Annotated in this window: 38 protein-coding genes and 1 other RNA gene; 9 read left to right on the forward strand and 30 right to left on the reverse strand. The window is 53.2% G+C overall.

Going from position 1 to position 46,656, the window contains the following annotated elements; translation table 11 throughout:
* Positions 1 to 96: 96 nt before the first annotated feature.
* Together J1785_RS24180 and J1785_RS24185 are read left to right on the forward strand one after the other, a co-directional pair.
* A complete protein-coding gene (locus J1785_RS24180) occupies positions 97 to 876 on the forward strand; it encodes a type IV toxin-antitoxin system AbiEi family antitoxin domain-containing protein (protein WP_129991423.1) in 780 nt (259 codons plus the stop codon).
* Positions 863 to 1,786 (forward strand): nucleotidyl transferase AbiEii/AbiGii toxin family protein, encoded by a 924-nt coding sequence (locus J1785_RS24185; protein ID WP_217139402.1) that lies wholly within the window; start codon positions 863 to 865, stop codon positions 1,784 to 1,786. The genes J1785_RS24180 and J1785_RS24185 overlap by 14 nt, the downstream gene beginning before the upstream one ends.
* A 76-nt stretch (positions 1,787 to 1,862) precedes the next feature.
* Here the strand turns inward: J1785_RS24185 and J1785_RS24190 are convergent, their stop codons facing one another.
* The 17 genes from J1785_RS24190 to J1785_RS24270 form a co-directional block, all read right to left on the reverse strand.
* A complete protein-coding gene (locus J1785_RS24190; protein WP_217220939.1) occupies positions 1,863 to 2,183 on the reverse strand; it encodes a hypothetical protein in 321 nt (106 codons plus the stop codon).
* Between the two features lie 399 nt (positions 2,184 to 2,582).
* Positions 2,583 to 3,515 carry a ribokinase gene (gene rbsK / locus J1785_RS24195; protein ID WP_129952996.1) on the reverse strand — a complete coding sequence of 311 codons (933 nt, stop codon included), beginning with the start codon at positions 3,513 to 3,515 and terminating at the stop codon, positions 2,583 to 2,585.
* Positions 3,512 to 4,456, reverse strand: coding sequence for an allose kinase (alsK, locus tag J1785_RS24200; RefSeq protein WP_129952997.1), 945 nt, complete (start codon positions 4,454 to 4,456; stop codon positions 3,512 to 3,514). The genes rbsK and alsK overlap by 4 nt, the downstream gene beginning before the upstream one ends.
* 15 nt (positions 4,457 to 4,471) lie before the next feature.
* Positions 4,472 to 5,152: a D-allulose 6-phosphate 3-epimerase gene (gene alsE / locus J1785_RS24205; RefSeq protein WP_129991419.1), complete on the reverse strand. Its 681-nt coding sequence runs from the start codon at positions 5,150 to 5,152 to the stop codon at positions 4,472 to 4,474.
* Between the two features lie 38 nt (positions 5,153 to 5,190).
* The gene (locus J1785_RS24210) at positions 5,191 to 6,276 is read right to left on the reverse strand and encodes an ABC transporter permease (RefSeq protein ID WP_129952999.1); all 1,086 of its coding nucleotides are present in this window, start codon (positions 6,274 to 6,276) and stop codon (positions 5,191 to 5,193) included.
* A gap of 11 nt (positions 6,277 to 6,287) precedes the next feature.
* Positions 6,288 to 7,277: an ABC transporter permease gene (locus J1785_RS24215; RefSeq protein WP_217139405.1), complete on the reverse strand. Its 990-nt coding sequence runs from the start codon at positions 7,275 to 7,277 to the stop codon at positions 6,288 to 6,290.
* Positions 7,270 to 8,802, reverse strand: coding sequence for a sugar ABC transporter ATP-binding protein (locus J1785_RS24220; RefSeq protein WP_129953001.1), 1,533 nt, complete (start codon positions 8,800 to 8,802; stop codon positions 7,270 to 7,272). The genes J1785_RS24215 and J1785_RS24220 overlap by 8 nt, the downstream gene beginning before the upstream one ends.
* Positions 8,803 to 8,804: 2 nt before the next feature.
* The gene (locus J1785_RS24225; RefSeq protein ID WP_238483365.1) at positions 8,805 to 9,791 is read right to left on the reverse strand and encodes a substrate-binding domain-containing protein; all 987 of its coding nucleotides are present in this window, start codon (positions 9,789 to 9,791) and stop codon (positions 8,805 to 8,807) included.
* 18 nt (positions 9,792 to 9,809) lie between these two features.
* Positions 9,810 to 10,667 carry a DeoR/GlpR family DNA-binding transcription regulator gene (locus J1785_RS24230; RefSeq protein WP_129953002.1) on the reverse strand — a complete coding sequence of 286 codons (858 nt, stop codon included), beginning with the start codon at positions 10,665 to 10,667 and terminating at the stop codon, positions 9,810 to 9,812.
* Positions 10,668 to 10,999: 332 nt separating this feature from the next.
* Positions 11,000 to 11,743: an SDR family oxidoreductase gene (locus tag J1785_RS24235; RefSeq protein WP_129953003.1), complete on the reverse strand. Its 744-nt coding sequence runs from the start codon at positions 11,741 to 11,743 to the stop codon at positions 11,000 to 11,002.
* Between the two features lie 142 nt (positions 11,744 to 11,885).
* Positions 11,886 to 14,759 (reverse strand): aminomethyl-transferring glycine dehydrogenase, encoded by a 2,874-nt coding sequence (gcvP, locus tag J1785_RS24240; protein ID WP_217157679.1) that lies wholly within the window; start codon positions 14,757 to 14,759, stop codon positions 11,886 to 11,888.
* Between the two features lie 109 nt (positions 14,760 to 14,868).
* Positions 14,869 to 15,255 (reverse strand): glycine cleavage system protein GcvH, encoded by a 387-nt coding sequence (gene gcvH, locus J1785_RS24245; RefSeq protein WP_129953005.1) that lies wholly within the window; start codon positions 15,253 to 15,255, stop codon positions 14,869 to 14,871.
* Positions 15,256 to 15,315: 60 nt separating this feature from the next.
* A complete protein-coding gene (gene gcvT / locus J1785_RS24250) occupies positions 15,316 to 16,413 on the reverse strand; it encodes a glycine cleavage system aminomethyltransferase GcvT (RefSeq protein ID WP_129953006.1) in 1,098 nt (365 codons plus the stop codon).
* A 310-nt stretch (positions 16,414 to 16,723) separates the two neighbouring features.
* Positions 16,724 to 17,950: an FAD-dependent 2-octaprenylphenol hydroxylase gene (ubiI, locus tag J1785_RS24255; protein WP_217220940.1), complete on the reverse strand. Its 1,227-nt coding sequence runs from the start codon at positions 17,948 to 17,950 to the stop codon at positions 16,724 to 16,726.
* A gap of 17 nt (positions 17,951 to 17,967) precedes the next feature.
* Positions 17,968 to 19,146, reverse strand: a complete 1,179-nt coding sequence (gene ubiH, locus J1785_RS24260) for a 2-octaprenyl-6-methoxyphenyl hydroxylase (protein WP_129953008.1) — start codon at positions 19,144 to 19,146, stop codon at positions 17,968 to 17,970.
* Position 19,147: 1 nt separating this feature from the next.
* Complete coding sequence (pepP, locus tag J1785_RS24265) at positions 19,148 to 20,464, reverse strand: Xaa-Pro aminopeptidase (RefSeq protein ID WP_129991417.1); 1,317 nt, start codon at positions 20,462 to 20,464, stop codon at positions 19,148 to 19,150.
* Positions 20,465 to 20,524: 60 nt separating this feature from the next.
* Positions 20,525 to 21,097, reverse strand: coding sequence for a YecA/YgfB family protein (locus J1785_RS24270; RefSeq protein WP_129953010.1), 573 nt, complete (start codon positions 21,095 to 21,097; stop codon positions 20,525 to 20,527).
* 253 nt (positions 21,098 to 21,350) lie between these two features.
* Between J1785_RS24270 and zapA the strand changes: the two genes are divergently transcribed.
* The 4 genes from zapA to asr all read left to right on the forward strand — a co-directional run bounded on the left by zapA (position 21,351) and on the right by asr (position 23,292).
* The gene (zapA, locus tag J1785_RS24275; protein WP_013576788.1) at positions 21,351 to 21,680 is read left to right on the forward strand and encodes a cell division protein ZapA; all 330 of its coding nucleotides are present in this window, start codon (positions 21,351 to 21,353) and stop codon (positions 21,678 to 21,680) included.
* A gap of 47 nt (positions 21,681 to 21,727) precedes the next feature.
* Positions 21,728 to 21,911: non-coding RNA, 6S RNA (gene ssrS / locus J1785_RS24280), on the forward strand.
* A 39-nt stretch (positions 21,912 to 21,950) separates the two neighbouring features.
* Positions 21,951 to 22,547, forward strand: a complete 597-nt coding sequence (locus J1785_RS24285) for a 5-formyltetrahydrofolate cyclo-ligase (protein ID WP_129953011.1) — start codon at positions 21,951 to 21,953, stop codon at positions 22,545 to 22,547.
* A gap of 271 nt (positions 22,548 to 22,818) precedes the next feature.
* Positions 22,819 to 23,292: an acid resistance repetitive basic protein Asr gene (gene asr / locus J1785_RS24290; protein WP_113878248.1), complete on the forward strand. Its 474-nt coding sequence runs from the start codon at positions 22,819 to 22,821 to the stop codon at positions 23,290 to 23,292.
* A gap of 300 nt (positions 23,293 to 23,592) precedes the next feature.
* On the opposite strand, the gene serA is transcribed toward asr, so the two are convergent.
* Complete coding sequence (gene serA / locus J1785_RS24295) at positions 23,593 to 24,831, reverse strand: phosphoglycerate dehydrogenase (RefSeq protein WP_217139410.1); 1,239 nt, start codon at positions 24,829 to 24,831, stop codon at positions 23,593 to 23,595.
* 350 nt (positions 24,832 to 25,181) lie between these two features.
* Positions 25,182 to 25,844: a ribose-5-phosphate isomerase RpiA gene (gene rpiA, locus J1785_RS24300; RefSeq protein ID WP_129953013.1), complete on the reverse strand. Its 663-nt coding sequence runs from the start codon at positions 25,842 to 25,844 to the stop codon at positions 25,182 to 25,184.
* A 227-nt stretch (positions 25,845 to 26,071) separates the two neighbouring features.
* Between rpiA and J1785_RS24305 the strand changes: the two genes are divergently transcribed.
* Positions 26,072 to 26,974 (forward strand): LysR family transcriptional regulator ArgP, encoded by a 903-nt coding sequence (locus J1785_RS24305; protein WP_129953014.1) that lies wholly within the window; start codon positions 26,072 to 26,074, stop codon positions 26,972 to 26,974.
* A gap of 53 nt (positions 26,975 to 27,027) precedes the next feature.
* Here the strand turns inward: J1785_RS24305 and J1785_RS24310 are convergent, their stop codons facing one another.
* The 10 genes from J1785_RS24310 to tkt all read right to left on the reverse strand — a co-directional run bounded on the left by J1785_RS24310 (position 27,028) and on the right by tkt (position 41,421).
* The gene (locus J1785_RS24310; RefSeq protein ID WP_129953015.1) at positions 27,028 to 27,762 is read right to left on the reverse strand and encodes an oxidative stress defense protein; all 735 of its coding nucleotides are present in this window, start codon (positions 27,760 to 27,762) and stop codon (positions 27,028 to 27,030) included.
* A gap of 103 nt (positions 27,763 to 27,865) precedes the next feature.
* A complete protein-coding gene (argO, locus tag J1785_RS24315) occupies positions 27,866 to 28,483 on the reverse strand; it encodes an arginine exporter ArgO (RefSeq protein WP_129953016.1) in 618 nt (205 codons plus the stop codon).
* Between the two features lie 181 nt (positions 28,484 to 28,664).
* Positions 28,665 to 29,552, reverse strand: a complete 888-nt coding sequence (gene mscS / locus J1785_RS24320; protein ID WP_217220941.1) for a small-conductance mechanosensitive channel MscS — start codon at positions 29,550 to 29,552, stop codon at positions 28,665 to 28,667.
* A 135-nt stretch (positions 29,553 to 29,687) separates the two neighbouring features.
* Positions 29,688 to 30,956 (reverse strand): MFS transporter, encoded by a 1,269-nt coding sequence (locus tag J1785_RS24325; protein WP_129953018.1) that lies wholly within the window; start codon positions 30,954 to 30,956, stop codon positions 29,688 to 29,690.
* A 60-nt stretch (positions 30,957 to 31,016) separates the two neighbouring features.
* Complete coding sequence (locus J1785_RS24330; protein ID WP_217220942.1) at positions 31,017 to 34,115, reverse strand: beta-galactosidase; 3,099 nt, start codon at positions 34,113 to 34,115, stop codon at positions 31,017 to 31,019.
* A gap of 134 nt (positions 34,116 to 34,249) precedes the next feature.
* Positions 34,250 to 35,332, reverse strand: coding sequence for a LacI family DNA-binding transcriptional regulator (locus tag J1785_RS24335; protein WP_129991413.1), 1,083 nt, complete (start codon positions 35,330 to 35,332; stop codon positions 34,250 to 34,252).
* 134 nt (positions 35,333 to 35,466) lie between these two features.
* On the reverse strand, positions 35,467 to 36,546 hold the full coding sequence (fbaA, locus tag J1785_RS24340) for a class II fructose-bisphosphate aldolase (protein WP_013576802.1): 1,080 nt from the start codon (positions 36,544 to 36,546) through the stop codon (positions 35,467 to 35,469).
* A 125-nt stretch (positions 36,547 to 36,671) separates the two neighbouring features.
* On the reverse strand, positions 36,672 to 37,838 hold the full coding sequence (gene pgk, locus J1785_RS24345; protein WP_129953021.1) for a phosphoglycerate kinase: 1,167 nt from the start codon (positions 37,836 to 37,838) through the stop codon (positions 36,672 to 36,674).
* A gap of 72 nt (positions 37,839 to 37,910) precedes the next feature.
* Positions 37,911 to 38,927 carry an erythrose-4-phosphate dehydrogenase gene (gene epd / locus J1785_RS24350; protein ID WP_129953022.1) on the reverse strand — a complete coding sequence of 339 codons (1,017 nt, stop codon included), beginning with the start codon at positions 38,925 to 38,927 and terminating at the stop codon, positions 37,911 to 37,913.
* A gap of 499 nt (positions 38,928 to 39,426) precedes the next feature.
* On the reverse strand, positions 39,427 to 41,421 hold the full coding sequence (tkt, locus tag J1785_RS24355) for a transketolase (protein ID WP_217157689.1): 1,995 nt from the start codon (positions 41,419 to 41,421) through the stop codon (positions 39,427 to 39,429).
* A 248-nt stretch (positions 41,422 to 41,669) separates the two neighbouring features.
* Between tkt and loiP the strand changes: the two genes are divergently transcribed.
* Positions 41,670 to 42,422 (forward strand): metalloprotease LoiP, encoded by a 753-nt coding sequence (loiP, locus tag J1785_RS24360; protein WP_129953024.1) that lies wholly within the window; start codon positions 41,670 to 41,672, stop codon positions 42,420 to 42,422.
* Between the two features lie 192 nt (positions 42,423 to 42,614).
* Here loiP and speA read toward each other — a convergent pair whose 3' ends face one another.
* Complete coding sequence (speA, locus tag J1785_RS24365) at positions 42,615 to 44,594, reverse strand: biosynthetic arginine decarboxylase (protein WP_129953025.1); 1,980 nt, start codon at positions 44,592 to 44,594, stop codon at positions 42,615 to 42,617.
* Positions 44,595 to 45,472: 878 nt separating this feature from the next.
* Between speA and metK the strand changes: the two genes are divergently transcribed.
* Positions 45,473 to 46,624 (forward strand): methionine adenosyltransferase, encoded by a 1,152-nt coding sequence (metK, locus tag J1785_RS24370; protein WP_129953026.1) that lies wholly within the window; start codon positions 45,473 to 45,475, stop codon positions 46,622 to 46,624.
* Positions 46,625 to 46,656: the final 32 nt, after the last annotated feature.

Below are 46,656 nucleotides of genomic sequence, written 5' to 3' on the forward strand. Positions count from 1 at the left end.
TACCGATATTTTTAAACGACTACTCTCTACCCTTTTTTCACTTATGCCGCTATGCTGCTTTAAATTATTCTTAATCTGTCATCCTTAAGGCGACATATGAGAAAAAATATAAACTGGCTGTTTCTGAATACTTATCCCGGCCAGATCATGCTCCAGACATGGCTGACGTCTCAGGGCATTGAACGAAGCAGTTCGTCGAAATACGTAAAAGAAGGCTTACTCAAACGGCTGGATACAGGCGTCTATTGCCGCGCCGGCAAAGAACCTGGCTGGGTTGATGCCGTACATTGCCTGCAGACACAATGGAATAAACCGGTTCACGTTGCAGGATTAACCAGTCTGAACCTGCAGGGCAGCTCTCATTATCTTGAACTGAGCACAGCACGTATGTGGCTCAACCTTCCACCGCGAGTCTATTTGCCGAAATGGTTGCAGCATGTGCCAGGCGTTAAGTGGTATTCCGCTGCTAATAATCGTCTGGAAAGCGCCGACAACGCATTCCTGAAAGAGGTCACGGTCTCCTCACTGAAGATCACATGCAGCTCTGCCGAACTGGCGGCCTATGAAGTCGCCAATAATGTTCCAAAACTTATCGAGTTTACGCATGCGAACGAATTGTTTCAGGGGCTGATCAGCCTTAATCCGAAAAAGTTGCAGTTGATCCTTTCAGCAAGTGATGCGGTTAAAACCAATCGCGTATTTATGTTTCTTGCACAGAGAAATCAGCATAAGTGGTTTGAACGCCTTGACGTTACCCGGATCAAAATGGGCAACGGCGCACGGCAGATTGAAGCCGGTGGCAGGCTGGATACCGACTATCAAATAACCGTTCCGGCCAGTCTGATAAGGAATATCAGGGAAGATGAACAATTCTGAGTACTACAGAAATCAGGTCAGATTACTCGTTGAATGCCTGCCCTCAATCGAGCATGAAAAATGTTTTGCTCTGAAAGGCGGAACGGCGATAAATCTCTTTATTCGCAACTTTCCCCGCTTATCGGTTGATATCGATTTAGCGTACGTGCCCGTTCAGGACAGAAATTTGACGCTTGAAGAGATTTCTGGCGCGCTTCAACGAATAGTTCAAAGACTGAATATCGCCGGATTCCTGGCTCAGATGCAGGAAACCAACGGTCCGGATGCCCGCATTTTTGTCAGAAACAGAGAAGGTATAAATATCAAAATTGAGGTCAACCATGTCTGGCGGGGATTGCTTAATCCGCCCGAGCAACGTGACGTGCAGGACGATGTGGCTGACCAATTCGGATTTGCAGAAATCAGTGTGGTCTCGATGCCAGATCTGTATGGCGGCAAGATTTGCGCAGCAATGGACCGGCAGCATCCGCGAGATTTATTTGATGTAAGACTTCTTCTGGAAGACAGCGGGATCACCAGAGAAATCTATTACGGGTTCCTTGCTTATATGCTCGGACATACCCGCCCGATGGCAGAAATTCTGGATCCAAACTGGAAAGATCTCCGTCAGCCCTTTGAAAATGAATTTGAAGGGATGACGACTGCCCCCGTAACACTTGAAGAATTAAATGGGGTACCCACTGCTTTAACGGCTGCTTTGAAGAAGCATTTCACGGCACAGGATCATCGTTTTTTACTGTCATACGAACAGGGTCAACCAGACTGGTCCCTTTTCCCGCACGATCTTTCAGCCTTTCCGGCTATACGCTGGAAACAACAAAATCTTCTCAAACTAAAAGAACAAGATCGGGAGAAATGGGAACGGACGATTGAAAAACTCAGGGGAGTAGTAGACGGGTGGCTTGCTTAATCCCGGCGAAGCAAAGGCGATCGGGTTCTTATATCGATCGCCAAAAGATTTCTTTTAAATCAGCTAATGTTCCGGTTTACGCCTGCGTTTTATTTCTCACCAGCGCAATCCCCGCCTTCTCTGACAATTCAAACAGTGCCGGAAGCAGATGCGCCGAGGCTTTCAGATACGCGCTCACCTGCGATACGCCTTCCGGCGGCAACAGTTCGCTATTCTCCAGCCCTTCACTCAGGCACAGCAAACCGTGGCAAAGTCCTTCGGCGGATTCAGAAGCGACAGCGCCCAGATCGTAAAGCTGGGGATCGGTGAAATCGCTCAGATCCAGATCAGCAATCAGGGCGCGGAAAACGGTGAGGGAATTGTCGGGATGGTTGGTTTCGGTAATTGAATCGGTCATTTTAAAGTCTCGAGTAAAGTATGTTTTGCCCCACACGAGACGCTAACCTCGGGTGGTGGCTCAGACAGAGTTAGCGTTACCGGACTCGAAAACCGGCGCTTCTGAGAAGCCCCTGCCTGAACCACCATAATTTACAGGTGACTCAAAACCTGCGGCATTATGCCACAGTGCAATCGAGTAAATCTGATCCAGAACGCTAATTCTGACTACGGTTCTTCCGCAGCGAAACGACTATATTCCTGATATTTTCTGAATGAAACGGGCTGGATGGATTTACAGGGAGTTACTTTGAAATCTGGAAGATGTCTCGCAGGAATGACGCCGTCCGGCTCCCTCCCCTGCGAAGGGGAGGAGCAAGAAAAACTCGCAACCTTCGCAGGGGCAAAAGGCAACCCTGCTTCAAACCACCACAACCCCCATCCGCTCACGCGCTTCTTCATATGTCGGCATCGATGCCGCCGCGCCCGCCCTTTCCACGCAAACAGAGGCGTAAGCGGAGGCGAATTGCGCGGCGTCGGGGAGTGTGGCGCCGGCGGCGAGTTGTGAGGCCAGCGCACCGTTGAAGGCGTCGCCTGCACCGGTGGTATCGACCGGGGTCGCCGGGCAGGCCCGGATAATCTGCGTTTCGCCGTTGACAGAAAGCAGCGCGCCCTGCGTGCCTAAGGTGATGATCAGCGCCCGGATCCCTTTATCGTGCAGCGCCTGCGCAGCGCGGCCGGCGGAAGGAAGATCATGTACGTCTATCCCCGTCAGCAGCGTACATTCCGTGGCATTCGGCGTGAGTAAATCCACCTGTGACAGCAGATGGTCAGACACCGGCTGAAACGGCGCAGGATTGAGGATAATGTAGGTGCCGTTATCCCTGGCGATACCGATCAGTTTTTCAATCGCAGACAGGTTGTTTTCGAGCTGCGTCAGCAGGATATCGGCGGCGGCGACAGCCGGACGGCACTGTTCAACCTCCTCGTCGGTAACCGTCAGGTTTGCACCCGGATCGACGGCAATCATGTTCTCAGCATCGGCTCCCGCGACATAAATCAGTGCGTTACCGGTCGGGCATTCGCTGGTGGAAAATAACGTGACGGCATCAAAACCGGCACCGTCAAGGTGGCGGCGGGCAAACATGCCGAAATCATCGCGGCCGACTTTACCGATGTAATGTACCCGCGCACCGGCACGCAGCGCGGCGACGGCCTGGTTCGCGCCCTTGCCGCCCGCGCCCATCATGCTGTTGCGGGCGATCAGGGATTCTCCCGGTTTCGGGAAACGCGCCATGCCTGCGACAATATCGAGGTTGAAAGAACCAAATACGCATACCTTGCCTTTGTTCATGCCTCTCTCCTGAAGGATAATGTACCGGCGGCCAGAGCTGGCTGCGACGGAAAAACACGCTGTGCGGCTAAACACGCGCCACGGCAACCGGTTTCATCGGTGACGGCGCTGAAATGAATGGTGAGATCGTTAGCCGGAAACGGACTGCGTAAATGGCTGCGTAATTGCTGTTCCAGTTCAGCCAGCGGAAACTTTTTCATCGCCAGCACACCGCCACCCAGCACTAAATATTCGGGATCAAGAATGTTCATTTCGCTGGCCACCGTGCGTGCCAGCCGTGCCACAAATTCGGTTAAATCCACATGCCCGGCATGGCGCACAAACAGTTCGGCGAACGGCGTTTGTGGCGCGTGTTGCTGCGCCCAGCCTGTCAGCCAGTTGCCGGAGGTCAGTGTCTCAACGCAGCCGGTTTTACCGCACGGGCAGTCTAGTGAATTCTCTGCCAGAGGAATGTGCCCCAGTTCGCCTGCGCCGCCGTGTGCGCCGTGATAAAAATCACCGTTGATCCACAAACTGTTGCCAAGCCCAGTGCCAAGATACAGACCGACGGCAACATCCGGCAGTGTGTTGTGTTGCGTTAAATCCCACCACATCAGATGGTTAACGTCTTTGTCCATCGCCACCGGCAAATGTAACCTTTCCGAGAGCAGCGTCGCCACCGGCTGATTATCCAGCGCCGAAATGAACGGCAGCGACAACACAGTTTGCCGGTCGCGGGACAATACGCCCGGCAGCCCGAGCATTACCTGTGCCACCTGGTGGTGCGGATCCTGCGCCTGCAAATACGCTGTGATCAGCCTTTCCAGCCCCTGTAACGGATCGGACTGCCCTGCCCAGCTTTGGGTCGGCGTTTTGTGGTAGCCGCGAAAATTTTGCTGGCTGTCCATCAGCATTAAACGGGTATTCGTTCCCCCGACATCAACTCCAAGAAAATGCGGCATACGGCTCTCCTGCCCTCAGGCTGCGTGACGCGCCTGACGCATCTGATCGAGCATTTTGTCCCAGGCAACATCCAGATCGCTGTCCAGCGTGAACAGGCCGGAACTGCCGACGATCAGCACTTCCGCGCCTGCGCCCATCAGATCCTGATAGGTCCGCAGGTTGCAGGAGCCATCAATTTCGATCAGATAGCGGTAGCCTTTTTGCTGTTTGAGATCCCGCAGCTGCGCGATCTTCCCGAGCATTTCAGGGATGAACGGCTGACCGGCATAACCCGGATCCACGGTCATCACGGTAATTTTATCCAGCAGATGAATGTAGTGCTGGATGTACTCCACCGGCGTCGCCGGGTTGAGTACTACACCCACTTTTTTACCCAGCGAGCGGATCTGACTGATGATGCGGAATGCGTCGCGGTTAATGGTTTCGGCGTGCGGACAGATAAAATCGGCACCGGCTTTGGCGATGGGTTCGATAAAGTCAGCCGGATTTTCTACCATCATATGCACGTCCAGAATCAGCGGCGTATGCGGACGGATTTGCTCAATAAAGAACGGCGACAGCGTGATGTTTTTAACGTAATGACCGTCCATGATGTCGATATGCAACATGTCAGCGCGGCGGTTCAGCACCTCAAGCTGTTGTTTAATGTCGATCAGGCTCATGCACATCAGCGACGGAGAAATTTTGTATTCCATGGTGTTTTCCTAAGTCAGAGGCAATGTAAAAAGAGTCGTTAAGGTTGAGCCGCCCGCGCTTTGGCAGCGCTCATTCGCCCCGCCCTTTTTTGCAGATAACGGCTGCGGAAGAATTTCAGCGCCAGCACCACAATCAATACCGCGCCCCACATCGCCAGGCTGAAATGCGGGCTGACATTCATCAGGTTCAGGCCGGTGGAAATCACCTGCAGGACAATCAGCGAAAGCACGACGCCCGCCACTTTACCGAAACCACCGTTCGGATCCGTGCCGCCGAGAATAATGGCGAGCACCGTCAGCAGCAGGTATGAATCGCCGTAGCCCATGCGCGCCGAGTTGAAACGCGCCATCATAATCAGCCCGGCAATCACACATAACATGCTGGAAATGACATAGATGGCGATCAGCACACGGTGCGTATTCACGCCGCTGAAATGAGTGGCGTTGATGTTGCTGCCACTCATGTAGATGTATTTGCCGAGACGGGTGCGTTCTAAAAACACCGCGATTAACACCGCCGTCAGCAGGAAAATAATCAGCGGAACGGGCACACCGAGCAGGGTTTCCGCCCCGATAAAGCGCACGATATCCGGCATACCACTGATCGCCGCACCGCGTGAAAGATAGATACCGACACCATTGACCATGGTCATGGTCGCCAGCGTCACCAGAATCGGATGCGCACCGACATATGCCACCAGCGCACCGGTCAGCATGCCAATCACCAGCGCCAGAATCATCGCGCCAACCAGCGCCACGGTCAGCCAGACCGCCTGCATGGCCATACTGGCATCAGGCGGCAGCCAGGTCAGAAACACCCACGCCATCAGTAAACTGGTCAGGTTAGCAGTGGCAATAATGCACAGGTTAAGGCCGCCGCTGAGGATCGGGATAAACATCGCCAGCGTCAGTAAGCCGAGTTCCGGAAGCTGGAAGGCGACACTCATAAAGGTGGCATCACTGAAGAATCGCCCCGGCATCGCCAGGCTGAAGCCGATGATCACCACCAGCAATAACAGCGATAATCCGAGCGTGGTGTTATCGATTTTTATGGCAGCCATTTTCAGACGAGGCCGCGCATCGGGCTTCGCTTTAAGACTCACATTTCTGCTTTTTGCGAACATAGCGGTTTTCCTCAGGCGAAGCCGACTTCGGTTTCTTTGCGTTTCTTATAATGGGTGACGGTGATGGCTGCGACGATCACCACGCCGATGACGATGTTCATGAAGTAACTGGAAACACCAATCAGGTTGAGGCCGTTTTTCAGCACGCCGATCAGGAACACGCCCATCAATGTGCCGACCACGCTGCCTTTGCCGCCGTTAAGACTGGCCCCCCCGAGCACCGCCGCCGCCAGCACATCCAGCTCGCCGCCGACCAGCGCATTCGGTACCACTTCACCGACGCGATAGACCTGCACCAGCCCGCCAATCGCCGCCATGGCGCCGAGATAGCCATAGGCAAACAAATGCAGTAAACCGACACGGATGCCAATACGGCGCGCCGATTCCTGGTCGCCACCGACGGCAAACAACTGGCGTCCGAGATGGGTTTTATTGAGCAGCACCCAGCTCAGTGCGGCAACCGCCAGCATCACCACGACGGGCAACCCAATCTGATAATGCTGCTCACCCACGCTGAACGGCAGCACGCGGATCGGCGTGGTCAGCCAGTCCGGCAGGTCGTACAAGCTGGTGCCGTTGGTCAGCCACATCAGCATGCCGAACAGCAGCGACTGCATACTGATGGTGACGATGATTGACACGATGCGCAGGCAGTAGATCAGAATGGCGTTGATCATCCCGAGCACAGTACCGATGGCGATAGCCAGCAAAATGCTGCCGGCCGGGCTGCTCAGACCGTAATGGATCGCCAGCGTGGCGATAGCGTACTGCACCACGGAGGCGACGGCGGCAAACGAAATATCGATACCGCCCGTCACCAGTACCACAAACAGACCGAGGGCAAAAATACCACTGACAGCGTAGCTTTCGGTCAGATCCAGCAGGTTCTGTAACGTCAGAAACTGAGGGGTCAGTAAGGAAAAAGTGACAATAACCGCCAGCAGCACCCAGGCTAAATAGCCTTCGTTGCCGGACGGACGTAACCGGCTGAGCTTAAGCATTAACCGCCTCCGCAAGTTGTTGCTGGGTAATCGTACCCGGCAGATATTCTCCGATTACCGTGCCTTCAGAGAAATGCAGCACACGGTCGCAGTTGAAATAGACCTCCGGCACCTCGTCGGAAATCAGCAGAATGGAAATACCCTCTTCTGCCAGCTGATGGATCAGCTGATAAATGCTGGCTTTGGCACCGACATCGACGCCGACAGTGGGTGAATCGAGGATCAGGATTTTCGGCTGTGTCAGCACCCATTTCGCGAGCACGATTTTTTGCTGATTGCCGCCGGAAAGCGTGGAGATCGCCTGATCGGGGTTCGCCACTTTGACGCCGAGTTTCTCGATCCACTGCTGGATAATTTTGTTTTTGCGGTATTCGTCGATCAGGTGAAAACGGCTGCGCAGCTGATCCATGATCGCCAGCACGGTGTTGTCCCCGACCGACTGTTGCTGGATCAGGCCGAGCGTCAGGCGATCTTCCGACACGTAACCGACGCCCGATTTGATCGCGTCTTCGTGACTGCGAAAACGTACCGGTTTGCTGTCGAGATAGATTTTGCCGCTGTCCGGTTTGGTCATGCCAAACAGGCTGAGTGCCAGTTCGGTGCGGCCGCTGCCGAGCAGGCCGCATAAACCGAGCACTTCACCGGCGTGCAGTTTGAAACTGACATTGTGATACTGGCCTGCGCGGCTGAGTTTGTCGGTTTCCAGCATGATGCGCTCGTCATTCATGTTGGCGGCTTTCAGGCGGTAATCGAGTTTCAGGCCGGTCATCAGTTCGGTCAGGCGTTCGCTGCTGACCTCAGACGCCGGGAAAGTGCCGACTTTTTTGCCGTCACGGATAACCGTCACGCTGTCGGAAATCTCCAGCACTTCATCGAGACGATGGCTGACGAACACCACGCTGATCCCTTTGCTTTTCAGATAATGCACGGTACGCAACAGCTGATTAACTTCTGTACGGGTCAGCGAGGCGGTCGGCTCATCCATAATCACTAAACGCGCATCCGCCACCAGCGCACGGCAAATCGCCACCTGCTGACGCTGGGCAATTGGCAGCGACGAGACTTTACTGTCGAGATCGAGCGAATAATTCAACTCGGTCAGAATACGCCGGGCCGTTTCCCGCAGGCGTGACGGGCGGTACCAGCCCATCAGCCCCTGTAAGTTGTGGTCGAAAGCAATATTTTCGAACACGCTGAGATTCGGAAACAGCGACAGATCCTGATAAATCACCTGTACGCCAAACTGCCGCGCCTGATCCGGAGACAGCTTGCTGAAACTCTGGCTACCCTCAGACGGCGAACTGAGCGTGATCAGGCAACCGTTATCCGGCTGGTAAACCCCCGAGATCACTTTGATCAACGTACTTTTCCCGCAGCCATTGGTGCCCGCCAGGCAGTGAACTTCGCCCTGCATCAGCCGCAGGGAAATGTCATTAAGCGCACGCTGTCCGCCAAACGTTACCGACAGATTTTGCACATCAATCAGCGGCGTGTTGTCTGTTTGAATGATCTCGGAGATTGCCATGATTACAGCCCCATTTTGACCAGTTTCGGCAGGTTCGCTTTATCCAGGCTTTCGGTTTCATTGCCCAGAATGGTGTGCGTTGCCTCGTCCACTTTCACTTTGCCCATGCCTTCAATGGTCATGCCGTCAGTGATTTTTTCGCCTTTTTCCAGCTTCTCGGCGATGCGCACAAAGACTTCACCCGCGATCATCGGGTTCCAGATAAAGCCGCCTTTGATGGCTCCGGCTTTCACCAGGCTGGCACCCTGCCCCGGGCTGAACGGCCCGAACACACAGACGTCGTCAGTTTTGCCACGATTAAGTACCGCGCGGCCTGCGCCAATCGGTCCCTGTGAACCAATCGCCAGAATACCTTTCAGGTTGGCGTCTTTAGACATCAGGTCGTTGGTGGTACGGATGCTGTCATCAAGAGACTCACCGACACCAAATTTGTCACCCACCAGATGCATATCCGGATAGTGTGCTTTCTGGTAATTAATGGCGGCATCGGCCCATTTCTGATGGAGCGGCACGGTCAGACTGCCGACATACACCGCGTAATCGCCTTTTTCTTTCATGCACTGCGCCAGGGCAATCATGTGATTAATACCGTGCTGTGTGGCATCGACCATTTCGAAATCCCAGTCGGCATATTTTTGATCCGGTGATTCATGCACGATGACTTTGATCCCGGCGTCGCGCGCACGTTTCAGTACCGGCTCCAGCACGCGGGCGTCGTTGGGTACCACACCGATCACATCCACTTTCTGGGCGATCAGATCTTCAATCGCACGCACCTGCAATGCCGGATCCGCACTGGTCGGCCCGACCTGCCACGCGTCGATACCACGTTTGGCCGCTTCGCTTTTGATCCCGGCTTCCATTGCGTTGAACCAGGCGTTACCGCCGACTTTCACCACCACGCCCATACGAATTTTGTCGGCGGCATGCGCAGACAGGGACAACATGGCTGTGGCGAACAGGCAGGCAAGAACGGATTTCTTGATCATGTTTACTCTCCTGGGAGGTCAGTTATTTGCCGCAGCTAACGGATCGTTGCGGCTGTTTTTAGTTTTTTTCTGTAGGGGTGACGGAGAAACTTCAATCACGTTAACGTTGCTCCAGGCCAGTTCCTGGCGGAATTCTTCATCCTCCAGATGGTCTGTTATCAGTGTGTCGATTTCCCGGTAGTGGCAGATCCGCGCAAAGGAGCGGCGGCCGAATTTGCTGGAGTCAGCCAGCAAAATTTTATGCTCGGAGGAAAGCAGCATTTGCTGTTTCAGCCGCGCATGATGTTCATTGCTTTCACGGATGCCGCCTTCGTGGCTGATCCCGTGACAGGAGAAAAACAGTTTGTTGATGACGAACTCTTTCAGCATTTGTTCGGCCAGCACACCGACGAAATCTTCATATTTCGCCGAGTATTCCCCCCCCAGCCCGATCACGCGTACGTTAGCTTTCACCGCCAGCGTCTGAATGATGTGCACCGAGTTGGTCAGTACCACCAGTTGGATATCAGGCATCTGGCGCGCCAAAAACCAACTGCTGGAACTGCTGTCGAGCAGCAAGCAATCGCCGGGATTAATCAGTTGCAATGCCCGTTTGGCGATACGCGTTTTACTGTCAGGTGACTGATTACTGCGATCACGAAAGGACTCACCCTGTTCAATCTGCGACGGCACGTAGGTTTTTTCCGCCGTCGAATGTTCTCTGTACACCGCGCCGCCATGGCTGCGTAATAACACGCCGTGCTTTTCCAGCAACGCCAGATCACGCCGCGCGGTCTCCAGAGAGATACGGCATAACTGGGCCACTTCCTGCACCAGAATGCGTCCGCGCTGGCTGAGAATTTCGGTGATATATCGATGTCGCTCTACTGGCAGCATGTGTTGATTCCTCTTTCCCGATGTCAAATAGGATACGCAGCCGGATGTTTGCAGAATGCGCAGTGCCTCAAAGGCGACCGTGCGCATTTTCTGCCACCGTCGACCTGTGATATTTGTCACGAAAAGATGAGAAGAAATGAAATGTTAAAGTTTGGATCTGTGGCGGGAACGGCATTAAATCGTTATTTGCGTTGCAACAGAACAGCAACAGATCTGCAAACGGTCACAATTCCTCGGGCCTTTGAATGCCCGTTAATGACCGTTTGTGTGGAATTGACCGGTTGGACATAAAAAAGCGCCCGCAGGCGCTTAGGAGGGAGCAGAAATGTGTTTTACCTTCCGCCCGCCAGCTCGAGAAAGCTGCCGGTGACGTAGGAAGCAGAATCCGACAGCAGCCAGGAAATCGCCTGTGCGACTTCTTCCGGCTGGCCACCGCGCTGCATCGGCAGATTGGCTTTCACGCGATCGACGCGCCCCGGCTCACCGCCGCTGGCGTGCATTTCGGTGTAGATCAGACCAGGACGCACACAGTTAACACGAATACCGTACGCCGCCACTTCCAGCGCCAGACCGGTGGTCAGTGTATCCACTGCGCCTTTCGATGCCGCGTAATCCACATATTCGCCCGGCGCGCCCAGCCGGGAAGCCGCCGAGGACACATTCACAATCGCCCCGCCCTTTCCGCCATGACGGTGCGACATGGTTTTCACCGCCTCGCGGCAGCACAGGAAATAGCCGGTCACGTTAGTAGACAGCACTTTGTTGATGCGTTCAGCGGAGAGATTTTCAAGGGTGGTCTGCCGGAATAAAATCCCGGCGTTGTTCACCAGCGCGGTGATTGGGCCGAGTTCGGCACTCAGCTGTTTGAACATCGCCACAACCTGCGCTTCATCGGCGATATCAGCTTTGAGTGCAATAGCTTTGCCACCGGCCTGCTGGATTTCATCGATGACGGAGTGCGCTGCGGTGTCGTTATTGACGTAATTCACACCGACGGCGTAACCCTGCTGTGCCAGCAGAAGAGCCGTTGCCCGGCCAATGCCACGGCTGGCACCGGTGACGAGAGCGATTTTCATGAGTGACTCCATTGGGGAAATGAAGAAAGTGTAGGAGAAACTGAAAGAAAGGGGAATTTAGCTTAGCTCCTCCCCTTCGCAGGGGAGGAGCCGATCGAGTTTTTAACGCCTCCCCCTTCTCAGCGAGGAGCGGAACGGAGTCTTACTCGTAATCTGACATCGGGACACACGAACAGAACAGGTTTCTGTCGCCGTAGACATCATCCAGACGCTTCACGGTTGGCCAGTACTTGTTATCATAACCGGCCGGGAATACCGCAACTTCACGGCTGTACGGGTGGTTCCAGTCACTGACCAGCTCATTCTGCACGTGCGGTGCATTCACCAGCGGGTTGTCTTCCAGCGGCCATTCACCTTTCGCCACACGGTCGATTTCACTGCGAATTGCCAGCAGTGCATCAATAAAGCGATCCAGTTCCACTTTGCTTTCTGATTCTGTTGGTTCAACCATCAGCGTACCGGCAACCGGGAAGGACATGGTCGGGGCATGGAATCCGTAGTCGATCAGACGTTTGGCGATATCCATTTCACTGATACCGGTGGTTTCTTTCAGCGGACGGATATCCAGAATGCATTCGTGTGCCACACGACCGTCACGGCCGGTATACAGCACCGGATACGCCTCTTTCAGACGGGTCGCGATGTAGTTGGCGTTCAGGATAGCGACCTGACTGGCTTGTTTCAGGCCTTCCGCGCCCATCATGCGGATGTACATCCAGCTGATAGGCAGGATGGAAGCACTGCCGAACGGAGCCGCAGACACCGCACCGTTTTGCGTCAGCACACCGTCAATCTGCACTACGCTGTGACCCGGAACGAATGGCGCCAGATGCGCTTTCACACCAATCGGGCCCATGCCAGGACCGCCGCCGCCGTGCGGAATACAGAAGGTTTTATGCAGGTTGAGGTGCGAGACATCCGCGCCAATATAACCCGGCGTAGTGATGCCAACCTGTGCGTTCATGTTCGCACCGTCAAGGTAAACCTGACCGCCGTACTGGTGAACAATCTGGCAAACTTCGCGGATGGTTTCTTCGTAAACGCCGTGCGTTGACGGGTAAGTCACCATGATGCAAGACAGCTCATCGCCGGCTTTCGCCGCTTTCTCACGCAGATCGCTGAGATCGATGTTGCCCTGTTTATCGCAGGCAACCACCACTACGCTCATGCTCGCCATCTGTGCAGATGCCGGATTAGTGCCGTGCGCTGAACTTGGGATCAGACAGATGTGACGACTGCTTTCATTGCGGCTTTCGTGGTAGCGGCGAATCGCCAGCAGACCCGCGTATTCACCCTGCGCACCGGAGTTGGGTTGCATACATACCGCATCATAGCCGGTGAGCTGAACCAGCCACTGTGACAGCTGACCAATCATTTGCTGATAACCGGCAGCCTGTTCAGTCGGGCAGAACGGATGCAGTTCAGCGAATTCCGGCCAGGTGATAGGGATCATTTCTGCCGCCGCATTGAGTTTCATGGTGCAGGAACCCAGCGGGATCATCGCCTGATTCAGCGCCAGATCCTTTTTCTCCAGACGGTGCATATAACGCATCATCTCGGTTTCGCTGTGGTACTGGTTGAATACCGGATGCGTCAGGATCGGATCCGCACGCAGCATGGCGGCAGGAATGGCGTTGCTGTCAGTCGATGCCGCTTTATCCAGCTTGTCGATATCCAGACCGTTGTCGTCCCCCAGCAGGGCAGCAAACAGAATCTGAACATCTTCGCGGGAGGTCGCTTCGTCGAGCGTGATACCCACCGCGCCGTGGATATCAGTACGCAGGTTCAGGCCGAAGCTCAGCGCGCGTTCCAGCACCGCTGCTTTATCTTTGACTTCAACGGTCAGCGTATCGAACCAGGTGTTATGACGCAGCGTCAGGCCGCCCTGTTTCAGGCCTGCGGCCAAAATATCGGTCAGACGGTGAATGCGTGACGCAATGCGTTTCAGGCCTTCAGGACCGTGGAATACCGCATACAGGCTGGCAATGTTCGCCAGTAAAACCTGCGAGGTACAAATGTTAGAGTTAGCTTTTTCGCGGCGGATATGTTGCTCGCGGGTCTGCATCGCCATACGCAGTGCGGTTTTGCCCGCAGCATCACGGGAAACCCCGATGATACGGCCCGGCATGGAGCGTTTGAATTCATCTACACAGGCGAAGAAGGCCGCGTGCGGGCCGCCGTAACCCATCGGCACACCAAAGCGTTGCGCCGAACCGAAGACCACGTCCGCGCCCTGCCTGCCCGGTGCAGCCAGCAGCACCAGCGCCATAATATCAGCCGCTACGCTGGTGATAATTTTGCGGGATTTCAGTTCGCCCAGCAGCGCGGTGTAATCATGCACTTCGCCGGTGGTGCCCACCTGCTGTAACAGCACGCCAAATACACCTTCCAGCTCAAGCACTTTTTCGGCTTTATCGACAATAATGTCAAAACCGAATGTTTCCGCACGGGTACGTACGACATCCAGCGTTTGCGGATGTACATCGTCAGCCACGAAGAAGCGGTTAGCGTCTTTCAGTTTGCTGGCGCGTTTTGCCAGCGCCATCGCTTCGGCGGCGGCAGTCGCTTCATCGAGCAAGGAAGCAGAAGCCAGATCCAGACCGGTCAGATCTAACGTCAGTTGCTGGAAATTCAGCAACGCCTCAAGACGCCCCTGGGACACTTCCGGCTGATACGGCGTATAAGCGGTATACCAGCCCGGGTTCTCCAGCATGTTGCGCAGGATAACCGGCGGCGTCAGCACCGCGCTGTAACCCATACCAATGTAGGATTTATAACGTTGGTTCTGGCTGGCAATGGCTTTCAGCTCAGCCAGCGCCTGATGTTCAGTCACGGCATCGCCGACAGCCGGCGGGCCGGGTAACTGGATATCGACCGGAACGATCTGCTGGATCAGCGCATTTAAGGAATCCGCACCGACCGTTTCCAGCATCTGTTGCTGCTGCTGAGAAGACGGACCGATATGGCGGCCGATAAAAGCTTCGCTGTGTTCAAGTTGGCTGAGTGTCTGAGTCATTTGCTACGCATTCCTGAAATCTGCTGGAGGTGTCTTGGGATACTGACAAAAGCTACGGGTCTGGATCTGCCCCGCAAGCGGGTTACGGGGCGGGTAAAACAGTGTTTAATCAGTCTTCAATGGATGCTGAATAGGCTTGTGCATCAAGCAGGTTAGCCAGTTCGCTTTCATCTGATGCTTTAATCTGGAACAGGAAACCGGTGTCATATGGCTCGCTGTTGACCAGCTCCGGAGAACCTTCCAGTTCAGCGTTTACCGCAATGATTTCGCCGCTGATCGGAGAGTAAATGTCGGAAGCCGCTTTGACGGATTCCGCCACGGCGCAGTCTTCACCGGCGGCAACTTCACGGCCCACTTCCGGCAGATCAACAAATACCATGTCGCCCAGTAATTCCTGTGCGTGTTCGGTGATACCTACGGTGTAAATTCCGTTACCTTCTGAACGAATCCACTCGTGGGAAGACGCGTATTTCAAATCTGCTGGAACATTGCTCATTATACTTTCTCCAAAAAAGTGCTTAATTCAGCGTTAACTGGATAATTTTATGTCGGATTTTTACTGCGCCAGCGGTTTGCCGTTACGGACAAAACCTGGCTTCGTGACTTTCACCGGCATTTCGCGGTTACGGATTTGCACAATCGCGTGCCCGCCAATGCCCGCCGGAACGCGTGCCAGCGCAATACTGTAGCCCAGCGTCGGAGAGAATGAGCCGCTGGTGATCACGCCTTCCAGCGTGTTGCCCGCGCTGTCGGTGAATCGCACCGGCAGTTCGTTACGCAATACACCTTTCTCCGTCATCACCAGACCAACCAACTGTTCAGTGCCCTGCTCGCGCTGTCTTTCCAGTGCGTCACGGCCGATAAAATCACGGTCTTCCGGTACCCAGGCGATGGTCCAGCCCATGTTGGCGGCCAGCGGTGATACGCCTTCATCCATTTCCTGACCGTAGAGATTCATGCCCGCTTCCAGACGCAAGGTGTCACGCGCGCCCAGACCGGCTGGCTTCACGCCTGCGGCCAGCAGTTTTTGCCAGAAATCAGCAACCTGCTCTTGCGGCAGCGCGATTTCATAACCCGCTTCGCCGGTGTAACCGGTGGTCGCGATAAACAGGTCGCCCGCCTGAACGCCGAAGAATGGCTTCATGCCCGCTACCGCTTGTTTTTGTTCAGCGGTAAACAGGGTTTCTGCTTTTTCTTTCGCATGAGGTCCCTGCACGGCAACCAGTGCCAGATCATCACGCACCGTCAGTTCGATACCGTACGGCTCTGCATGCTGCGAAATCCATGCCAGATCTTTCTCACGGGTCGCTGAGTTAACCACCAGACGGAAATAGTTTTCATTAAGGAAGTAAACGATCAGATCGTCAATGACGCCGCCGGAGGCATTGAGCATGCCGGTGTACAGCGCTTTACCCGGGGCAGTCAGTTTGGCGACATCGTTCGCCAGAAGATAACGGAGGAATTCACGGGTACGGGCACCGTGGAGATCGACAATGGTCATGTGCGAGACGTCAAACATACCGGCATCCTGGCGCACAATGTGGTGTTCATCCAGCTGGGAGCCGTAATGTAAAGGCATCATCCAGCCGTGGAAATCGACCATACGCGCGCCGCACGCAACATGTTGTTCATAAAGCTGAGTCTGCTTAACCATCTTATTCCTCATTTCATTAAGTGCATAAACAGCACACCGCGCAAACGATACCCTTTGCCTGAACTTACCACTGAATCTCCCTGCTAACCATAAGTTAAAATATGCAGAGCGGTGGGAATGTCAGTGATTTCACAGGGGCATTTTGCAGAGTTTTTGACTGGTAAACTGGGGTTTGTGGCGCAAAATCTACAAATAAACAGCAAAAGTGTCGATGTTATATAACGACAAGGCCGGATTTCTCACCATTTGCAGAATGAGAAATCCGGCCCCGGATTAGAAAATGTAATGGAAAATTTTAGCTGAAATTAGATTATTTCAATCGAAGCGATGGCTCCTGTAACCATTCAGGTAAATCATTGAGCCCCATTGCCTGTCGGACCAGCTTCGGTTTGACACCCGGCAGGGAATCCGCCAGCGTCAGGCCGATATCGCGCAGCAGTTTTTTGGCCGGATTGTCACCGGCAAACAGTTCGCGAAAGCCCTGCATTCCGGCAAGCATCAGCGCTGCGCTGTGTTTGCGGCGGCGCTCATAACGGCGCAGATACATATGCTGGCCAAAATCCTTGCCTTCTTTTTGCAGACGTTTGATTTCGCAGACCAGTTCAGCAGCATCCATAAAGCCTAAGTTGACACCCTGCCCGGCCAGCGGATGCACGGTGTGTGCCGCATCCCCGACCAGCGCCAGACGTTGTCCGGCGAAGCTGCGGGCATAACGTCCGGTCAGCGGGAAGGTCAGACGATCGCTTTCTACTGCACAAACACCAAGGCGCAGGTCAAAGGTGCTGGCGAGAATTTTGTTGAATGCTTCTGGCTCCAGCGCCCTCAGGCGCTGCGCTTCATCCGGAGATACTGACCAGACAATAGAAGACAAATGTGTATCCGCCAGCGGCAGAAATGCCAGAATGCCTTCACCGTGGAATACCTGCCGTGCCACAGACTGGTGCGGTTCTTCCGTGCGGATGGTCGCCACCAGTGCATGATGGCGGTAATCCCAAAAGGTCAGTGGAATATCGGCGTGCTGACGCAGCCATGACTGTGCACCATCCGCTCCCACGACTAAGCGCGCACTGAGCTGACGATCATCATTGAGGGTAATGAAGGCTTCATTTTCACCCCATGCCACATTTTTCAATGTGGCTGATGTGAGCAGTGTAATGTCAGAAGATTTTTCCGCATGCTGCCACAAAGCACGGTGGATCACCTGATTTTCGATGATGTGCCCCAGATGGCTGAAACCGTATTCTTCGCCACGGAATGCAATTTTACCGAAGCTGTCGCGATCCCAGACTTCCATCCCCTGATAAGCATTGGCACGCTGAGCGATGATGCTGTCCCAGACACCCATATATTTCAGCAGGCGTTCACTGGCAGCATTGATCGCCGAAACCCGTAAACCCGGCTGTTCCGGCAACGGTGTATCGAGATCCGGCTGCTGGTTTTCCAGTACAGCAATGCGCAAACCGCTGCCCTGTAATCCGCACGCCAGCGCCAGACCCACCATTCCGCCACCGGCGATAACCACATCAAAAGATTGCATAATTTTTCCTGTAAGGATTAACGGTCAACCCAGCCCAGCGTCCGGCGGGTAAACGCATCACGTAGCGGCGTAATGCCTTCCATCGCCAGTAAACCAAGATTACGTCCGACCATTAATGGCAGCCAGCGGTTGGCAAAGAGATGGATCAGGCCATCCGTGACGCCGATGGTCGCCTGCTGATCAGGCTGACGGCGCCGCTGATATTCACTCAGCACAGGGTAACTGCCGACGTCGGTGCCTTGTACGGCAGCATGGGCCAGCGTTTCCGCCAGCGTGATGACATCACGCAGACCGAGGTTAAAACCCTGTCCCGCAATCGGATGCAGCGTTTGCGCCGCGTTGCCCACCAGCGCCAGACGGTGACTGATATGGCTGTTAGCTTTTTGTAATTGCAGCGGATAACTGAAACGTTTACCGGCCTGGTTTAAGGTGCCCAGACGCCAGCCGAACGCTTTTTGCAACGCACTGAGAAACTGCGCTTCGCTCCAGTTATCGATTTCTTCTTTCGCTTCTCGCGGATGACACCAGACCAGGGAACTGCGGCCGTCGGACATCGGAAGCAGGGCCAGCGGTCCGTGCTGAGTGAAACGCTCAAACGCGCGGCCGTTGTGCGGCTCGCCGGTCGCAACGTTGGTGATGACGGCAATCTGTCCGTAATCTTCACGTTGCCAGCCAATATTGCAGGCTTTTGCCAGCGAAGAATGGGAACCGTCAGCGGCCACCAAAAGCTGTGCAGTCAGAACTTGACCATCGTCGAGCGTCACGCTGGCGGAATCTTGCAAACGCGTGACATCCGTCACTTTCGCCGGACAATGCAACGTCACACCGGGAGCATTTTTCAGCATGGCAAAAAGACGCTTGCCCACTTCGTGCAGCTCAACCACCTGTCCCAGCGCTTCAACGCCATAATGCGCGGCATTAAGATTGACAAAAGCCGCGTGACCACGATCGCTGACGTGGATATCGCGGATTGGTGTGGCGATCGCCGCCAGCGCAGGCCAGATCCCCACCCGGGATAATTGCTGGCAGGTTCCCTGCGCCAGTGCGATCGAACGGGCATCAAAACCCGGATGCCCGTGATGCTCCGGCGCAGTGGCTTCCACCAGATGCACCGGCAAACGTCCCTGCGTCAGTGCAGAAATCGCCAGCGCCAGCGTGGCACCGGTCATTCCGCCGCCAACAATTACAATACTCATATTATTTCTGTGCCGCCGCCATTAACGCTTCAATATCATCGGCTTCTTTCACCACATCGCCGGTCAGAATTTCAATACCGGTAGCGGTGATCAGAATGTCGTCCTCGATGCGGATACCGATACCGCGGTACGCTTCCGGTACGTCAGCGTCCGGCGCAATATACAGGCCCGGTTCAACGGTCAGCACCATGCCCGGTTCCAGCGTCCGGCTGCGATCAACTGAACCGTAATGGCCGACGTCATGAACGTCCAGTCCCAGCCAGTGAGATAAACCGTGCATGAAGAACTGGCGGTGAGCCTGTTCAGCGTAAAGGGTTTCAACATCGCCTTTCATGACACCGAGTTTTACCAGACCTTCAATCATCACGCGTACTGCCGCTTCGGTCGCAGCCTGAATGCTGCTGCCCGGGCCGAAGACTGCCAGCGCTTTATATTCTGAGGCCAGCACGATGTCATAGATTTCACGCTGCGCTTTACTGAATTTACCGTTCACCGGGAAAGTACGGGTGATATCACCGGCATAGCCCTGATATTCACAACCGGCGTCGATCAACACTAAATCGCCGTCACGCAATTCACATTCGTTTTCGGTGTAATGCAGGATGCAGCCGTTTTCGCCTCCGCCCACAATGGTGTTGTAGGAAGGGTAACGCGCGCCATGACGGTTAAATTCGTGGTGAATTTCACCTTCAAGCTGATATTCGAACATGCCCGGGCGGCATTTTTCCATCGCACGGGTATGCGCCAGCGCAGTGATATGTCCGGCGCGGCGCATGATGGCAATTTCTTCAGCCGATTTGAACAGGCGCATATCATGCACCCAGGGACGCCAGTCTGTCACAGTGGCAGGCGCGGAGAGATTCTGGCGGAAGCCTTTGCGCAATTTTTCCATGGCACGGTTAACGATTTCATCCGCATACGCGTAATCGCCTTGCGCGTGATACACCACATCGAGGCCATTAAACAGCAGATGAAGCTGGTCGTTGATATCATCAAAAGGCAGTGCTTTGGTCACGCCAAGTTTGGCGGGCGCAGCTTCCTGACCTAAACGACGACCAAACCAGATTTCAGCGGTGAGATCACGGACACGGTTAAACAGGACGCTGTGATTATGATTTTCATCACTTTTCACCAGGATCAATACCGCTTCCGGCTCATTGAAACCGGTGAAGTACCAGAAATCACTGCTCTGACGATACGGATATTCACTGTCGGCACTGCGTGGGGCTTCCGGCGCAGAAAAAATTACCGCAGCGCTGCCCGGTGCCATCTTCGCTAACAGCGCCTGACGACGATTCTCGTACTCTTGCTGAGTCATCACACCTTCTCCTGAAATCGTTTTAATGAGTGCAATCGCTTTATTTAATGCAACGTACGATTAATGCAACGTACGGTGATTTTCCGCAGCCGTCGGGCGACTGTGACCAAATTCACCAAAGCACAGGATGGCGGCGACACGGACATACTCCACCACTTCCTCTAAAGATTGTGCCAGCTGTTCCTGATCTTCATCTTCGTCGTAACCCAGTTGTGCGATGCTGCGTAAATCGTCGATCGCCTCACCCACTTCGCCTTTCACTTTGGCCAGTTTTGGCTGCATCATGCCCAGCCCGAGCAGGAAATGGTTCACCCATCCGGCCAGCGCATCGGCACGCTCAAAGACGTGTTTTTCATCGTCTGGCATCAACATTTTGAATTCGAAGCTGTCATCCTCGAGGGTGTCTGACGTCACTTTGCGCAGTTGTTGCAGCAAATCGGCCAGCGTGTGCGGGAAGGCTATGCCTTCGTTAGTCAGGTCATGCACCATCGTCAGCCAGCTGCCATCGCGATTGCCACCGCACAGCAAACCACTGATCAAACCGTGCATTTCTGCTGCGGTCAAAGCAACCGATTGTTGTTTCAGGTTTTGATCCAACGAATCGTAAGTAGGGTAAGTATTCTCAATAGACATGCGCATTCGCCATCGTTGGCAGGTTAAGTTCGTGTTATGCTACCACCAAGGTCTGTCGTAGTACCAGATTAGCAGCCCGTGATTGGGTGGTCTTAGGCATGAATGGCACGCCCTGAGCAATCGGGCAGCAATCAGTCGGTCATGGGGTTGTAACCTGGTATTGAGATAGTTATAGTGGCGCCCGCTTCCAACATCCTGCGCCAGGTCGTAGTGGTCACGTTGGGGCGGACGAATAAATCAGCAGGAAGGTGGCATGTCTGCACAACCGGTAGATATTCAAATTTTTGGTCGCTCTTTACGGGTGAATTGTCCGCCAGAACAACAGGAAGCACTGAATCTGGCAGCTGAAGATCTTAATCAGCGGTTGCAAGATCTGAAAGTTCGCACTAGAGTCACCAATACCGAGCAACTGGTATTCATCGCGGCATTGAACGTATGTCACGAACTTGCTCAGGAAAGGTTGAAAACTCGCGATTACGCATCCAATATGGAACAACGTATCCGGATGTTGCAACAAACCATCGAGCAGGCATTGCTCGAACAAGGCCGGATCTCTGAACGTGAAGGGGCGCCTTTCGAATAACACACGTTGCTGACTGACTGGTCACAGGTTGTCAGAAACGGTAAAAAATTTCTCTGAGATGTTCGCCAGCGGGCCCGTCCCCTGAGCCGATAATTAGTACCAACAGAATGTGATGATCCGTAATCGGTGCGCATGCTCGGCCCGTCCGAGAAGCCTAAAGATTGCGACAGCACGTTCACCTTGAACCATGGGTTCAAGGGTTACAGCCTGCGACGGCATCTCGGAGATCCCCCTTTCTTTGCGGTACATCCCTTTCTGGTGTTTGTATCTATGTCTTATACTCCTCTGTTCGCATCAGCCCGACAAATTCTCCGCAGTGAAATACGCCAACGCAGACAGGCTCTGACTGCTGAACAGCAAACTGATTTTGCCCTTAAGGCTGCAGAACGCGTCGCAACCCACCCGAAGATTATGTCCGCCTCTACAGTTTCTTTGTTTCTGTCATTTGATGGTGAGCTGGATACCGCACCGTTGATCGGCCGCTTGTGGAACGAAGGCAAACAACTCTGCCTGCCGGTGCTGCACCCTTTCTCGCCCGGAAACCTGCTTTTTTTGCGTTATACGCCCGACACGCCGCTGGTGCGTAATCGTCTCAAAATTCTGGAGCCACAACTGGATGTCACTCAGGTTATTCCGCTGCCGCAACTGGATATCATCCTGACGCCGCTGGTCGCCTTCGACAGTGCCGGGCAACGCTTAGGTATGGGGGGAGGCTTTTATGACCGCACACTTGAGCGCCGGGAAGCGGGCGGTCCGTATCCGATAGGTTTGGCGCACGATTGTCAGCATGTCGATGCCTTACCGGCTGAACACTGGGATGTACCATTACCTGAAGTCATCACGCCCGGAAAAGTGTGGGTCTGGTGATGCCAGGCAATATAAATTCACTGCAGGTAAGGTGTCAGCCGGAAACAGAGCATATCACTTATTAGTATGTTGTAACTAATTGCAGCCTCCGGCATCTCCTCTTTTGTCAGAAATAACCAACCCTTTGAAATAAATCATATTTACCGCTTATACATACCGTTACACGCCGAAACCAATCACTCACGGACAACAGGGTTCGTCACGCCTATTATTCTCACATCGGCCCCGCAGTGGGGTAGACACATAAACCAAGACTCCTGAGGAATTAAACATGAAAAAAGTATTAGCTCTGGTTGTAGCCGCTGCAATGGGCCTGTCTTCTGTCGCTTTCGCTGCTGAAACTACAGCAACACCGGCACCTGCTGCCACAGCAACTACAGCGGCTCCGGCTCATGCGACTAAGCATAAAGCACACAAGAAACCTGTTCAGAAAGCGCAGGCTGCCAAGAAACACAAAAAAGCAGCGAAGAAAGCACCGGTCGCTCAGAAAGCTCAGGCTGCTAAAAAACACGTGAAACACGCTAAGAAAGCGGCTCCGGTTGCACAGAAAGCCCAGGCTGCTAAAAAACACGTGAAACACGCTAAGAAAGCCGCTCCGGTTGCCCAGAAAGCCCAGGCTGCTAAAAAACACGTAAAACATGCTAAGAAAGCGGCTCCGGTTGCACAGAAAGCCCAGGCTGCTAAAAAACACGTAAAACATGCTAAGAAAGCTGCTCCGGCTGCAAAAGCTACCCCAGCAGCATAAGAAGTAACGAAGAAGTCTTCGTGAGCATCGCTGCTCGCGCTTATCAAGACTGTTAATTTAACACCCGGTTCGCCGGGTGTTTTTTTCTCCGTTTATCCGCCCGAGGTACTGACAGATGATCCTGCGCCGCTACCTGTTCGAAATCACTTTTTCATCAGTGATCCTCTGTGGTCTGATCACCCTGTCTTTTTACTTCTGACGTTTTGATTCCCGCGTTCACCTGCGGATATTGTTTATTACCCTGATGCCAGAAACAAAAAAACCGCCTTCCGGCGGCTTTGTCATTTATGGCTGATATGCTCAGTAAAGCAAACGGGCACGAATGGTTCCCGGAATTGCCTTCATCAGTTGCAGTGCGGTATTCAGCGTCGTGGTATCTGTTTCAGCATCGATAACGACATAACCGATTTCAGGGCTAGTTTGCAGATACTGTGCGGCGATATTAATCCCTTGCTCCGCGAAAATCTGGTTGATGCTGGTCAGCACCCCCGGACGGTTTTCATGGATATGCAACAGACGGCTGGCTTTCTCGGTATGCGCAGGCAGAGAGGCTTCCGGGAAGTTAACTGCTGACAGGGTTGAACCGTTGTCAGAGTATTTCGCCAGTTTACCTGCCACCTCAAGGCCGATACCTTCCTGCGCTTCCATTGTCGAGCCACCGATGTGCGGCGTCAGCAGGACGTTGTCGAATTCACACAACGGAGAATTGAACGGATCACTGTTGGTCGCCGGTTCTTCCGGGAAGACGTCAATCGCCGCGCCGGAAAGATGTTTGCTGCGCAGTGCATCACACAGCGCCGGAATGTCGATAACGGTGCCGCGTGAGGCATTGATTAGCAGCGCGCCCGGTTTCATCCGGGCCAGCTGCGCCTCCGAAATCATGTCTTTCGTACCGGCAGTTTCCGGCACATGCAAGGTGACCACGTCGCTGGTGTTAAGCAATTCTTCCAGCGTCGCAATCGGCTGCGCATTACCCAATGGCAGTTTGCTTTCGATGTCGTAATAGAAGACGCGCATCCCCAGGCTTTCCGCCAGGATCCCCAGCTGCGTACCAATGTGGCCGTAACCAATGATCCCCAGACGCTTGCCACGCGCTTCGAATGAACCGACTGCCAGTTTGTTCCACACACCACGGTGCGCTTTCGCATTCGCTTCAGGAATACCGCGCATCATCAGCAACATTTCGCCCAGCACCATTTCCGCAACCGAACGGGTATTGGAGAACGGTGCGTTAAAGACCGGAATACCACGACGGGTCGCAGCTTTAAGATCCACCTGATTGGTGCCGATGCAGAAACATCCAACAGCCACCAGTTTTTCTGCTGCCTGGAACACTTCTTCAGTCAGCTGAGTACGCGATCGGAGTCCAACAAAGTGCGCGTCACGGATCGATTCTTTCAGCGATTGCGTGTCTAAAGCACCTTTGTGAAATTCAATATTGGTGTAACCCGCGGCACGGAGTGTATCAACCGCACTTTGGTGGACGCCTTCCACTAACAAAAACTTAATCTTGTCTTTCTCAAGTGATACTTTTGCCATTTCCCGACCCTATAATTTTCTGACTGAATTCAAACTGCATGGTGACTGCTCACAGTCAACATAACAAAAAATCCGCCATCATCAATACAAACGATTGCCTGCCCCCCAGCAGAAGGCTCAGCGCACCTGTTGGTTTTTAGCATTTCATGCTGGTTAGATTTTGCTGAGCCAGACGTTCAGGAGGAGAAACACAGGAATGTGACATAAGTCACCAAATTAAAGCTTTTAAATAAAAGATGATTCAGTCGGAAAATTATCATCTTCATAACATTGCGTTATGACAGCGGGATGACGAGGCGGAGACTGGCTGCCCGGGACAAAAGCAGCCAGATCTTCTGCTTATAGGCTGATTACTTCAGTTTGATGGTTTTGACACCTTCGGAAGTCCCGACCAGCGCCACATCAGCCCCCCGGTTGGCGAACAGACCGACAGTCACCACACCGGCAATACTGTTGATCTTATTTTCCATCGCGACAGCATCAAGAATATTCAGGTTGTGCACATCCAGGATCACGTTGCCGTTGTCTGTCAGTACATTCTGACGGTATTCCGGCAGGCCGCCGAGTTTCACCAGTTCACGCGCCACGTAAGAACGAGCCATCGGGATCACTTCAACAGGCAACGGGAATTTACCCAACACATCCACCTGCTTAGAGGCATCCACAATGCAGATGAATTTTTTGGCAATCGCGGCAATGATTTTTTCACGGGTCAGCGCCGCGCCGCCGCCTTTGATCATTTGCATTGCGCCATTGATTTCATCTGCACCGTCAACATACACATCCAGCGAATCCACTTCGTTGCTGTCGAAAACATGGATGCCTAAGCTTTTCAGTTTTGCAGTTGAGGCGTCGGAGCTGGAAACGGCGCCTTCTATCTGGCCTTTGATGGAACCCAGTGCATCGATGAAATGCGCGGCAGTGGATCCGGTGCCGACACCGACAATGGTGCCCGGCGTCACGTAATCCAGCGCGGCCCAACCGACTGCTTTTTTCAATTCTTCCTGCGTCATAATGGCTTCTCTGTCTGATAACACGAAAGTGGCGTGAATGGTTCGGTGAAACGAAGAGTGCGGGTGATTATAAAGCATGTCCCGGCAGATTGGGCAGTCAAGAGCGTGACCAGATCACACTTATTAAGTGCAATTGTGTTGCAAACACCCCGATTTTCCTCACCACAAAACCTGACAATCTGTGGCATAGTGTCCCGATAACATTGAATCCAAGGGACAGAACTCCGATGAAACGCCCGGACTATAGAACGCTGCAGGCACTGGACGCGGTGATCCGTGAGCGCGGTTTTGAACGCGCAGCACAGAAGCTTTGCATCACACAATCGGCAGTCTCTCAGCGCATTAAGCAACTGGAAAATTTGTTCGGCCAGCCGCTGCTGGTCCGTACCGTTCCCCCCCGTCCGACTGAACAGGGGCAGAAATTGCTGGCCTTGTTACATCAGGTGGAATTACTGGAAGAAGAGTGGCTGGGCAGCGACAGCAATCACGAAAGCAACGATACACCGCTGTTGCTTTCACTGGCAGTCAACGCCGACAGTCTGGCAACCTGGTTACTGCCTGCGCTGAAATCGGTACTGGTCGATTCCCCTATCCGTCTTAATTTACAGGTGGAAGACGAAACCCGAACGCAGGAGCGCTTGCGTCGCGGCGAAGTCGTCGGTGCGGTGAGTATACAGCCACAGCCACTGCCGAGTTGTCTGGTGGATCAGCTCGGTGCACTGGATTATTTGTTTGTGGGTTCCAAACCTTTTGCTGATCGCTATTTTCCGAACGGCGTCACCCGCTCCGCCTTACTGAAAGCACCGGCGGTGGCATTTGACCATCTTGATGATATGCATCAGGCCTTCCTGCAACAGAACTTCGATTTATCGCCTGGCAGCGTGCCGTGCCATATCGTTAACTCATCGGAAGCGTTCGTACAACTGGCCCGTCAGGGCACCACCTGCTGCATGATCCCGCATTTACAGATTGAGAAAGAACTGGAAAGCGGTGAGCTGATCGACCTGACGCCGGGTCTTTTCCAGCGCCGTATGCTTTACTGGCACCGTTTTGCACCGGAAAGCCGCATGATGCGCAAAGTGACCGATGCCCTGCTGGCACACGGCCATCAGGTGTTGCGTCAGGACTGATTTGCCTGGCGAAAACAGAAATAAAAAACCCGCCGGCGCGGGTTTTTTCATATTTACTGTGCGGGAGCCTGAGGCTGCAATTCGAAAACGACATCGACCTGATCGTCGAAGTGAATGCTTTGCTGCTCGTAGGTTTGCGCCACATCGCTCTGGCCTGCGGCTTCAGCCGTTTTATACATACGTGCAACCGGCATCGGCTGGTAGTTAGCAACGTGGTAACGGATGCTGTAAACCGGCCCCAGTTTGGTATGGAAACCTTCGGCCAGTGATTTTGCCTGCTGCGTGGCATTTTCGATGGCTTTCTGACGTGCTTCATCGCGGAATTTATCCGGATTGGCAACACCCAGTTCAACCGCACGCACTTCATTCAGACCTGATTTCAGTGCGCCATCCAGCAGTTCGTTCAGTTTGTCCAGCTGACGTAATGTTACCTGAACCTGACGTACTGCACGGTAGCCTTTCAGCTGCGACGTGCCGTCTTTCAGATAGTTGTATTCCGGCTGAGTACGCAGGTTGGCAGCATTAATATCTTTTTTCTCAATGCCGTTTTTTTGCAGGAAAGCAAAGTATTCCGCCACGCGTTCATCAGCCTGCTTCTTGGCGCTGGCCGAATCATTCGCTGACACGCTGACTTCAATCGCCAGCGTCGCGATATCCGGCGTGGCATCCACGCTTGCGGTGCCTGACGTGACGACGTGAGGCCCGGCAGGTAATTCTGCCGCCTGTAACGTCAACGGTAATGTCCCTAATCCCAACATCGCTGCTACAGCCAATGCTTTCAGTTTCACAGTGCCTCCATTAATCATCAAAGATCTGGCAATAGATAGGTCAAACAATCTGCGAAACCGTAGCATAATCCGTTGCAACAGAAACTAAGATTAGTGACAAAACTCAAAATACCCCGGTCTGACGGGCCAGTTGTATTGCAATCCCCCACATAATGACGCCGACGATAAAGTTTATCACCCGCTGCACTTTGCCGGTATTAAGCCATGGCGCGAGCATAGCGGCGAGAATAGCCAGCCCGAAGAACCATATCACTGACGCACTGACGGCACCGAGCGCAAACCACGAACGCTCATCATGGCTCAGGCTGCCGCCCAGACTGCCAAGCACCACGAATGTATCAAGATAAACGTGCGGATTCAGCCAGGTCACCGCCAGCATGCTGACGACAATTTTCCAGCGACTTTGCTTCGCCACTTCAGCCTGAGCCAGTTCGGGATTTTTGCTGAATGCCGTACGAAATGCACCCCAGCCATACCACAGTAAAAATGCCACACCGCCCCAGCTCACCAGCAACAGTAACGTCGGGGATTGGCTCAGCAACGCGCTGCCGCCAAAAATACCGCCGCAAATCAGCGCAATGTCACTCAGCGCACACAAGCCGGCGATCATCAGATGATACTGACGGCGGATGCCCTGATTCATCACAAATGCATTTTGCGGGCCAATCGGTAAAATCATCGCGGCGCTCATCGCCAGTCCTTGCAGGAAAATTGCCAGCATGGGAACTCCTTCAGAGAATCAGTAACAGAGATTGCGCGCAGTGTAAGGGCTTAGCGGGCATAAGAGGAAATGGAAATTTCTAATCGGTCATTAGCCTGGCTTATCAGCGACAGCGGGATATTTCAGGCATGAAAAAGGCGCCCGCAGGCGCCTGTGAAAATCCGAAGATGGGAGATATTTATTATTCGAAAGTGCGTCGTTCTTCCTGCTGGCTGCCCGCCGCATTCGCCACCTGATAAAGGTGAACATCCATTTGCGGGTAAGCAATATTGATATTGTTTTTATCCAGTGCACGTTTAAACGACTCCAGCAGATCCCATTTCACGTTCTGCGCATCACCGTTGTTGGTCCAGGCATACACGATGAAATTCAGGGTAGAGGCCGCCATTTCGTTCAGACGAACCACGACACCTTTATCCTGCAAAACGCGCTGATCGGCTGTGATGATATCGGTCAGGATTTTTTTTACCAGATCAATGTCAGAATCATAACCTACGCCAACAGTCAGCTCGATACGGCTGGTCGGTTCACGTGAATTGTTGATGATGTTACCGGCGATGATTTTGCCGTTTGGCACCACAATAATTTTGTTATCCGGTGTACGCAGGGTAGTGGAAAAAATTTGTACCTGAGTGACAGTACCGGCCACGCCGCCGAGGTCAACATATTCACCGGCACGGAACGGCCGGAAAATCACCAGCAGAACGCCCGCCGCAAAGTTAGACAGTGAGCCTTGTAATGCCAGACCGACGGCCAGACCGGCGGCACCGATGACGGCGATCACGGACGTGGTTTGCACGCCAATCCTTCCCAGAACCGCAATCAGCGTGAAGGCGATAATCGCGTAACGCACCATGGCGGAAAGAAAATCGGAAACCGTGACATCAATACCACGAACTTTTAACACCCGGCTGACGGCACCGGAAACGATGCGGGCGATAATCAGCCCCACAATCAGAATGAAGACTGCTGCCACAATATTCACGGCGTAATGAAGCAATAACGCCTGGTTTCTCACCAACCAGTTGCCAGCATTATTGATGCTGCCCACCACGTTCAAATCATCCATTTAAGGTACCCCAAAATTACACCCTCACGGGCTGCAAAAACTAAAGCTGCCCCGTTTAACGAGGCAGCAAGTGTTCTGTAAGGTTAACTAACAATGCGATGAAGTGCCAATTCCGTAACAAAGACTGCAGATAAATTAAGGATTTGCGTGGCTGTTTTTTAACGGTTCAGGGGTTTTGAATGCCTGAAGAGGGCCGCGACCGCTCAGCGTAAAGGCAGAAATCACCGTGAAGGTCAGCGCGACTAATCCGAGGATCAGATAGGTGCCATGGAAACCGATACGGTCATACATGTTACCCGCGAAAACGGACATAAAGATGATCGCCACCTGTTTGAAGAAACAGAAGGTCACCAGATAAATCGTCGCCGAGAAACGCACTTCAAACACTGAGGTGATGTACTTGAAGCAACCGACAATCAGGAACGGCACCTCAAACATATGCAAGGTTTTCAGCACCACCACTTCCAGCGGTGACGACGCGAAAGATGAACCGATGATACGCACGGACATAATAGCACCGGCCAGCAATAAAGCATTCTTGCCGCCAATCCGGTTCACAATCAGCGGTGCGAAGAACATGATGCTGGCGTTCAGCAGTTCGCCCATGGTGGTGACATAGCCAAAGACGCGCGTCCCTTCAGAAGATGACGCGAAGAAGGAGGTAAAGAAGTTAGCAAACTGCTGGTCAAATACGTCATACGTACAGGAGACGCCAATGACGTACAGCGCCAGGAACCACAGTTTTTTATCTTTCAGCAGTTCGACGGCCAGTTTGAAATTGAACGGTTTGCTGTTCGCTCCCAGTTCATTGACCACACGTGCGCTGGAGGTCACTTCCGGCCTGGCGATCAGCAACAGGATAGCAAGAATGACCGCACAGCCGGAGCCGAGCCAGAATACGAATTCATTGTTAATGGTAAACATGATGCCGACCACCGAGGCGCACAGCGCCCAGCCGACACAGCCGAACATGCGTGCACGGCCAAATTCAAAGCTGCTGCGGCGACTGACTTTCTCGATATAGGCTTCAATCGCAGGTGCACCGGCGTTGTAAATCAGACCCAGGTAAATCCCGCCCACTACCGATCCAAGGTAAATATTTATTTTCAGTAACGGGCCAAATACATAAATAAAGAATGGCGCGAACAGGATCAGCATGCCGGTGATGATCCACAGCAAATGCTTTTTCAACCCCAGTTTATCGGCCAGTAAACCAAACACCGGCTGGAACAACAGCGAGAACAACGAAATACTGGCGAAGATGATGCCGGTGTCACTTTTGCTGATCTGGTTGATGTCATGCAGCCAGATCGGGAAAAACGGAAAATAGGCTCCCATGATGAAAAAGTAAAAGAAGAAGAACAGCCCGAACATCCAAAAGTTAGTATTTTTCAGGTAATACATAAGCAGATTCCTTACGTCTGAATACTGCGCTGCGGCGGGTTAAGGCCGCAGCGCGGGATATCAGGCACGCTTCCAGGTGAACGAATAATGATACTGACCGGCCGTCAGCAGGAAATCAGGACTGACGCTCGGGCTCCAGGAATCATCACCGCCGACACCCATATGGAAGCCGTCGATGTTCAGCCAGGTGCCCTTTTCTTCACGCAATAAGTGACGATGGCTGGTGTCCATCAGCTGTTGCAGGCTGTAGCGACTCAGGCCAAAGTGGAAGTTTCCACGCAGCTTCCATCCGGCGTAATCCAGTTCGCGGGTTTCTCCACGCAGGCCATTTTCGGTCGGGAAAACGTACGGCGTGTACATCTCTGTCAGTGGCAACGTCCAGCGCCCGTGCTGCGCCGCCAGACGGCGGTCAGGATAATTCTCGTGCGGTCCCAGTCCCAGCCAGCTGACGTTTTCTGCGGTGTCCGCCAGCTGGCAGGTCATGCCAATGCGACCCGGCGACGGTACATTTGACGCCACGCGGACATCGGCGCTGATATGCAGTTCGCCCTGATTATCGATGCGGAAAATCTTACGGCTCAGCAGTCGCGTTTCATCCCCCGCCATGAATGCGTGAGTGGTGGTGATCACCACGCTGTCCTGTAACTGGTCGGCACAGATGTTTAATAAACGCGGTTCCAGCTGGTACATACCCGCCGCTTTCCAGCGTTCAACCCAGGCATTTGGATCAATACGGGTGACTTCGCTGACGCCGATATCGTTATCCACCGGCGCACGGATAAACTGGTCGCGCAGCGCACTCAGCAGACGCGGCGTTGAGCCATCAAACCACTGTTCCAGCAGTCCGCTTTGCTGGCTGAACTGCCAGCGCTGTGTGCCATGTGCTACCGTAATCAGGCCGTTTTGCTGCTCCAGTACCGGTGTAACAGCAGAAATTTTCTCCGTTACCTGTAAGGTCATTGGCTGCGGCAATTGCCATTGATCCCAGGCGCTACGGTGCCCGGCTTCTGACCAGGCGGTCGCCTGCGGCTGATGCACTGCCACGTTCAGCCACAAATCCCCTTCCGACGAGGGAATATCGCCCAGATTCAGGGTTTGTTTGCCGTTTGGCGCGATATCTAACACCGCTTCGCCCTGCGAAATGACCTCGCCGTCATGTTCGATACGCCAGACCAGTTGTTCGTTATCACTGTGGCGGAACAGATATTCGCTCTGAATTTCCAGCATCAGCGGCGAGGTGCTGATCAGCGAAAACTGGAAGAATTGCTGGGCGCGCTGCGCTTCAAACAAGGACGGATGCGGCGTACGGTCAGCAAACACCAGACCGTTCATGCAGAACTGACGGTCATTGGGCGTATCGCCAAAGTCACCGCCGTAGGCCATATAACGTTCGCCGTCATCGCCGGTGCGCAGCAGGCTCTGATCGACCCAGTCCCAGACAAAACCGCCCTGCAGACGCGGAAACTGGCGGAACGCTTGCCAGTATTTATCGAAGCCGCCAAAGCTGTTGCCCATCGCATGGGCGTATTCGCAGAGGATCAGCGGACGGGTTTCATCCGGCATGCTGATCCATTTTTTAATCGACCATTTAGGTACGGCCGGGAACGGCTGATCCTGCTCAACACGGGAATACATCGGGCAGATAATGTCGGTTGCCGCACTGTTGGCTCCGCCGCCTTCGTACTGCACCGGACGGGTGGGATCAACAGACTTGATCCAGCGATAAAGTGCATCGTGATTCGCGCCATGACCGGACTCATTGCCCAGTGACCAGATAATGATGCACGGATGGTTGCGGTCGCGCTGAACCATACGCGTCACACGTTCGCTGAACGCGTTGAACCAGACCGGATCGTCCGAAAGACGGTTCATTGGCTGCATGCCGTGAGTTTCGATATTGGCTTCATCGACCACATACAGCCCATATTCATCGCAAAGTTTGTACCAAAGCGGATGGTTCGGATAATGCGAGCAGCGTACGGCGTTGAAGTTATGCTGCTTCATCAGCACGATGTCGCGGCGCATGGTGGCTTCGTCCATCACCTGACCGTTTTCAGGGTGATGCTCGTGACGGTTGGTGCCACGGATCAACACCGGCTGGCCGTTCACTTTCAGTAGCCCGTTGCTGATTTCTACCTGACGGAAGCCCACATCGCAGGCTTCAGCTTCAATAAGCTGCCCCTGCGGAGAAATCAGGGAAACGACAGCGCGATAGAGGGCGGGCTGTTCAGCACTCCACAACGCAGGCTGGCTGACCGGCAAACGCAGCGTGGTTCGGTCAAATGCCGACCCGCGCTCATCAATGATTTCGCTGCCGAGTGGTTGCTGATGCTGTGTGACCGGTTTATCGCCCTGCCACAACTCGACGCGCACCTGATAATCAGCCGCTGTTTTCGGCGGCACGGCAGCGCTGACCCGTACCTCCAGTTCGGCCTGCGTGAAGCCATGAAACAGATGCGTGCGCACCTGTAAATCGGTAATCTGCTCCGCCGGTTTATGCAGCAAGGTGACGTCGCGGAAGATCCCGCTCATGCGCCACATATCCTGATCTTCCAGATAACTGCCGTCACTCCAGCGCAGCACCATGACCGCCAGACGGTTTTCACCGGCGTGCAGTACACCACTAAGATCGAATTCCGCCGGTAAACGGCTGTCCTGCGAATACCCGATCCACCGGCCGTTACACCATAAATAGAAAGCAGAGTTAACGCCGTTGAACACAATGCGCGTCTGCCCGCTGCTCAGCCAGTCATTATCCACAGAAACTGTGAGCGAGTAACAACCCGTAGGATTTTCTGCCGGTACAAACGGCGGATTGACGGGGATGGGGTATTGAACGTTGGTATAAATCGGTGCGTCATAACCCGCCAGTTGCCAGTTTGATGGCACCTGCACAGCGTCGGCACCTGCCAGATCCTGTTGCAGCCATTGCTCCGGCACGGCTTCAGGACGGTTAAAATAGCTGAATGCCCACTCGCCATTCAGGCTACGGATGTTTCCTGAAGCCTTATTATCTCTCGCTTCTTCTGCATCCCGCCAGCTGTTAAACGGCGGGTGTGCAGGTAACCTGTTGCACTGTGTCGAGGCCGGTTTTTCCCAGTCACGGCGGGCCAGAACAGTGGCCAGCGATGATAATTTATCTTCCGCTGATGATGTCATAATATCTCCCCGGTAAATTGTTATGCGCTCACAATATGATAAACATGCGTAACCCGGACGAGTAAGTAAAGCGGTGGTATGCGGGAAAGGGACGCGGATCACAAATTCCGCGTCATGGGAGGGTTAAATCCGGTTCAGAGCGCGCTAAGCTGACGCGCGATGCGGATCAGCTCCTGCGATAAGGCTTCCTGTGACACCGGGTTTGTGCCCGGTCTGGCAGTCGTGTGGCGTTCAACCAAAGAAGTGGGCAGTAACAGCGAGGATTGCTGATGATCGCCATGCGTATGCAGATGCTCCACCAGCCGGTTAATGCTTTCGTGACCAAGCAGGCGGAAATCCTGTTTGATTGTGGTCAGCGGCGGGAAGAAAAATGCGCTGTCTTCAGTATCGTCATAACCCATCACCGAAATTTGTTCCGGTACCCGCAGACCAAACTCATGGACAGCACGCAGAACGCCGAGCGCCATCTGGTCATTGGCAACCAGAATCGCCGTAGGACGTTCGGGCTGACTGAGCAACAATAATGCCTGCTGATAACCCGAAGCCGCGCTCCAGTCACCATGCTGAACCGCACAGGGCGTAATATCGTGCAATGCCAGCGTCTTCAGCCAGCCTTCATAACGCAGCCGTGCAGAGATGGACTCGAGCGGGCCGGTCAGTACGGCAATCTGCTGATGCCCGAGCGCCAGTAAATGCGCCACGCCCTGCTCTGCCCCGCAGTGAGGATCGAACAAAATTTTGAACACATCGGCTTCAGGATCTACATCCAGAAACAACGCCGGTAAGTTGCCGCACAACTGCGCAATAGCCCCCGCATCGTCATTCGACAACGGCACGTTAATCAGCACGCCATCTACCCGCTGCGACATCAGTTCGTTTACTGCCGCACGACAGGCGGTCAGGCTCAGGTTATCAATCATCGAAATCACAACGTTGAAGCCTAACTGATTAGCACGGGTTTTCATCGCTGACGCAATTTGTGACGGCGCATGCAATGCCAGCTCAGTGGTCGCCAGACCCAGCGTATAACTTTGTTTCCCCGCCAGTTGCTGTGCGACACGGTTCGGAACGTAATTGAGCGCCGCCATTGCCTGTTCGACTTTATTACGCGTTCTGACCGACACATGCGCAGCCTGATTCAGTACACGCGAAACGGTCTGATAAGACACACCGGCGTGGCGCGCAACATCATCGAGGGTGACAGATTTTGGCTTCATGGCTCTCTCTTCGGGATTCTGGCGAAATACTGATACGGGCTATTGTGGCCGGAAAACAGGCCATAAAAAAGGGGCCGAAGCCCCTTTGACGATTATCCTCACATTCCGGTGGTCAAGCACCGGAAGGATAAGAATTACAGTACGTCGATCGCGTTCAGTTCTTTGAATGCCAGTTCCAGGCGAGTCACCATGGAAGACTGTGCAGAACGCAGCCATACGCGCGGGTCATAGAATTTCTTGTTAGGTTTGTCCGCGCCTTCCGGGTTACCCAACTGACCTTGCAGGTAAGCTTCGTTTTTCTTGTAGAACTGCAGAATACCGTCCCAGTTAGCCCACTGAGTGTCGGTATCGATGTTCATTTTGATAACACCGTAACCTACAGATTCTTTGATTTCTGCTGCAGTTGAACCGGAGCCGCCGTGGAATACGAAGTTCAGGCTGTTGTGTGGCAGGTTGTGTTTCTTGCACACGTATTCCTGAGAATCACGCAGGATCGTTGGAGTCAGTTTAACGTTACCTGGTTTGTAAACACCGTGTACGTTACCGAATGACGCAGCGATAGTGAAACGCGGGCTGATAGCGTTCAGTTTTTCGTAAGCGTAATCAACGTCTTGTGGCTGAGTGTACAGTGCTGATGCGTCCATATGGCTGTTGTCCACGCCATCTTCTTCACCGCCGGTGCAACCCAGTTCGATTTCCAGAGTCATGTCGATTTTTGCCATGCGAGCTAAGTACTTGCTGCAAATTTCGATGTTTTCTTCCAGAGATTCTTCAGACAGGTCAATCATGTGAGAAGAGAACAGTGGCTTACCGGTTTTCGCGTAATGCGCTTCACCCGCGTCCAGCAGACCGTCGATCCATGGCAGCAGTTTTTTCGCGCAGTGGTCGGTGTGCAGGATAACCGGCACACCGTAATGTTCTGCCATCTGATGCACATGGTGTGCGCCAGAGATTGCGCCCAGAATTGCCGCACCTTGTGGTACGTCAGTTTTCAGGCCTTTACCTGCGATAAACGCAGCGCCACCGTTAGAGAACTGAACGATAACCGGTGAACGAACTTTCGCAGCCGCTTCGAGCACGGCATTGATGGAGTCGGTGCCTACGCAGTTAACCGCTGGCAGAGCAAATTTGTTTTCTTTAGCGATAGCGAAAACTTTCTGTACATCATCACCAGTGATAACGCCTGGTTTTACGAAATCAAAAATTTTAGACATAGTTCTTTGTCCTGTTTCGTCGGCCGTAGATGGATTGAATCGGTTTGCTATGTCGCGCGGGCTCCACTGTGCAGCCCCCCGCGCGGCAAAGAAGAACGGACAGCATTACGCTCCCCGTTCAGGGTTCATGACTTCTTAGCACGCTCTTCCAGCATCACAACCGCTGGCAGTGCTTTCCCTTCAACGAATTCCAGGAATGCGCCACCGCCAGTGGAGATATAGGAAATTTTGTCAGCGATACCGAACAGATCGATAGCCGCCAGTGTGTCGCCGCCGCCTGCGATAGAAAATGCTTCGCTGTCAGCAATAGCCTGCGCCACAATTTCGGTCCCTTTACGGAAGTTAGGGAACTCGAACACGCCTACAGGACCATTCCACAGAATGGTTTTAGCGTTTTTAATGATCTCAGCCAGACGATTTGCAGACTCATCGCCCATGTCGAGAATTTGTTCATCATCTTTGATGTCTTTAACAGACTTCACGGTAGCCGTTGCAGTTTCAGAGAACTCCGTCGCTACGCGAACATCGGTAGGAACAGGAATGTCGCAGGTTTCCAGCAATTTGCTTGCGGTGCCGACCAGGTCTGCTTCGTACAGGGATTTCCCGACGTTGTTGCCTTGAGCAGCCACGAAGGTGTTCGCGATACCACCGCCAACGATCAGCTGGTCAGCGATTTTGGACAGGGAATCCAGAACGGTCAGTTTGGTAGAAACTTTAGAACCACCCACGATAGCGACCATCGGACGGGCCGGGTTACCCAGCGCTTTACCCAGTGCTTCCAGTTCTGCAGACAACAGCGGACCGGCACAGGCGATAGGTGCAAACTTGCCCACGCCGTGAGTAGAAGCTTGTGCGCGGTGCGCAGTACCGAATGCGTCCATCACATAGATGTCACACAGGGCAGCATATTTTTTGGACAGGGTTTCGTCGTCTTTCTTTTCGCCTTTGTTGAAGCGAACGTTTTCCAGAACAACCAGCTCGCCTTCGGCAACTTCAACGCCATCCAGATAGTCTTTAGCCAGACGTACAGGAGAAGACAGTTTGTCTTTCAGGTAGTTAACAACCGGCAGCAGAGAAAACTCTTCGTTATATTCGCCTTCAGTCGGACGACCCAGATGCGAGGTAACCATCACACGTGCACCTTGTTTAAGGGCAATTTCGATGGTAGGTAAAGAAGCGCGGATACGTGCATCTGACGTTACTTTGCCGTCTTTAACTGGCACGTTCAGATCGGCACGGATCAGTACGCGTTTACCCGCTAAATCCAGATCGCTCATCTTAATAACAGACATGGTGAATCCTCTCGTTGATTCTCTTTAAAGTTGCTTGAAGGCAGTTTCGGCCGGAAAGCCGGAACAGCCGTACTAGAAACCGCTGGCAGACATTGCCAATGTTGTATCCAACATTCTGTTGGCAAAACCCCACTCGTTATCGCACCAGACCAGTGTCTTAATCAGGTGCTGTCCACTTACCCGCGTCTGCGTTCCATCTACGATGGCGCTATGGGGATCATGGTTAAAATCTGTCGAGACTAATGGTAGTTCGGTATAGTCAACAATACCACGAAAAGCACCTGTTGCGGCCTTTTGCAGCAGCTGGTTAACCTCGCCTACCGTCACAGCACCCTCGACAAATACGCTTAAATCAATGGCGGTGACATTGATTGTCGGCACACGCACCGAGATCGCTTCAAAGCGATCGCAAAATTTTGGCATGATGCGCGTGATCCCTGCGGCCAGTTTGGTATCAACCGGGATAATGGACTGGCTGGCGGCGCGCGTACGGCGTAAATCCGCATGGTACGCATCGATCACCGGCTGATCATTCATTGAGGAATGAATGGTCGTTACCGTGCCGGACTCAATGCCAAAAGCATCATCGAGCAGTTTGATCACAGGGATAATACAGTTGGTGGTGCAGGACGCATTGGACACAATGCGGTGCTGACGTTCGAGCAAGGCGTGGTTCACGCCGTAAACCACCGTGGCGTCAAGATCATGGCCGCCAGGATGCGCGAACAGAATTTTTTTAGCGCCGGCCGCAAGCTGGGCTTCACCGTCTGCACGGCTGCCATAGACACCGGTGCAATCAAGCACGACGTCAATGCTCAGTTCACCCCATGGCAACTGGCTGGCATCAGACTGATGAAGTAAACGGATGGAGTCATCGCCTACGTAAAGGTTTTCACCTTCCTGGCGGACATCCCAGGCGAAACGCCCGTGGCTGGAATCGTATTTAAGCAGATGAGCCATGCCTTCAGGGCTGGCAATTTCATTGATGGCAATGACGGAGATTTCCGCCCGGCGACCGGATTCGTATAACGCGCGCAATACGCTACGGCCAATGCGACCAAAGCCATTAATTGCAATACGTATTGGCATACATCTCCCTGTTACACGGTTGTTACTCAATATCAGTAACACCTATAGTAATGCAGCGTGCGTTTACGGTGAATCACCATCATCATTTGTCCGCACAAAGCCTGCGGCAGAAAAGCGTCAGTTTCAGGCACGATAACAACCTGGTGAGGATGTTAAGCTCAAATAGCCCGACTGAAACGGTTCAGCTGAGAATAAACCAAACAGTGAATAAAAGGAATAATTCGTAGAAGAAGGCCGCATTAATCGCTCCGATTGCTGAAAAAAACACCAGCCAATTCGGTGTATTCACAGTGATTTTACTTTTTCATCACCTTTTCGACAGTGATTTCCCTCATAAACCGACGGATTGAAACCGTTCCGGCATGCAGGCAGTGTAACCGAGCCCGCCTCGGAACGGTTTGACCTGTGTCATTTCGCGCGAAACTGAGAACGGGTACCGGAAAATACAGGCGAAAAAAAAGCACCCGAAGGTGCTTTTAACGGCATAAGAAATGCGGAGTTACTTCAGTAACGCCTGTGCCTGAGCAACAACGTTATCAACAGTGAAACCGAACTCTTTGAACAACAACTCTGCCGGAGCAGATTCGCCGAAGCTATGCATACCGACGATTGCACCGTTCAGGCCGACGTATTTGAACCAGTAATCAGCGATACCGGCTTCAACCGCAACACGGGCAGAAACGGCTTTCGGCAAGACCGATTCACGGTAAGCGGCGTCTTGTTTGTCGAAGGCATCCGTAGACGGCATGGAAACCACACGCACTTTGGTGCCCGCAGCAGCCAGTTTGTCAGCCGCTTCAACAGTGATACCCACTTCAGAACCGGTGGCAATCAGGATCACGTCCGGCGTACCGTCGCAATCTTTCAGCACGTAACCCCCGCGCGCCACGTTGGCCAGTTGTTCAGGCGTACGTGGTTGCTGGGTCAGGTTCTGACGGGAGAAAATCAGGGTAACCGGGCCGTCGTTACGCTCAATCGCGTATTTCCATGCCACAGCAGATTCAACCTGATCCGCAGGACGCCAGGTGCTCATGTTTGGCGTAACGCGCAGGCTGGCAATTTGCTCAACCGGCTGGTGCGTCGGGCCGTCTTCGCCCAGACCGATGGAGTCATGGGTGTACACGAAAACGTTGCGGATTTTCATCAGTGCCGCCATACGCACCGCGTTACGCGCGTATTCCACAAACATCAGGAAAGTCGCAGAATACGGCAGGAAACCGCCATGCAGCGCGATACCGTTGGTGATTGCTGTCATACCGAATTCACGCACGCCATAATGGATGTAGTTACCCGCCTGATCGTCGCCGATAGACTTCGAACCAGACCACATGGTCAGGTTGCTGGGTGCCAGGTCAGCAGAGCCGCCCAGGAACTCAGGCAACACTTTACCAAAAGCTTCCAGCGCATTCTGGGAGGCTTTACGGCTGGCGATGTTTGCAGGGTTAGCCTGCAGCTGTTCGATGAATTTCTGTGCTTCAGTTTCCCAGTTTGCTGGCAGCTCGCCGTTCACACGACGTTTGAACTCTTTTGCCAGCTCAGGATAGGCTTTCGCATAGGCATCAAACTTGTCGTTCCACGCGGCTTCTTTGGCTTTACCGGCTTCTTTCGCATCCCACTGCGCATAGATATCTTGCGGGATTTCAAAGGCGGCATATTTCCAGCCCAGCGCTTCACGGGTAGCGGCTACTTCAGCTGCGCCCAGTGCGGCACCATGTACATCGTGAGTACCGGCTTTGTTCGGCGAACCGAAACCGATCACGGTTTTACACATCAGCAGGGAAGGTTTGTCGGTAACTTTATGCGCTTCTTCAATGGCCGCTTTGATGGCGTCAGGATTATGACCATCAACACCACGTACCACGTGCCAGCCGTAAGCTTCGAAACGTGCCGCGGTATCGTCGGTGAACCAGCCTTCTACGTGACCATCAATAGAGATACCGTTGTCATCATAAAACGCGGTCAGTTTGCCGAGTTTCATGGTACCGGCCAGTGAACACACTTCGTGAGAAATGCCTTCCATCATGCAGCCGTCGCCCAGAAACGCATAGGTCTGGTGATCGACAATGTCATGGCCTGGTTTGTTGAACTGTGCTGCCAGCGTACGTTCTGCAATAGCGAAACCGACGGCATTCGCGATGCCCTGTCCCAGCGGACCGGTGGTGGTTTCAACGCCAGGCGTATAACCGTATTCCGGATGGCCCGGGGTTTTAGAGTGCAGCTGACGGAAATTAGCCAGTTCGCTCATCGGCAGATCATAGCCGGTGAGATGCAGCAGGCTGTAAATCAGCATAGAACCATGACCATTGGACAGCACGAAACGGTCACGGTCCGCCCAGTGCGGGTTAGTCGGGTTATGATTAAGGTAATCGCGCCACAGCACTTCGGCAATGTCTGCCATGCCCATAGGGGCACCAGGGTGGCCGGAATTCGCTTTCTGCACGGCATCCATACTAAGTGCGCGAATAGCGTTCGCAAGCTCTTTACGAGAGGACATGTTCTACTCCAGGTCGGATTAAAAAAGCAGTCAAGAAAGTCATTTTCTCAGACTCGGCATTAAAACGGCAATCTCTAATCACTCTCGTGATTAAGTTCACAAAATCCGCTTTTAAATCAGTGCGTTTTTTCGGACTTACACTATAGATCGTGCACTGCCAAAAACCTATCTTAACGCTATCCTTACAGTCAGAGCCTTTTTCAGGCTGTATTCGCTGTTTTGTTAACTTTCTCCGGGAACCCAAATTGATGAAATTTCACCCTGTTATGTTGAGCCTTTTTGCCGCATCGCTGGTCAGTGGCTGCGCTAATGTCAATACCGATACCTTAATGCAGTCCGGCGCGCAGGCTTATCAGGCCTATACGCTGAGTGACGCCGACGTTAAAACACTGAGCGTACAATCCTGCGAGGAGATGGATAAAAAGGCACAAATTGCTCCCGACAGCAGTGAATACGCACAACGCCTGAAAAAAATCTCGGCGGCACTGGGTGATAACATTAATGGCACCCCTGCCAACTATAAGGTTTACCTGACCAAAGACGTCAACGCCTGGGCGATGGCGAACGGCTGCATCCGTGTTTACAGCGGCCTGATGGATATGATGAATGACAATGAAGTGGAAGGCGTTCTCGGTCATGAAATGGGTCACGTCGCGCTCGGTCACACCCGCAAAGCCATGCAGGTCGCTTACAGCGCTACCGCAGCACGCTCTGCAATTTCTTCGCTTGGTGGCGTCAGCGCCACCTTGTCGCAGTCACAACTGGCGGACCTGGGCGAGAAATATGTTAACGCACAGTTCTCCCAGAAGCAGGAATCCGAAGCGGACGATTATTCTTTCGATCTGCTGAAAAAACGGGGTATTGATCCGACAGGTCTGGCGACCAGTTTTGAGAAGCTGGCCAAACTGGATCAGGGGAGCAGTATCGGCTGGTTTGACGATCACCCGTCTTCAGAGGCACGTGCGAAACATATACGTGAACGTATCGCTGCCGGAAAATAACCCCATTAAGGCGCAAAATGTTGCGCCTTTCACTTTCATTTCGCACAACAATGATTTCTGCTTCATGGTTAATAAAGCAACAATTTTACCTATCAATATAAAATACGTTCACGAAATAAGTAACGAAAGCAGGACGTAAAAACGCCCGGACAAGCCGGGCGTTGAGGCGCAGAGAATAAAAGAACCGGACTTTTATTCGTCTTCCAGATAGGTATAACCGTATAAACCGGCTTCGAACTCTTCGACAAACTGGGCCTGCAATTCGGCATCCAAATCTGTTTCTTTCACCTGATCGCGGAAGCGGGAAAGCAATACGTTAGGATCCAATTGCACGTATTCCAGCATGTCCGCAACCGTATCGCCTTCATCTGACTGCTGCACTTCAATGCTGCCGTCAGGGAAGACAAACACATCCACCGCAGCAGTGTCGCCGAACAGGTTATGCATGTTGCCGAGAATTTCCTGATACGCACCGACCATAAAGAAACCCAGCACCGGCGGATTCTCAGGGTCATACGGCGGCATTGGCATGGTGGTCGCGACGCCGTCACCGTCGATATAGTGATCGATAGTACCGTCGGAGTCACAGGTGATGTCCAGCAGTACCGCACGGCCTACAGGCGGTTTATCCAGACCTTCCAGCGGCAGAACCGGGAACAACTGATCGATACCCCATGCATCCGGCATCGACTGGAACAGCGAGAAGTTGACGTACAGTTTGTCCGCCATACGTTCCTGCAATTCGTCAATAATCGGGCGGTGAGCACGGTTACTCGGATCCAGCTGATCCTGAATTTTATTACAGATATTCAGGTAGATATCTTCCGCCCAGGCACGCTGCGTCAGATCCAAAATTCCGTGCGCATATTGTGAATGGACATCGTGCAGGTCCATCTGGCTGTCGTGCAGCCATTCACGAAGCGAGCGCCGGTTTTCCGGATCGTGCATTTCGTTCCAGGTATCCCACATGCTGCCCAGCGCACGCGGTGCATCCGGTTCAGGTGCCGCCGGCTCTTTAAACTCATTGCGCTCAACACCAATGACATTCGACACCAGCACAGTATGGTGCGCGGTCACGGCACGACCAGACTCAGTGATCACCGTCGGATGCGGCAGACCATGTTCGTTACAGGCGTCGCCGATCCCCCAGATAACGTTATTGGCATATTCATTCAGGCCATAGTTCACCGAGCAATCAGACTGTGAACGGGTTCCTTCGTAATCCACACCCAGGCCACCGCCCACGTCGAAGCACTGAATATTAACGCCCAGTTTGTGCAGTTCTACGTAGAAACGCGCGGATTCACGTACACCGGTCGAGATGTCACGAATATTCGCCAGCTGTGAACCCAGGTGGAAATGCAGCAGTTGCAGGCTTTCCAGACGCCCTGCCTCACGCAACATTTCGACCAGTTGCAGAACCTGAGAGGCTGCCAGGCCAAACTTAGATTTCTCGCCACCGCTGGACTGCCATTTACCGGAGCCCTGTGAGGACAGACGCGCACGCACGCCCAGACGCGGAACAACGTTCAGGCGTTCAGCTTCTTCCAGCACCAGTTTAATCTCAGTCATCTTCTCGATAACCAGATAAACCTTGTGCCCGAGTTTCTCGCCGATCAGGGCCAGACGGATGTATTCACGGTCTTTATAACCGTTACAGACGATCACGGAACGGGTCATCCCGGCGTGCGCCAGCACGGCCATCAGCTCAGCTTTTGAGCCGGCTTCCAGACCCAGCGGTTCACCCGATTCCACCAGCGATTCAATGACACGGCGGTGCTGGTTGACCTTAATCGGGTACACCAGGAAGTAGTCACCCTCGTAGCCAAAAGATTCACGCGCACGTTTAAAGGCGGCGTTAATCGAACGCAGACGGTGCTGTAGAATTTGTGGGAAACAGAACAATGCCGGCAGACGCTGACCGTCCTGTTCCCGCATGTCTTTTACCAGTTGTGCCAGATCGACACGGGCAGAAGGCTCGTCTGGATCCGGGCAAACACTGATGTGGCCCAGTTCATTGACGTCATAATAATTGTTACCCCAATAGGCAACGTTGTAAGTGCGCAGCATCTTGCTGGCATCACGATCGTTCACGGCAACCTCCTGCATGGAGCGCAAAAAAACAGTATCGTCCGAATGTGGCGGACGGTGGGACTGGATGTCATCAGACATAGGTAAATCCTCTTTCTATACTGACAACATGGCCAGCCACTATCGCAGTAACAACAGGTGAGAACAACCCGCAAGCCTGGCTTTCAGACAGGATAAAACCCTGTGTGCCGCAGCCATAGGACTGTTTTCTACTCATATCATTGTAAAACACGTTTTTAGACTCCGTGTAACGAGTCGGGAGAAATCAGGGACGGATGCCCCGGGAGATCGCAGGCTACATCAGTTATATGTCGGAAGTGCGATGTACACACAGCCGGGTTTACTGAGCAGCGTACAGATGTCGGCGGCTGACCTGTCTATAGTCAGACTGTCTGTAACATCGAAGAGATAACAGACGTTTTGCTAACAGAAATGCTGAGGAGAATGCTGCAGGGCGCAATGAAGGCTGCAGGGGATGCTGTTGAAATGTTACAAGCGGTAAAAAGTGGGTCATTAAACTAACCACCTCCACACGTGCCACGCATCACCCGCGGGCATTCGAGCTGAGAAAACAGTAATTACTGGAATACGCTGCATCTGCAGGGCCTGCAGAAATATGCATAGCGCGCGCCGTTTATACCGGCAACCCGCTGTAATTGCAAAATGAAAATGTGGTGTAAATAGTTTCAGGCCGTGAATATCACTGCAAACCCGCACAATAACACCCACTCTGTCACAAAAATGACTGGCATTCGGGACACCTGCTATCCTAAAATAGCCATCCAGATGTTAATCCGTCCACACGCATGGGTGGTTTAACGCGCAAACTGCTTCAAGGCTTTGCCTAATGGGGACATGCAGGACGCATTGCGACAATGGCGAGCTCCGCTCCTCATCTGCCCGTCACCCCAGTGCTATGCAGTGATATCTAACCCGTCGTATGTAAGGTAAAGAACATAATGGCTAAACACCTCTTCACGTCCGAATCCGTTTCGGAAGGACATCCAGATAAAATTGCTGACCAGATTTCCGATGCCGTACTGGACGCAATTTTAGAGCAAGACCCAAAAGCACGTGTTGCATGTGAAACTTATGTCAAAACCGGCATGGTCCTGGTTGGCGGTGAAATCACCACCAGCGCATGGGTCGACGTTGAAGAAATCACACGTCAGACTGTTCGCGAAATTGGCTATATCCATTCTGACATGGGTTTCGATGCCAATTCCTGTGCAGTGCTGAGCGCTATCGGTAAGCAATCTCCGGATATCAATCAGGGCGTTGACCGTACTGATCCGCTGGAACAAGGCGCGGGTGACCAGGGGCTGATGTTTGGTTATGCAACCAACGAAACCAGCGTACTGATGCCAGCACCTATTACGTATGCACACCGTCTGGTGCAGCGTCAGGCTGAAGTGCGTAAATCAGGCACGTTGCCGTGGCTGCGCCCTGATGCCAAAAGCCAGGTCACTTTTCAGTATGACGAAGGCAAAATCGTCGGCATCGATGCGGTCGTACTGTCTACCCAGCATTCAGAAGACATCTCGCTGAAAGATTTGCAGGAAGCGGTGATGGAAGAAATCATCAAACCTGTGTTGCCAGCAGAATGGCTGAACGCCGGTACCAAATATCATATTAACCCGACCGGCCGTTTCGTTATCGGCGGCCCGATGGGTGACTGCGGTCTGACCGGTCGTAAAATTATCGTGGATACTTACGGCGGCATGGCCCGTCACGGTGGTGGTGCGTTCTCCGGTAAAGATCCGTCGAAAGTTGACCGTTCAGCGGCTTACGCAGCACGTTATGTGGCAAAAAACATCGTGGCTGCTGGTCTGGCTGACCGTTGTGAAATTCAGGTGTCCTACGCGATTGGCGTGGCGGAACCGACTTCCATCATGGTGGAAACCTTCGGCACCGGTAAAGTTTCCAATGAACAACTGACCCTGCTGGTACGCGAGTTCTTCGACCTGCGCCCATACGGTTTGATCCAGATGATGGATCTGTTACACCCAATCTACAAAGAAACCGCAGCCTACGGTCACTTTGGCCGTGAGCATTTCCCTTGGGAAAAAACCGACAAGGCCGCTCAGTTGCGCGAAGCCGCTGGTTTATAAGAAACCCGGGCGTCATAAAATCTCTTCAACCC

Origin of the sequence: Rahnella perminowiae, assembly GCF_019049755.1 — a bacterium.
Lineage (GTDB): Bacteria > Pseudomonadota > Gammaproteobacteria > Enterobacterales > Enterobacteriaceae > Rahnella > Rahnella perminowiae.

Bases quoted from the DNA above. Each gene is read 5' to 3' on its own strand.
- J1785_RS24180 (WP_129991423.1), top strand. From the start codon at position 97: ATGAGAAAAAATATAAACTGGCTGTTTCTGAATACTTATCCCGGCCAG.
- J1785_RS24185 (WP_217139402.1), top strand. From the start codon at position 863: ATGAACAATTCTGAGTACTACAGAAATCAGGTCAGATTACTCGTTGAA.
- J1785_RS24190 (WP_217220939.1), bottom strand. From the start codon at position 2,183: ATGACCGATTCAATTACCGAAACCAACCATCCCGACAATTCCCTCACC.
- rbsK (WP_129952996.1), bottom strand. From the start codon at position 3,515: ATGAACAAAGGCAAGGTATGCGTATTTGGTTCTTTCAACCTCGATATT.
- alsK (WP_129952997.1), bottom strand. From the start codon at position 4,456: ATGCCGCATTTTCTTGGAGTTGATGTCGGGGGAACGAATACCCGTTTA.
- alsE (WP_129991419.1), bottom strand. From the start codon at position 5,152: ATGGAATACAAAATTTCTCCGTCGCTGATGTGCATGAGCCTGATCGAC.
- J1785_RS24210 (WP_129952999.1), bottom strand. From the start codon at position 6,276: ATGTTCGCAAAAAGCAGAAATGTGAGTCTTAAAGCGAAGCCCGATGCG.
- J1785_RS24215 (WP_217139405.1), bottom strand. From the start codon at position 7,277: ATGCTTAAGCTCAGCCGGTTACGTCCGTCCGGCAACGAAGGCTATTTA.
- J1785_RS24220 (WP_129953001.1), bottom strand. From the start codon at position 8,802: ATGGCAATCTCCGAGATCATTCAAACAGACAACACGCCGCTGATTGAT.
- J1785_RS24225 (WP_238483365.1), bottom strand. From the start codon at position 9,791: ATGATCAAGAAATCCGTTCTTGCCTGCCTGTTCGCCACAGCCATGTTG.
- J1785_RS24230 (WP_129953002.1), bottom strand. From the start codon at position 10,667: ATGCTGCCAGTAGAGCGACATCGATATATCACCGAAATTCTCAGCCAG.
- J1785_RS24235 (WP_129953003.1), bottom strand. From the start codon at position 11,743: ATGAAAATCGCTCTCGTCACCGGTGCCAGCCGTGGCATTGGCCGGGCA.
- gcvP (WP_217157679.1), bottom strand. From the start codon at position 14,759: ATGACTCAGACACTCAGCCAACTTGAACACAGCGAAGCTTTTATCGGC.
- gcvH (WP_129953005.1), bottom strand. From the start codon at position 15,255: ATGAGCAATGTTCCAGCAGATTTGAAATACGCGTCTTCCCACGAGTGG.
- gcvT (WP_129953006.1), bottom strand. From the start codon at position 16,413: ATGGTTAAGCAGACTCAGCTTTATGAACAACATGTTGCGTGCGGCGCG.
- ubiI (WP_217220940.1), bottom strand. From the start codon at position 17,950: ATGCAATCTTTTGATGTGGTTATCGCCGGTGGCGGAATGGTGGGTCTG.
- ubiH (WP_129953008.1), bottom strand. From the start codon at position 19,146: ATGAGTATTGTAATTGTTGGCGGCGGAATGACCGGTGCCACGCTGGCG.
- pepP (WP_129991417.1), bottom strand. From the start codon at position 20,464: ATGACTCAGCAAGAGTACGAGAATCGTCGTCAGGCGCTGTTAGCGAAG.
- J1785_RS24270 (WP_129953010.1), bottom strand. From the start codon at position 21,097: ATGTCTATTGAGAATACTTACCCTACTTACGATTCGTTGGATCAAAAC.
- zapA (WP_013576788.1), top strand. From the start codon at position 21,351: ATGTCTGCACAACCGGTAGATATTCAAATTTTTGGTCGCTCTTTACGG.
- J1785_RS24285 (WP_129953011.1), top strand. From the start codon at position 21,951: ATGTCTTATACTCCTCTGTTCGCATCAGCCCGACAAATTCTCCGCAGT.
- asr (WP_113878248.1), top strand. From the start codon at position 22,819: ATGAAAAAAGTATTAGCTCTGGTTGTAGCCGCTGCAATGGGCCTGTCT.
- serA (WP_217139410.1), bottom strand. From the start codon at position 24,831: ATGGCAAAAGTATCACTTGAGAAAGACAAGATTAAGTTTTTGTTAGTG.
- rpiA (WP_129953013.1), bottom strand. From the start codon at position 25,844: ATGACGCAGGAAGAATTGAAAAAAGCAGTCGGTTGGGCCGCGCTGGAT.
- J1785_RS24305 (WP_129953014.1), top strand. From the start codon at position 26,072: ATGAAACGCCCGGACTATAGAACGCTGCAGGCACTGGACGCGGTGATC.
- argO (WP_129953016.1), bottom strand. From the start codon at position 28,483: ATGCTGGCAATTTTCCTGCAAGGACTGGCGATGAGCGCCGCGATGATT.
- mscS (WP_217220941.1), bottom strand. From the start codon at position 29,552: ATGGATGATTTGAACGTGGTGGGCAGCATCAATAATGCTGGCAACTGG.
- J1785_RS24325 (WP_129953018.1), bottom strand. From the start codon at position 30,956: ATGTATTACCTGAAAAATACTAACTTTTGGATGTTCGGGCTGTTCTTC.
- J1785_RS24330 (WP_217220942.1), bottom strand. From the start codon at position 34,115: ATGACATCATCAGCGGAAGATAAATTATCATCGCTGGCCACTGTTCTG.
- J1785_RS24335 (WP_129991413.1), bottom strand. From the start codon at position 35,332: ATGAAGCCAAAATCTGTCACCCTCGATGATGTTGCGCGCCACGCCGGT.
- fbaA (WP_013576802.1), bottom strand. From the start codon at position 36,546: ATGTCTAAAATTTTTGATTTCGTAAAACCAGGCGTTATCACTGGTGAT.
- pgk (WP_129953021.1), bottom strand. From the start codon at position 37,838: ATGTCTGTTATTAAGATGAGCGATCTGGATTTAGCGGGTAAACGCGTA.
- epd (WP_129953022.1), bottom strand. From the start codon at position 38,927: ATGCCAATACGTATTGCAATTAATGGCTTTGGTCGCATTGGCCGTAGC.
- tkt (WP_217157689.1), bottom strand. From the start codon at position 41,421: ATGTCCTCTCGTAAAGAGCTTGCGAACGCTATTCGCGCACTTAGTATG.
- loiP (WP_129953024.1), top strand. From the start codon at position 41,670: ATGAAATTTCACCCTGTTATGTTGAGCCTTTTTGCCGCATCGCTGGTC.
- speA (WP_129953025.1), bottom strand. From the start codon at position 44,594: ATGTCTGATGACATCCAGTCCCACCGTCCGCCACATTCGGACGATACT.
- metK (WP_129953026.1), top strand. From the start codon at position 45,473: ATGGCTAAACACCTCTTCACGTCCGAATCCGTTTCGGAAGGACATCCA.